At 60.2% G+C, this 56,520-nt stretch carries 52 protein-coding genes and 2 pseudogenes (2 of these 54 only partly in view); 35 read left to right on the top strand and 19 right to left on the bottom strand.

The genetic code is table 11. The features are described 5' to 3' along the window. Positions 1 to 598: the 5' portion of a glutathione S-transferase family protein gene (locus tag AC2GXZ_RS26260; RefSeq protein ID WP_483762178.1), read on the bottom strand. It extends 47 nt beyond the left edge of the window; the window shows 598 of its 645 coding nt (coding positions 1-598); its start codon is at positions 596 to 598; the stop codon falls past the left edge of the window. Between the two features lie 122 nt (positions 599 to 720). Here AC2GXZ_RS26260 and AC2GXZ_RS26255 point away from each other — a divergent pair, with 122 nt between their 5' ends. Continuing rightward, positions 721 to 1,611: a LysR family transcriptional regulator gene (locus tag AC2GXZ_RS26255; protein WP_483762177.1), complete on the top strand. Its 891-nt coding sequence runs from the start codon at positions 721 to 723 to the stop codon at positions 1,609 to 1,611. 56 nt (positions 1,612 to 1,667) lie between these two features. On the opposite strand, the gene AC2GXZ_RS26250 is transcribed toward AC2GXZ_RS26255, so the two are convergent. Further along, positions 1,668 to 2,549 carry an AraC family transcriptional regulator gene (locus AC2GXZ_RS26250; protein WP_483762240.1) on the bottom strand — a complete coding sequence of 294 codons (882 nt, stop codon included), beginning with the start codon at positions 2,547 to 2,549 and terminating at the stop codon, positions 1,668 to 1,670. A gap of 136 nt (positions 2,550 to 2,685) precedes the next feature. On the opposite strand from AC2GXZ_RS26250, the gene AC2GXZ_RS26245 reads away from it, so the two are divergent. From AC2GXZ_RS26245 to AC2GXZ_RS26225, 5 genes are all read left to right on the top strand, one after another. After that, positions 2,686 to 3,429, top strand: a complete 744-nt coding sequence (locus AC2GXZ_RS26245; protein WP_483762176.1) for an SDR family NAD(P)-dependent oxidoreductase — start codon at positions 2,686 to 2,688, stop codon at positions 3,427 to 3,429. Between the two features lie 15 nt (positions 3,430 to 3,444). Further along, the gene (locus AC2GXZ_RS26240; protein ID WP_483762175.1) at positions 3,445 to 3,840 is read left to right on the top strand and encodes a VOC family protein; all 396 of its coding nucleotides are present in this window, start codon (positions 3,445 to 3,447) and stop codon (positions 3,838 to 3,840) included. A 1-nt stretch (position 3,841) separates the two neighbouring features. Then, positions 3,842 to 4,825, top strand: a complete 984-nt coding sequence (locus AC2GXZ_RS26235; protein WP_483762174.1) for a saccharopine dehydrogenase family protein — start codon at positions 3,842 to 3,844, stop codon at positions 4,823 to 4,825. Between the two features lie 13 nt (positions 4,826 to 4,838). Next, positions 4,839 to 5,165: a nuclear transport factor 2 family protein gene (locus AC2GXZ_RS26230; protein WP_483762173.1), complete on the top strand. Its 327-nt coding sequence runs from the start codon at positions 4,839 to 4,841 to the stop codon at positions 5,163 to 5,165. A gap of 107 nt (positions 5,166 to 5,272) precedes the next feature. After that, a complete protein-coding gene (locus tag AC2GXZ_RS26225; RefSeq protein WP_483762172.1) occupies positions 5,273 to 5,743 on the top strand; it encodes a nuclear transport factor 2 family protein in 471 nt (156 codons plus the stop codon). A 67-nt stretch (positions 5,744 to 5,810) separates the two neighbouring features. On the opposite strand, the gene AC2GXZ_RS26220 is transcribed toward AC2GXZ_RS26225, so the two are convergent. Then, a complete protein-coding gene (locus tag AC2GXZ_RS26220) occupies positions 5,811 to 6,563 on the bottom strand; it encodes an SDR family NAD(P)-dependent oxidoreductase (RefSeq protein WP_483762171.1) in 753 nt (250 codons plus the stop codon). Positions 6,564 to 6,643: 80 nt separating this feature from the next. Between AC2GXZ_RS26220 and AC2GXZ_RS26215 the strand changes: the two genes are divergently transcribed. From AC2GXZ_RS26215 to AC2GXZ_RS26205, 3 genes are all read left to right on the top strand, one after another. Beyond that, positions 6,644 to 7,579 carry an AraC family transcriptional regulator gene (locus tag AC2GXZ_RS26215; protein ID WP_483762170.1) on the top strand — a complete coding sequence of 312 codons (936 nt, stop codon included), beginning with the start codon at positions 6,644 to 6,646 and terminating at the stop codon, positions 7,577 to 7,579. A gap of 404 nt (positions 7,580 to 7,983) precedes the next feature. Further along, positions 7,984 to 8,868: an alpha/beta fold hydrolase gene (locus AC2GXZ_RS26210; protein WP_483762239.1), complete on the top strand. Its 885-nt coding sequence runs from the start codon at positions 7,984 to 7,986 to the stop codon at positions 8,866 to 8,868. A 70-nt stretch (positions 8,869 to 8,938) separates the two neighbouring features. After that, positions 8,939 to 9,136, top strand: coding sequence for a hypothetical protein (locus tag AC2GXZ_RS26205; protein WP_483762169.1), 198 nt, complete (start codon positions 8,939 to 8,941; stop codon positions 9,134 to 9,136). A gap of 280 nt (positions 9,137 to 9,416) precedes the next feature. On the opposite strand, the gene AC2GXZ_RS26200 is transcribed toward AC2GXZ_RS26205, so the two are convergent. The 3 genes from AC2GXZ_RS26200 to AC2GXZ_RS26190 all read right to left on the bottom strand — a co-directional run bounded on the left by AC2GXZ_RS26200 (position 9,417) and on the right by AC2GXZ_RS26190 (position 12,339). Continuing rightward, positions 9,417 to 11,003, bottom strand: a complete 1,587-nt coding sequence (locus tag AC2GXZ_RS26200; protein WP_483762168.1) for a gamma-glutamyltransferase family protein — start codon at positions 11,001 to 11,003, stop codon at positions 9,417 to 9,419. Then, positions 10,990 to 11,310, bottom strand: coding sequence for an oligopeptide/dipeptide ABC transporter ATP-binding protein (locus tag AC2GXZ_RS26195; RefSeq protein ID WP_483762238.1), 321 nt, complete (start codon positions 11,308 to 11,310; stop codon positions 10,990 to 10,992). Before AC2GXZ_RS26195 ends, AC2GXZ_RS26200 begins: the two co-directional genes overlap by 14 nt. A gap of 351 nt (positions 11,311 to 11,661) precedes the next feature. Beyond that, positions 11,662 to 12,339 (bottom strand): GntR family transcriptional regulator, encoded by a 678-nt coding sequence (locus AC2GXZ_RS26190; protein ID WP_483762167.1) that lies wholly within the window; start codon positions 12,337 to 12,339, stop codon positions 11,662 to 11,664. Between the two features lie 161 nt (positions 12,340 to 12,500). Between AC2GXZ_RS26190 and AC2GXZ_RS26185 the strand changes: the two genes are divergently transcribed. The 11 genes from AC2GXZ_RS26185 (at position 12,501) to AC2GXZ_RS26135 (ending at position 25,787) form a co-directional block, all read left to right on the top strand. Next, the gene (locus tag AC2GXZ_RS26185; protein WP_483762166.1) at positions 12,501 to 13,565 is read left to right on the top strand and encodes a zinc-dependent alcohol dehydrogenase; all 1,065 of its coding nucleotides are present in this window, start codon (positions 12,501 to 12,503) and stop codon (positions 13,563 to 13,565) included. Further along, complete coding sequence (locus AC2GXZ_RS26180; protein WP_483762165.1) at positions 13,562 to 14,563, top strand: NAD(P)H-quinone oxidoreductase; 1,002 nt, start codon at positions 13,562 to 13,564, stop codon at positions 14,561 to 14,563. Before AC2GXZ_RS26185 ends, AC2GXZ_RS26180 begins: the two co-directional genes overlap by 4 nt. Before the next feature lie 32 nt (positions 14,564 to 14,595). Further along, positions 14,596 to 16,341, top strand: coding sequence for an acetolactate synthase catalytic subunit (locus AC2GXZ_RS26175; protein ID WP_483762164.1), 1,746 nt, complete (start codon positions 14,596 to 14,598; stop codon positions 16,339 to 16,341). Positions 16,342 to 16,387: 46 nt separating this feature from the next. Further along, the gene (locus AC2GXZ_RS26170) at positions 16,388 to 17,590 is read left to right on the top strand and encodes an ABC transporter substrate-binding protein (protein ID WP_483762163.1); all 1,203 of its coding nucleotides are present in this window, start codon (positions 16,388 to 16,390) and stop codon (positions 17,588 to 17,590) included. 101 nt (positions 17,591 to 17,691) lie between these two features. Beyond that, a complete protein-coding gene (locus AC2GXZ_RS26165) occupies positions 17,692 to 18,579 on the top strand; it encodes a branched-chain amino acid ABC transporter permease (RefSeq protein WP_483762162.1) in 888 nt (295 codons plus the stop codon). Between the two features lie 106 nt (positions 18,580 to 18,685). Beyond that, entirely contained in the window at positions 18,686 to 20,404 is a 1,719-nt protein-coding gene (locus AC2GXZ_RS26160; RefSeq protein ID WP_483762237.1) for a branched-chain amino acid ABC transporter ATP-binding protein/permease, read from the top strand. Continuing rightward, positions 20,391 to 21,095: an ABC transporter ATP-binding protein gene (locus AC2GXZ_RS26155; protein ID WP_483762161.1), complete on the top strand. Its 705-nt coding sequence runs from the start codon at positions 20,391 to 20,393 to the stop codon at positions 21,093 to 21,095. Before AC2GXZ_RS26160 ends, AC2GXZ_RS26155 begins: the two co-directional genes overlap by 14 nt. A gap of 2 nt (positions 21,096 to 21,097) precedes the next feature. Beyond that, entirely contained in the window at positions 21,098 to 21,907 is an 810-nt protein-coding gene (gene fabG / locus AC2GXZ_RS26150; protein ID WP_483762160.1) for a 3-oxoacyl-ACP reductase FabG, read from the top strand. A 30-nt stretch (positions 21,908 to 21,937) separates the two neighbouring features. Then, positions 21,938 to 22,774: a shikimate dehydrogenase family protein gene (locus AC2GXZ_RS26145; protein WP_483762236.1), complete on the top strand. Its 837-nt coding sequence runs from the start codon at positions 21,938 to 21,940 to the stop codon at positions 22,772 to 22,774. Next, a complete protein-coding gene (locus AC2GXZ_RS26140; protein WP_483762159.1) occupies positions 22,771 to 24,183 on the top strand; it encodes an FAD-binding oxidoreductase in 1,413 nt (470 codons plus the stop codon). Before AC2GXZ_RS26145 ends, AC2GXZ_RS26140 begins: the two co-directional genes overlap by 4 nt. Continuing rightward, positions 24,180 to 25,787 carry a GMC family oxidoreductase gene (locus AC2GXZ_RS26135; protein ID WP_483762158.1) on the top strand — a complete coding sequence of 536 codons (1,608 nt, stop codon included), beginning with the start codon at positions 24,180 to 24,182 and terminating at the stop codon, positions 25,785 to 25,787. The genes AC2GXZ_RS26140 and AC2GXZ_RS26135 overlap by 4 nt, the downstream gene beginning before the upstream one ends. Positions 25,788 to 25,932: 145 nt before the next feature. On the opposite strand, the gene AC2GXZ_RS26130 is transcribed toward AC2GXZ_RS26135, so the two are convergent. The 3 genes from AC2GXZ_RS26130 to AC2GXZ_RS26120 form a co-directional block, all read right to left on the bottom strand. Beyond that, positions 25,933 to 26,586, bottom strand: a complete 654-nt coding sequence (locus AC2GXZ_RS26130; RefSeq protein WP_483762157.1) for a flavin reductase family protein — start codon at positions 26,584 to 26,586, stop codon at positions 25,933 to 25,935. Positions 26,587 to 26,669: 83 nt separating this feature from the next. After that, positions 26,670 to 27,518, bottom strand: a complete 849-nt coding sequence (locus AC2GXZ_RS26125; RefSeq protein ID WP_483762156.1) for an ABC transporter substrate-binding protein — start codon at positions 27,516 to 27,518, stop codon at positions 26,670 to 26,672. A gap of 238 nt (positions 27,519 to 27,756) precedes the next feature. After that, positions 27,757 to 28,665: a LysR substrate-binding domain-containing protein gene (locus AC2GXZ_RS26120; protein WP_483762155.1), complete on the bottom strand. Its 909-nt coding sequence runs from the start codon at positions 28,663 to 28,665 to the stop codon at positions 27,757 to 27,759. 233 nt (positions 28,666 to 28,898) lie between these two features. Between AC2GXZ_RS26120 and AC2GXZ_RS26115 the strand changes: the two genes are divergently transcribed. Genes AC2GXZ_RS26115 through AC2GXZ_RS26105 form a run of 3 tightly spaced genes read left to right on the top strand, consistent with a single transcriptional unit; the run spans position 28,899 to position 32,336 of the window. Further along, on the top strand, positions 28,899 to 29,543 hold the full coding sequence (locus tag AC2GXZ_RS26115; protein ID WP_483762154.1) for an aspartate/glutamate racemase family protein: 645 nt from the start codon (positions 28,899 to 28,901) through the stop codon (positions 29,541 to 29,543). Positions 29,544 to 29,588: 45 nt separating this feature from the next. After that, positions 29,589 to 30,908 (top strand): dihydroorotase, encoded by a 1,320-nt coding sequence (locus AC2GXZ_RS26110; RefSeq protein WP_483762153.1) that lies wholly within the window; start codon positions 29,589 to 29,591, stop codon positions 30,906 to 30,908. 12 nt (positions 30,909 to 30,920) lie between these two features. Next, positions 30,921 to 32,336 (top strand): amidohydrolase family protein, encoded by a 1,416-nt coding sequence (locus tag AC2GXZ_RS26105; protein WP_483762152.1) that lies wholly within the window; start codon positions 30,921 to 30,923, stop codon positions 32,334 to 32,336. Between the two features lie 154 nt (positions 32,337 to 32,490). On the opposite strand, the gene AC2GXZ_RS26100 is transcribed toward AC2GXZ_RS26105, so the two are convergent. The 5 genes from AC2GXZ_RS26100 to AC2GXZ_RS26080 form a co-directional block, all read right to left on the bottom strand. Beyond that, complete coding sequence (locus tag AC2GXZ_RS26100; RefSeq protein ID WP_483762151.1) at positions 32,491 to 34,359, bottom strand: ABC transporter ATP-binding protein; 1,869 nt, start codon at positions 34,357 to 34,359, stop codon at positions 32,491 to 32,493. Positions 34,360 to 34,364: 5 nt separating this feature from the next. Further along, on the bottom strand, positions 34,365 to 35,228 hold the full coding sequence (locus tag AC2GXZ_RS26095; RefSeq protein WP_483762150.1) for an ABC transporter permease: 864 nt from the start codon (positions 35,226 to 35,228) through the stop codon (positions 34,365 to 34,367). A 13-nt stretch (positions 35,229 to 35,241) separates the two neighbouring features. Further along, on the bottom strand, positions 35,242 to 36,183 hold the full coding sequence (locus AC2GXZ_RS26090) for an ABC transporter permease (RefSeq protein WP_483762149.1): 942 nt from the start codon (positions 36,181 to 36,183) through the stop codon (positions 35,242 to 35,244). Positions 36,184 to 36,194: 11 nt separating this feature from the next. Then, complete coding sequence (locus tag AC2GXZ_RS26085; protein ID WP_483762148.1) at positions 36,195 to 37,532, bottom strand: hydantoinase/carbamoylase family amidase; 1,338 nt, start codon at positions 37,530 to 37,532, stop codon at positions 36,195 to 36,197. Positions 37,533 to 37,651: 119 nt separating this feature from the next. After that, the gene (locus AC2GXZ_RS26080; RefSeq protein ID WP_483762147.1) at positions 37,652 to 39,232 is read right to left on the bottom strand and encodes an ABC transporter substrate-binding protein; all 1,581 of its coding nucleotides are present in this window, start codon (positions 39,230 to 39,232) and stop codon (positions 37,652 to 37,654) included. A gap of 893 nt (positions 39,233 to 40,125) precedes the next feature. On the opposite strand from AC2GXZ_RS26080, the pseudogene AC2GXZ_RS26075 reads away from it, so the two are divergent. The 5 genes and pseudogenes from AC2GXZ_RS26075 to yghX form a co-directional block, all read left to right on the top strand. After that, positions 40,126 to 40,512: pseudogene (locus tag AC2GXZ_RS26075) on the top strand (TonB-dependent receptor plug domain-containing protein); the annotation flags it as partial. A gap of 12 nt (positions 40,513 to 40,524) precedes the next feature. Continuing rightward, a pseudogene (locus tag AC2GXZ_RS26070) lies at positions 40,525 to 40,767 on the top strand (iron chelate uptake ABC transporter family permease subunit); the annotation flags it as partial. A 61-nt stretch (positions 40,768 to 40,828) separates the two neighbouring features. Then, on the top strand, positions 40,829 to 41,725 hold the full coding sequence (locus AC2GXZ_RS26065; RefSeq protein WP_483762235.1) for an iron chelate uptake ABC transporter family permease subunit: 897 nt from the start codon (positions 40,829 to 40,831) through the stop codon (positions 41,723 to 41,725). Continuing rightward, positions 41,722 to 42,477, top strand: coding sequence for an iron ABC transporter ATP-binding protein (locus AC2GXZ_RS26060; protein ID WP_483762146.1), 756 nt, complete (start codon positions 41,722 to 41,724; stop codon positions 42,475 to 42,477). The genes AC2GXZ_RS26065 and AC2GXZ_RS26060 overlap by 4 nt, the downstream gene beginning before the upstream one ends. A gap of 183 nt (positions 42,478 to 42,660) precedes the next feature. Beyond that, a complete protein-coding gene (gene yghX / locus AC2GXZ_RS26055) occupies positions 42,661 to 43,548 on the top strand; it encodes a YghX family hydrolase (RefSeq protein WP_483762145.1) in 888 nt (295 codons plus the stop codon). 336 nt (positions 43,549 to 43,884) lie between these two features. Here yghX and AC2GXZ_RS26050 read toward each other — a convergent pair whose 3' ends face one another. From AC2GXZ_RS26050 to AC2GXZ_RS26030, 5 genes are all read right to left on the bottom strand, one after another. After that, the gene (locus AC2GXZ_RS26050; RefSeq protein WP_483762144.1) at positions 43,885 to 44,952 is read right to left on the bottom strand and encodes an ABC transporter ATP-binding protein; all 1,068 of its coding nucleotides are present in this window, start codon (positions 44,950 to 44,952) and stop codon (positions 43,885 to 43,887) included. Then, positions 44,952 to 46,418 carry an amidase gene (locus AC2GXZ_RS26045; RefSeq protein WP_483762143.1) on the bottom strand — a complete coding sequence of 489 codons (1,467 nt, stop codon included), beginning with the start codon at positions 46,416 to 46,418 and terminating at the stop codon, positions 44,952 to 44,954. The genes AC2GXZ_RS26050 and AC2GXZ_RS26045 overlap by 1 nt, the downstream gene beginning before the upstream one ends. Positions 46,419 to 46,486: 68 nt before the next feature. Beyond that, positions 46,487 to 47,851: an ABC transporter substrate-binding protein gene (locus AC2GXZ_RS26040; RefSeq protein WP_483762142.1), complete on the bottom strand. Its 1,365-nt coding sequence runs from the start codon at positions 47,849 to 47,851 to the stop codon at positions 46,487 to 46,489. Positions 47,852 to 47,908: 57 nt separating this feature from the next. Continuing rightward, positions 47,909 to 48,736 carry a carbohydrate ABC transporter permease gene (locus AC2GXZ_RS26035; RefSeq protein WP_483762141.1) on the bottom strand — a complete coding sequence of 276 codons (828 nt, stop codon included), beginning with the start codon at positions 48,734 to 48,736 and terminating at the stop codon, positions 47,909 to 47,911. Further along, a complete protein-coding gene (locus tag AC2GXZ_RS26030) occupies positions 48,733 to 49,644 on the bottom strand; it encodes a carbohydrate ABC transporter permease (protein WP_483762140.1) in 912 nt (303 codons plus the stop codon). The genes AC2GXZ_RS26035 and AC2GXZ_RS26030 overlap by 4 nt, the downstream gene beginning before the upstream one ends. 288 nt (positions 49,645 to 49,932) lie before the next feature. Here AC2GXZ_RS26030 and AC2GXZ_RS26025 point away from each other — a divergent pair, with 288 nt between their 5' ends. The 7 genes from AC2GXZ_RS26025 to AC2GXZ_RS25995 form a co-directional block, all read left to right on the top strand. Further along, positions 49,933 to 50,937 (top strand): AraC family transcriptional regulator, encoded by a 1,005-nt coding sequence (locus AC2GXZ_RS26025; protein ID WP_483762139.1) that lies wholly within the window; start codon positions 49,933 to 49,935, stop codon positions 50,935 to 50,937. A 41-nt stretch (positions 50,938 to 50,978) separates the two neighbouring features. Further along, entirely contained in the window at positions 50,979 to 51,161 is a 183-nt protein-coding gene (locus AC2GXZ_RS26020; RefSeq protein WP_483762138.1) for a hypothetical protein, read from the top strand. Between the two features lie 244 nt (positions 51,162 to 51,405). Further along, positions 51,406 to 52,326, top strand: coding sequence for a sugar phosphate isomerase/epimerase family protein (locus AC2GXZ_RS26015; protein ID WP_483762234.1), 921 nt, complete (start codon positions 51,406 to 51,408; stop codon positions 52,324 to 52,326). Positions 52,327 to 52,378: 52 nt separating this feature from the next. Continuing rightward, a complete protein-coding gene (locus AC2GXZ_RS26010; protein ID WP_483762137.1) occupies positions 52,379 to 53,440 on the top strand; it encodes a sugar ABC transporter substrate-binding protein in 1,062 nt (353 codons plus the stop codon). A gap of 58 nt (positions 53,441 to 53,498) precedes the next feature. Continuing rightward, on the top strand, positions 53,499 to 55,037 hold the full coding sequence (locus tag AC2GXZ_RS26005) for a sugar ABC transporter ATP-binding protein (protein WP_483762136.1): 1,539 nt from the start codon (positions 53,499 to 53,501) through the stop codon (positions 55,035 to 55,037). Beyond that, entirely contained in the window at positions 55,030 to 56,004 is a 975-nt protein-coding gene (locus AC2GXZ_RS26000) for an ABC transporter permease (RefSeq protein ID WP_483762135.1), read from the top strand. Before AC2GXZ_RS26005 ends, AC2GXZ_RS26000 begins: the two co-directional genes overlap by 8 nt. Continuing rightward, positions 56,001 to 56,520, top strand: partial view of a MurR/RpiR family transcriptional regulator gene (locus AC2GXZ_RS25995; protein ID WP_132281092.1) — the 5' portion only. 356 nt of this gene lie beyond the right edge of the window; the window shows 520 of its 876 coding nt (coding positions 1-520); its start codon is at positions 56,001 to 56,003; its stop codon lies off the right edge, out of view. The genes AC2GXZ_RS26000 and AC2GXZ_RS25995 overlap by 4 nt, the downstream gene beginning before the upstream one ends.

Here is a 56,520-nt window from a genome sequence, read left to right as displayed (position 1 = left end):
TAGCTCGTTGCACGGCAGGACGGGCAGCGATTGCCTCGTACCAGCGGGACAGGTTGGGCCGCTCGTCGAGCGACAGGCCGGGAAACTGGCGGCGCCACATCCAGCCGAAATGGGCGATGTCTGCGATGGTGAATTCGTTGCCGGCGACGAAGGCCTGACCGGCGAGCTTGTTGTCGAGCAGCACGAGGATGCGCTCGGCTTCGGTGACGAAACGAGCTTCCGCGATCGGCTGCGGCTCGGGCGAGGACCGACGGAAGAAGCCGGCATTGCCGAAGGACGGGCTCAAGGCCGAGGCGTGGAAAAACAGTTGTTCGAACACCCGCGCCCGGCCGATCGCATCCGATGGCATCAGCTTGCCGGTTTGCTCGGCGAGATGGACGAGAATGGCAGCGCTTTCCGTCAGGATGAGACGCTGGCCGGCCACATCATTGACCAGAACCGGAACCTTGCCGTTTGGGTTGAGTGCCAGGAAGGCCTCTGCCTTCTGCTCGCCCTTGCGCACATTGACCGGCTTGAGGTCGTAGGCGAGGCCCATCTCCTCCAGCGCGATCGGAACCTTGACGCTGTTGGGCGTGGCGAACGCATGAACTTCGATCATCTCTGTCTCCATCGACTGTCTGTGTTGTCGTTGGAGAGGTTATGACCATTCCCGGGATGTTGCGGCAGCCGGCTGTAAGCGATAACGCTTATTCCATTAAGGAATAAGAATGGATCGAGTTCATGGACAGATTTCAGGCGATGACCGCCTTTGTGCGGGTCGTGGAAACCGGATCGTTTTCGGCGGCGGCACGCCAGATCGGCGTCGGCCAGCCGGCAATCTCCAAGACGATCGCGCAGCTGGAAGACAGGCTTCAGGTCCGTCTTCTGCTGCGCTCCACCCACGGACTGACTCCGACCGACGCCGGCCTGCGCTTCTTCGAGCGCGCAAGGACGGCCGTCCAGGAGGCCGACGAGGCGGAACTTGAAGCCAAGGGCGCCGGCGCCGGCCTGTCCGGGCGGCTGCGGATCTGCGCCGCGACGACCTTTGCAAGGATCATGATCCTGCCGTACCTCTCGCAGTTCATGGACAGCCACCCGGAGCTTGAGGTGGACGTCATTCTCGACGACCGCGTCATCGATCTTGTCTCGGAAGGCATAGACGTCGCCCTGCGGATGGGCGAACTCGCCGATTCTTCAGCCGTGGCACGCAAGCTCGCGACAGGGCGCCGATCGGTGATCGCAACGCCAGCTTATCTGGAGAAACACGGCATGCCGCTCGTGCCGGCCGATCTCGCCACCCATCAGGCCGTTGTCTACACACAGCTCGGCAATAGCTGGACCTTCAACCGCCTGGGCACGGAGGCTTCGGTCGCCGTCACCGGCCGGGCGCGGTTCAGCGCGGCCGAGGGCATTCGCACCGCCGTCTTGGCGCATATGGGATTGGCAGTCGCCTCCGATTGGATGTTTGCGCCGGAACTGGCGGATGGCACGGTGCGGCGAGTTCTCAATGACTGGGATCTGCCGCCAATCGACCTCTGGGCGGTCTTTCCGACCGGCAGGCTTGCCAGTGCCAAGGCACGCGCATTCGCTGACTTTGTGGAGTTGGTGGTCAGCCGCTCAGTGCAGACATAGCAGGACATGGACGTCGGTTGGTATCTTCGTCCGTCTGGCATATCTGGTCTGAGACGTCAGGCGGCATGCCCTTTGAGACGACCAACATCCTTGGACGGCGGCAAGCCGAACTGCCGGGCGTATTCCCGGCTAAATTGGTTCGGGCTTTCATATCCGACACCGAAGGCGACCGACGTCGCAGTGCCTTCCCCAGCCATCAGCAGCGTCCGGGCATGCAATAGTCGCACCTGCTTCTGATACTGGACCGGGCTCAGCGCCGTCACCGCCTTGAAGTGACGATGGAACGCCGAGACGCTGAGGGCCGCCATCTCGGCCAGCGCTTCTACCCTCAGTGGTTTAGCGAAATTCTCACGTATCCACTGGATCGCGACACCGATCCGAGAGAGCGCCGCATCAGGCGCGGCGATGTCGCGGAGCATCCAGCCGAGCGGTCCCTGCAGGACCCGGAACAGGATTTCCCGCTCGTAGGCAGGGCTGAGCACGGCGATCTCGTCCGGCCGGTCCATGAGCCGGAGCATCCTTACCCAGGCGTCGAGAAACTCTTCGTTGACCGGGGCAACAGAGAAACCGGAGCCGAACAGCTTGCTGCAGACCTGCACCGGCAGATCGCTGATGAGGGCGGCGACAGTTGGCGGATGGAGCGTCAGGCTGACGGCTAGATAGGGTTCGCCTGTGGCCGACGGATGCACCGAGCCGACGGCCGGCAGATCAACAGACATGACGAAATACGTCGCCGGATCATAGGCGAAGGTGCGCTCGCCGACGGTCATCGTTTTCGACCCGGTCAGGATCAGGTTGATCATCGGTTCGTAGACGGCCGAAAGCCGGTGCTCAGGGATTTCCCCTTGGACCATCGCGACGCGGGGAATTCCCGTTTCTGTCCGGCGATTCTCGGCCGAAGAGGCGAGTTCGCGCAATTCCTGAAGTTGCTTTTCCATAGAGGCAACCGTGACAGGTCGGGATCGGTGCCGCAAGCAGGAAGCAGAAATAGGCAAGCTTTGGAGAGGAATGGGTGAGCGGGCGAGACGATGTGGGCCTAGCTTCAGGTCACAGCAAACAGCCGAGGAAGCAACCATGAAGATCGTCATCATTACCGGGGGAAGCCGGGGTCTTGGAGCCAGCACGGCCACCGAATGCGCGGAACAAGGCATGGGTGTCGTCGTGACTTACAACAACAATCCCGGCAAGGCAGAAGAGGTCGTGAAGACGATCGCCGGGAACGGCGGCAAGGCCGTTGCCCTGAAGCTCGATGTCGGCGACGTCAGCTCGTTTCCGGCGTTTCGGGAAGCCGTTTCCTCGAAACTGCAGTTCGACTTCGGCCGAAGCGATTTCGACTATCTCGTCAACAATGCCGGATACGGCTTGTTCAATCCGATCGCGACGGTCACAGAGGAACAGTTCGACGGGCTGTTCAATGTCCATCTCAAGGGTCCGTTCTTCCTGACCCAGATCCTGCTGCCGCTGATGGCCGACGGCGGCCAGATCGTCAACATCACCAGCGCCACCACGCGCGTGGCGACCGCAGGCGTTGCGCCCTATGCCGCCTTCAAGGGTGGGCTTGAAGTCCTGACCCGATACATGGCCAAGGAGTTCGGCGAGCGCGGCATCCGGGCGAACTCGATCGCGCCCGGCGCGATCCGCACCGAACTCGGCGGCGGTCTGAACGATGAGTTCGAGGCCTTGCTTGCAGGCCAGACCGCACTCGGCCGTGTCGGCGAGCCGGAAGACATTGGTAGCGTCGTCGCCAGTCTCCTGTCGTCCGAGCACCGCTGGATCAACGCCCAGAACATCGAGGTTTCAGGCGGCTACATCATCTGAGCAAAGGAGAGCAGTATGCTCGACCATGTCTTCATTTCCGTCAGCGACATCGATCGGTCGATCGCGTTCTATGAAGCGGCGCTGGCGCCACTCGCGATTGTTCACGCTCACGACTATGACGGAAAGGACGGGCCGCCCGGCCATCCAGACCTGAAGGGGTTCGGCGCGAACGGCCGGGTATTCTTCTGGCTGCGCGAGGGCATGGTCGAAGGCCGTGCCGCTCATATCGGCTTCGTCGCCGATGGCACCTCCCAGGTCGACGCCGCCTATGCCGCGGCTATCGCCGCAGGCGCTTCAAAAATCCATCCGCCGGGACCGCAGCTCCACTACGACCCCCGCTACTACGCCGCTCAGGTGCGCGACCCGGACGGTTACAGCCTCGAATTCGTCTACAAGGAATGGCAGCACTGATATGACAGAACTGATGATCTATGGCGCGACCGGCTATACCGGCCGCATGGCGGCGGAACATGGGAAGGCGGCCCGCACGCCTCTCGTTCTCGCCGGCCGCAACGAGGCGACCCTCGCGAAACTCTCTGTAGAGCTCGGCGTCGAATACCGCGTCTTCGGCCTCGACGATGCGGCGACGATCGATGTTGGTCTGGCCGGCGTCTCCGTTCTGCTGAACTGCGCAGGACCATTCATGCGCACCGCCGATGCGCTGATGAAGGCGTCGATCCGCAACGGCACCCATTATCTCGACACGGCGGCCGAACTCGACAGCTACCGTCTGGCCGGCACGCTCGACGACGAGGCGAAGGCCGCGGGCGTGATGCTCATGCCGGGTGGCGGTGGAAGCGTCACCATGCTTGGCAGTCTCGCCGGACATGCGGTCGCTCGTGTGAAAGACCCTCGCAAGATCAGGATCGCGCTGCATGTCGCAGGCGGACTTTCGCGCGGGTCGGCGATCAGCGCCATGGAGAACGTCACCGTCGAAACCCTGGCGCGGGTGGACGGCGAGCTTGTCTCGATTGTCGCCGACGGCATCCACAAGTTCGATTTCGGCAAGGGCGCGGTCGACTGCTTCCCGGTGACGCTGCCTGATCTCATCACCATCTGGCGGGCCACGGGCGTACCTGATGTCGAGACCTTCGTGCATGTCACCGGCGATGGTTTCCCGCAGGGCGATCTATCGGCCCTCCCTGACGGTCCCAGCGAAGAGGAGCGGCTGGCGAACCGCTACCAGGCAGCCGTCGAAGTCACCGACGCAGATGGAGCGATCACCCGTTCCATCCTCGATACGGTCAACGGCTACACCTTTACGGCGATGGCGGCTGCCGAGGCTGGGCGACGTGTCCTTGGCGGCGAATTCCGTCCCGGCTTCCAGACGCCTGCGGCTTTGTTCGGAAGCGGCTTCGCACAAACCATCGCCGACACCTCGATAACCGATGTCTGAGGAGCCCAGCACCATGCAGATGCTCGTCGAATCCCTCATCGCGACCGCCAATGCCTTCGACGTCGAAGGGACACTGTCTCTGTTCGCAGCCGACGCCGTGATCGACGATGTCTCGGTCGGCGACGCCTTTGTCGGCCGCGATGGTGTCCGGCAGTACCTCGAGCGGTTCTTCGTCGGCTACAGCACCAGCAGCAAGCTGTTGTCCATCGAGGAGCTGGACGGTCTCCATTCGGACGTCCGCCTCGATTTTACAGGCGATTTCGGACACGAGATCGGCATCTTGAAGATCGCGATCAACCCTAACTGCCTGATCGAGCGCATCGACGCCGATCTCGAATAACAGACCAACCTTCCAGTCCTATCCAGCCACACCCATCGGCGCTCAGCGCGCCGATGCCGGGAAAGGTCTGCATTCCGCACGCCTCCGGCACGACAAGGAGCACGTTCATGACCCTATCGCCATCGTTCGCACGTGACGCCGCGGACCGTCTCGCCGTCGTCGAGGCCCTCTATCGCTTCACGGCCGGCATCGATCTTCGTGACAGCAATCTCCTCGCCTCATCGCTGGCGGAGAATGCCGTCTCCGACTTCCGGCCGGCTGCTGCCAAGGCCGGCTTCGAATATCCCGTTATCGAGGGCCGGGATGTCATCGTCTCGGCGCTGACGACGTCGCTCGCCGCCCTGGACACGACGCATTCCGTCAGCAATCCGCGGGTGACGATCGACGGCGACACGGCACGGATGGACGTTCTCGTCGAAGCCCAGCACGTTCCCCGCAGCGATCCCTCGCGTCACTATCTGATGAAGAATCGCTATGACGTCGAGCTCAAGAGGAACGGCGACCTTTGGGTCATCACCCGGAATACCGTCGACAACGTCTGGCGCTCGGGCGACATCGGAGTTCTCTCCGGCATCTAGTTTATTGGCATACGGCAAATGAGAACGGCGACGGGCACGGTGTCCGCCGCCACCATATTCCCTAAGGTCAGTAACCCACGCCGCGTACCCCACCTGCGGCGCGGGTGGATTCGCCGGTGACCCAGTGGGCGTCGTCGGATGCCAGGAATACCGCTACGGGCGCAATATCTTCGGGCTCGCCGAAGCGGCCGAGCGGTGTCCCCGCCAGAAGTCTCTCGCCAAGCTCGCCCGCGAAGTTACCGTCCGTCGCCGGCGTGTTGGTATGGCCAGGCAGGATAGAGTTCACCCGGATGTTGCGAGGGCCAAGTTCGCGAGCAAGGGCGAACGTCATCGTGTCGACCACACCCTTGGTCGCCGCGTAGACGCTGGAGGCGAGATAGGGATCGGTGCTCAGGATGGAGCTGACATTGATAATGCTGCCGCCCCCGTCACCGAAGACCTTCAGGGCCTCACGAATGGCCAGGAAGTATCCGAGCACGTTGACATCGAACTGCTTGTGGAACGCTTCTTCGGTCATGTCAGCAACCATTTCGAAAATGGCGAACCCGGCATTATTGACGAGGACGTCGAGCTTGCCATGGTCGGCCCTCACCGTCTCGAACAGACGGGCGATGTCCTCCGATCTGCTCATGTCCGCCTGGATGGCGAGTGCTTTGCCGCCAGCCGCTTCGATTGCCGCGACGACGGCATCCGCGCCTAATTTGCTGCTGACATAGTTGACGATCACCGTCGCGCCTTCCGCGCCGAGCGCCTTGGCAATACCGGCGCCGATCCCCCTCGAAGCACCCGTCACGACGGCGATCTTTCCATTCAGTTTCATCTGCATTCCTCATTGTTCTGGTCTCGAGCCCGTTTGGCCTCGCCGACCTATGAAACGTGGTGGTTGAGGCGAGTATCTGCGTGCCCGTTTCTCTCTCATCCTTGCCTATTCTTCTCATCCGCTTGCTTGGCGAGTGGCGTGTCGCCATATCGGCTGCCATGGAACAGCCGATGGACGAATTGCGCCGCATTGCAATGCGCGCCGGGGACACATGGACGGAGACGGGCATCCCGCGCGTCTCGATGGTCAGAAGCGAAGCTTGCTCCGATCAGGTCTATGACGCGATGCTGCATGTCGTGCTGCAGGGATCGAAAAGCCTTTCCGTGGGAGAGCACGTTCTTCGCTTCGGGCCTGCAACCTATTTTGTGGTCCCTATCGACCTGCCTGCCATGGGGCAGATCAGCTCGGATGGACCGGGCAGTCCCTATCTCGCATTGAGCCTGACGCTTGATCCCTCCGTCATCGCGAGCGTGATAGGAGAGGAAGATCGCAAGGCACGTTCGGATATGTGGGCGTTTCTCGTCTCCGCCATCACACCCGACCATGCCGACGCTTGGCGCAGGTTGATGCGGTTGATGGATCGCCCGGACGAGATCGCAATGCTCGCGCCGATGATCGAACGCGAAATCCTCTTCAGGGTTTTGCAGGGGCCGCAAGGTGACGTGCTTCGGCAGCTTGCCCATCACGACAGCAGAATGTCCCAGATCCGTCGGGCGATCGACTGGATTCGCGGCCACTACGCGGAGGTTTTTCGCGTGGAGGCGATTGCTGACATGACGGGGATGAGCGTCCCGGTCTTCTATCGCCATTTCAAGGCTATGACCGGGATGACACCGATCCAGTATCAGAAGAAGCTGCGCCTGCTGCGGGCGCGCAGACTGATGCTGTTCGAGCGCCGTGACGCTGCCGCAATCGCCTTCTCGGTCGGCTATGAAAGCGCGTCCCAGTTCAGCCGGGAGTATGCGCGCATGTTCGGTTTGCCGCCGATACAAGACGTTGCGCGTTTCAAGAGCTGAGCTGGGCCATATGCATGGATCATCTTATCTTGAGCGTCATTGGTTGAGTAAGTTTATCTTTCTCTGGAAAGTATGGCCTTTGAAGCGCTTCGGCTGGTCATCCAATCGGTCGTAGGTTCAGCTCCTTTCAAGAGCAGAGAAATTTGCAAGTCTCCCTCCGTTCAGTCCCCCACAGCCAAACATTCGAAAAAATACCATCAATGCACTGCCATCAATGATGGCCAGGCAGAGCTGAAATCTTGTGCCCCATCTGCCGAAGCAAGCCCGTATGCCGCCCAAAATCACCACCGTATTGATAACGAAATCCGGTAGGCCTATCCAACAGGGCGCTCTTTTTGAATAAACGCGGGAGGTGTAGCTTCGCGGGCGGAAACGGTGCCCTCGGAAGACCGGCGTTGTATCGTGTGATCGGTGTCCAAATGTTTCGAAGCCTGCTGCATAAAGTGTTCGCGATCCTTCTGCACCTTGGATCGGCTTATGGTTCGGGCGCTGCAGAAAAATGGCAGACATGCCCTTCGCCACCACCCATGCCGCCCGCGGATGAAAGTGGGTATGCTTCGGTGAACGGCATTCACATGTACTTCGCGATCTATGGCAAAGGTCAAGGCAGCCCTATCCTTCTCATCCACGGCGGAATGGGGAGTGCCGACGTCTGGGGCTTCGAGGTTCCAAAACTGGCGCAAACACATGAGGTGATCGTCGCCGATAGCCGCGGCCATGGGCGTTCCAGCCGCACGGATGCCGCCTATTCCTATCACCTCATGGCCGAGGACTACGTCGGGTTGCTCGATCAACTGCGGGTGCCAGAGGTGGCGCTCGTAGGGTGGAGCGATGGAGGTATCATTGGTTTCGATATTGCAATGAACCACCCGGAGCGACTGACAAAGCTGTTCGCGCAGGCCGCAAACGCAACGCCGGCCGGGCTCAATCCCACCCCGGATATGTCGGGACTGAATGCGCCATGCCAACGCGATGAAGCGGAATACGAGCGGTTGTCACCGACGCCCGGTGACTTCGCGACGTTCAGCGCGGCGATAGAACGGATGTGGGAAACAGAGCCGAACTACAGCACCAATGATCTCCGCAAAATCAAGGTTCCAACCCAAATCGTCGTTGGTGATCATGACGAGTTCATTCTGCCGGCTCATTCACGTTACTTAGCTGACACTATTCCAGGGGCAAAACTCGTCATCTTGAAGGATGTCAGCCATATGGCGATCTATCAGGATCCCGACCAGTATGTTGGTGCCATCGAATCCTTCATCGATAGCAAAAGCCGGCAGAAATAGCCCGGTAGCTTGGCGGACTTGTCGGTAACGATCAGGCATCCGGCTATCTGCTCAAGTTTCAGCGAAGTACGTGAGTGCCGCCTCGGTCGTTATGGGGGATCCCACACCGATCCTGAGCATTGATGAAACGGCGCCGTCACGCCAATGTGACTTCGCTCCCTATCGTTCCTCCAAGGTGGAGGCGGAGCAAATACTTCTCGCAGCGAATAATGGTCGATCAGCCTGTAGAGACGATTGCAATTCGACCGCCGCTCATCTGGGTTATTAATTCGCGATGAATCCCACAAGCCTTGGTCACTGGTTCAAGTTTGTTCAAAGGCCGATGGGACAAAGCTCTGCAAGGTTACCGATGACGTGATCGGCGAAAATCAGCAATGGGTCAGCCACTCGCAGCTGAGATTTCCATGCTTCAGGCACTGACCCGCTAGTGAAGAAGAGTGGGCGTCAAGCCTGGACGTTGGTGAGAGTTGACGCTGCCCTCCGTCCAGATGCTCGTGCAGCCGTCAAATTATCGAGTGCGCACCCCTTAATTATGTTTTGCTCAATCGTCATACACCCAGTGCCATACCGTCCTTGCGGCTGTCTGAGCCGCCTTCGAGCATGCCGTTGCCTATGCGGATGGCCTGGCTGCCGCCGATCGGGCTGGTCGCCACCTGAAGAACATGGCCGCGGGCTTCAAGATCGCTGCGGATGTCAGGGGCGATCGTTGGCTCGATTTCCAGCACGCCGCCGAAGCCGAAGCTGCGCGGCATGTCCATCGCTTCTTGTAGGCCGAGACCGTGATCGATGACGCCGGAGAGAAAAGCGGCGTGGCCAGCGGCCTGGTAATGTCCACCCATGACGCCGAAAGGCATCAGCGCCCTTCCGTCCTTCGTCACCATGCCGGGAATGATCGTGTGCATGGGGCGCTTGTTCGGGCCGATGGCATTCGGATGGCCTTCGATCAACCGGAACGACGCGCCGCGGCTGTGAAAAAGCACGCCAGTTGCCGGGTCAAGGCGGGTCGAACCGAAGGCGTGGAAGATCGAGTTGATGAAGGAAATGGCGTTCCCCTGGTTATCCACCACACAGAGATAGATTGTGTCCTTGTGTTCAGGCTCGTCCCAGAGAACCGGTGGAAGCGCCTTTGTCATATCGATGCGCGCGCGCAGCGTGGCGATCACTTCGTCAGAGAGAAGCTGTTCGGCGACGCCCGGGCAATGGTCTGGATCCGCAATCAGCGCATCGCGGTGGTGATAGGCGATCTTGGTGGCTTCCGCGTGGAGATGGATGCGGTCGGCCTCGCTCATCGAGGCGATGTCAAAACCCTCGATGATCTTCAGGATCAGCAGGGCGGCAAGCCCCTGACCGTTGGGCGGGCATTCGTGCACGTCGTAACCGCGATAGCTGGCGCTGACGGGCTCCACCCAGTTCGCCCCGTCCCTGCCGGCGGCAAAATCCTCCACCGTATGCAGACCGCCGAGCGTATTCAGATGGCTAACCATCTTCCGCGCAGTCTCGCCTTCATAGAATCCGGCAGCGCCACTTGCGGCGATTTCCTCCAGCCGTTCGGCCAGTAACGGTTGCCTGATGATATCGCCGGCCGACGGTGCCTTGCCGTCGGGAAGGAAGACGGCTGCGGCATGCCTATCGCCGGCAATGCTCTGGGCTTGATCGGCCCAGTCCATGGCCACGCGTGGGGTGACGACAAAGCCTTTACGGGCATAACCGATGGCACGAATGAAAAGCCGTTCCAAGGGCAGCGTGCCGTGGTCGGCATGGAGCCGGCACCAGGCTGAAATCGCGCCCGGAACGGTGATGGCATGCGGGCTCGTTTGCGGGATTTCGCCGGTGAGGCCAAGCCCGGCAAGGGCAGATACGCTGGCCGCAGCCGGAGCCCGACCGGAGCCGTTGAGCGCCTTGACCTTCTCTCCGGCAGGCGCATAGAGCGCGAAGCAGTCGCCGCCGATGCCGGTCATCAGCGGGTCAACGATGCATTGTACAGCAACTGCAGCAATCGCGGCATCCACGGCATTGCAGCCATCCTGCAGGATTTCCAGGCCCGCTGCCGTGGACAGCGGGTGGGACGTTGCAATCATGGCTTCTGTGGACAATGTCGACGGGCGCCGAGCGGAGAAGAAATCAAATTGTGACATGCCGTTCCTTGGTATCTTCAAGCGATGTGTTTGACAGTGCGAATGGATGGTAACAGGCGACGGCCCGGCCGCATCCGTGCCGGGTGAGGGCCTGATCATTGGCCAGACAATCGGATTGTGCAACCGCGCAGCGACGGGAAAAACGGCAGCTGGGTGGAAGATCGGGCGAGCTCGGAAATTCACCGGACAATGGATCCGAGATAGGCTTGAAAAATTCCGCTGCGGAATGGCGCAAAGCCTTCGAGTAGGGGTGTCCGTGAATTGTCGGGAATTGCCTTGTGCCCGGGCCTTTTTGACGATTCGGCACAGCTGATGATCTTTGCAAAATTGACAAGCGCTGGTGCCGCGAGAGCTGTTTCGGAGTTGCTAGCAAGTAAACCGTGAACGCCTCATGTTATCCATCTCCTCAGAGGAGGGGGCTCCACCAAAATTTGGAGGAAGTCCAGGGTCTCAGGTCAAACTGATTATCCCGCTCCGTCCCAACACGATCTATCCGACGGTGGCGGCCAAGGTGCTCGCTATCCACCGATCTTCGCAGATGGCGCTAAGATCGCGGCGGAATTGATCCGCTGTACGGAAGAAAGCGCCGCCGACGGTTCCAATTTGACGCGCACCGCTGTGCCGGAAAGCTTCGAGATCTTCATTAACTGCTTGCGCCTCAAGCGCTTCCCGTCGCGTGCATCAACAAACCTTTGCCTCCGTGTTCGATATCATCCCGCATGGCCGCTTGAGCCATTTCCGAGTCCTTGTTGCGCAAGGCTTGGATGATGCGTCGGTGAGGGTGCGGTTCCCAGTCCGGCAATCCGGCATCATAGAGATGTGACAGGATTGGGCCGCAGCGAATCCATAGTGTTTCAACAATGTCGTAGACGATGGGCAAGCGTCCCATGCGGCACAGTGTCAAATGGAATTCTGTATTAAGATCAATCGCCTCCTCGAATGCTTTGGATGCATGGCAATTGGAAATGCGAGCGTGGATCTTCTCTAGGGTGTCAATCTCTTCTGCACTGGCAGCCGCCGCTGCCGCGCCCGCTGCTCGGCCCTCGAGATCCATCCGGATCGCACGGATTTCCAGAAGCTGATCGAGCGTCAGGGTGGGCACCAAGACCGTGCCTCGGGCATCCAGCGTCAAGGCCTTTTCGCTGACGAGCCTCAGCAGAGCTTCGCGCATCGGCGTGGCGCTGATGCCGAACCGTGCCGACATCGGGCGCAGACGCAGCATCTCGCCCGGCTTCAACTGGCCGCGCATCAGCGCCTGCCGCAGGCCGAGATAGGCACGGTCGCTCAGGTTTTCCTTCACGATCGGTTGAGCCCAATCGGCTTCGGAAGCAGACATAAGATTATTTTCAACTGCGGTTCTTGACACTTATCACCCATCATGCAGATAGTGTTATAACAAATAACATATAGCAAACTCCGGCTTGTGCGAAGAGGAATCGTACACCAACGAAGGGCGAGGAGGCCAGTCGTAGCCGGGGATGAACTTGGAGGAAGTTCATGATTGCGCTCCGCAAGACAGCGGCCGCTTTCGGGCTCGAGCTCGTTTTGCTCGATGCCCTGAGGTCACCAGAGTTTGATGAGGTGCTGATCGAGGTTGCCGCAGCCGGCATCTGTGGCAGCGACCTGCATGCCTATGAGTGGACGCCCGGTTACGAGTTCATGGCCGCCAACCTGCCCGTCACGGTCGGTCACGAGTTTTCGGGCGTCATCCGGTCGGTCGGCGAAGGTGTCTCGGATTTCAAACCTGGCGACCGTGTCGTCTGCTGGCCGACCAAGACCTGCGGCAAATGTCCGTCCTGTCTGGCCGGCGAGCCGCAGAATTGCAGCCGCCGCAGCATTATCGGCCTGCATTGCGATGGCGGTTTTGCCGATATGGTTATGGTGCCGGCCGCCAATTGCCGCCATGTTCCAGACGATCTCGATCTTTCCATCGCCGCGTTGAGCGAGCCGCTGGCGGTGGCCGTCAATGCCGTCGATATAGCCGATGTCCAACCCGGATCGCGCGTCGTCGTGCTCGGGCCGGGCCCGATCGGGCTCGGCATCGCCTGGGTCGCAAAACATCGTGGCGCGCAGGTGCTGATTGCCGGATTGCGCGATCCGTTGCGCCTGTCTCTGGCATTACAGATGGGCATCGACCATGCCACTGATCTTGGCGAAAAGAGCCTGGAACAGGCGGTGACCGACACTTTCGGCCAGCCGGCCGATCGCGTCATCGAGGCCACCGGCGTCGCCCGCTCCGTATCCGATGGCCTTGCAGTCCTGCGGCCGGGTGGCGTCTTCGTCGTCGCCGGCATCCATTCGAAACCGCTGGAACTCGATCTGACACGCTTCGTGCGCGAGAAGAAGCAGTTGCGCGGTGCCCATGACACAACGGACCGGGCTTTGCGCGAAGCGATCCGTCTTCTGGCTGAAAATTCCGACGCCCTGTCGAAGCTCATCACCCATCGACGTCCACTATCGAGTGGCGTCGAGGCGTTCGAGCTGGCGCGTAGCCGACAGGCGGTAAAGGTCCTGCTTTTTCCGCAGGGACATGATGTGAAACTCGAAGGGGAAGACGCATGAGCGGAATGACGCGAGCCGTTATCGCCAAGGGCGCGGGCGGGCCAGATGTCCTTGCCATCGTCGAGCGCGAGCTAAATGCTCCCAACGCCGGGGAAATGATCGTGCGTGTCCATGCGGCCGGCATCAATCGCCCGGACGTGATGCAGCGGCAGGGCAATTATCCGCCGCCACCCGGCGCCTCCGATGTTCTCGGTCTCGAACTTTCAGGCGTGGTGGAAACGATCGGACCAGGTGTTTCGCGGTTCAAGGCGGGCGACCGGGTGATGGCGCTTGTCCATAGCGGCGCCTATGCCGAGCGGGCGGTCATCCAGGAAGGTGCTGCACTGCCGATCCCCGAAGGCATGTCCTTTGTCGAGGCCGGCGCCTTTCCCGAGACCTATTTCACCGTCTGGAGCAATGTCTTCGAACGTGCGGGCCTCAAGGGCGGTGAAACGCTGCTCATTCATGGCGGCACGTCGGGGATCGGCACGACAGCGCTGAAACTCGCCAAGGCCTTCGGCGCCAAGGTGATCGTCACCGCCGGCTCGGCCGAAAAATGCCAGGCCTGCCTCGACCTCGGCGCCGATGCCGCGATCGATTACCGCCGACAGGATTTCGTCGCCGTTTCGAAGGAGCTGACGGATGGCAAGGGGCCGGACGTCATTCTCGATATGGTCGGCGGCAGCTATATCCAGCGCAATCTCGAAGCGATCGCGGCCGATGGTCGTATCGCCCAGATCGCCTTCCAGCAGGGTTCGAAAACCGAGCTCGATCTGTTGCCGCTGCTGATGAAGCGCGTCACCCTGACCGGCTCGACGCTTCGGGCACGCCCGATTGAGATGAAGGCGCGGCTTGCCGCAGCCCTTCAGGCAAATGTCCTGCCGCTGCTGTCCAGGGCCGAGGCGCGGCCGCTGATCGATTCCACATTCGCATTCGACAAGGTTGCCGACGCCCATGCGCGCATGGATGGCGGCAGCCACACAGGCAAGATCGTTCTCGTCATGGAGGAACAGGGCTGAACCACGGTCCTGTTTAGGGAGAGGAAATGGGTATGAACGTCATGAGCAAGCCAGAGCCGCAGACATCCGCCAACAACATGACCGGAGCGCATGTTCTGGCGGCGGCTCTCAGCCGCCACGGAGTGAAGGAGGTTTTCGGGCAGAGCATTCCGTCCGCGCTGTTCCTTGCCGCACCCGATTACGGCATTCGGCAGATCGGTTACCGCACGGAAAATGCAGGTGCCGCGATGGCGGATGCATTCGCCCGCGTCTCCGGCAAGGTTTCCGTCGTCACGGCGCAGAATGGCCCGGCAGCGACCCTCCTGGTTCCCGGCCTTGCGGAAGCGCTGAAGGCTTCGATCCCGATCGTCGCCATCGTGCAGGACGTTGCCCGCCGGTTTACCGACAAGAACGCCTTTCAGGAACTGGATCATTTCGCCCTGTTCGGTGGGGTCGCGAAATGGGTCCGCCGCATCGCCGATCCCGCCCGCATTGACGACTATGTCGATATGGCCTTCGCTGCTGCCGCGACCGGCAGGCCTGGACCTGTCGTCCTGCTCGTGCCGCTCGACGTTCTGGATGAACGGCCGGATATCGACCCTGCCGCGCCGCGCCGCGATGCGACGCTTGGCACATTCCCGCTCGATCGCACGGTCGCGGATCCGGCCCGCATTGCGGAGGCCGCGAAGCTGATTGCCGAGGCTGCACGGCCGATCGTGATCGCCGGCGGCGGCGTGCATGCCTCGCAGGCGACGGCGGAAGTCGCCGCCCTGCAGGCGCTGGGTCTACCCGTGGCGACGACGGTGATGGGCAAGGGATCGGTCGATGAGACCAATCCGCTCTCCGTCGGCGTGGTCGGTTATTTCATGGCGCCGCGCGGACGCTCGTCGCATCTTCGCGATCTCGTCACAGAGGCTGACGTCGTACTGCTGGTCGGCAACCGCACCAACCAGAACGGTACCGACAGCTGGTCGCTCTATCCGAGAAACGCAAAATTCATCCATCTCGATATCGATGGTGGCGAAATCGGCCGCAATTACGAAGCGCTGCGGCTCGCCGGCGACGCCAAATTGACTGTCGCAGCTTTGACGGAGGCCTTGAAGGGCCACGACCTTTCCGCGATTGCCGGCCGCCGCAAGGGGCTGGAGGAGAAGATCGCCGCCGGTCGCGCCGCCCATCAGGACGACATGAAGGCTCTGGTGAACATGGACGCCGCGCCGGTCCGTCCGGAAAGGCTGATGGCCGATCTCGATACGGTTTTGACGCCGGAAAGTATCGTTGTTGCCGATGCGAGCTATTCGTCGATCTGGGTTGCCAACTTCCTGACCGCCCGCAAGGCCGGACAGCGCTTCATCACGCCGCGCGGCATTGCCGGTCTCGGTTGGGGACTTCCCTATGCGCTCGGCGCCAAGACGGCGCGTCCCGATGCACCGGTGATCTGCCTTACCGGCGATGGCGGGTTCGGCCATGTCTGGTCGGAAATGGAAACCGCGCGGCGCATGAAGCTGCCGGTCGTGTTGATCGTGCTCAACAACCAGATCCTCGGTTATCAGAAACATGCCGAACTCAGCCTGTTCGGCAACTTTACGGATGTCTGCGATTTCGAAGCCGTCGACCATGCAGCGATCGCCAAGGCGGTCGGTTGCCGCGGTGTGCGCGTCGAGAAACCGGGGGACTTCCTGCCGGCCCTGAAGGAGGCGCTGGCCGCCGATACATTGACCGTGATCGACGTCGTCACCGACGAGCGGGCGCATCCGCCGATCACCAGTTTCCAGGGCAAGGAGGCGCTGGACTACTGACCGCAGTCGCATTGCAGCAGATCACGGCTTTTCACGGGAGGAAAAGATGAAATTGCCGAACTTGTTGAAAATGACCGCCGCAGCGATCGTGCTGTCGGCATCCGCAGCCCATGCCGACGTCAAGTTCGGTGCGCTTTATCCGTTCAGCGGTCAGCTCGCGCTTCTCGGGGAGGAGAGTGCGCGGGGTCTGGAGATCGCCGTCGACGAAATCAACGCCGCCGGCGGCATCCAGGGCGAGAAGGTCGTTCTGATCAAGGGTGACGCCGTCGACAACAACCAGGCGATCGGCGAAGCCCGCCGGCTGATCTCGCTGGAAAAGGTTTCCGCGATATTCGGTACCTATTCGTCCGCGCGCTCTATCGCGGCAAGCCAGGTCGCCGAGCTGTCCGGCATTCCATATTTCGAACTCGGTGCCGTTGCCGACGAAGTAACGAGCCGCGGCCTCAAATACATGTTCCGCACCAACCCCTATGCAAAGGACATGGGCAAGCTGGTGATCGACATGGTGGTCGACAAGGTCGCACCCGGTCTCGGCAAACAGCCGGGCGATCTCAAGATCGGCATCATCTACGAGGATTCGAGCTATGGAACCTCGGTTTCCAAGCACGAGGCGGAATATGCCAAGCAGAAGGGCCTCAACATCGTTTTGTCTTCGGGCTATCCGGCGGCAACGGTGGACATGTCGTCGCTGGTGCTGCAGCTGAAGCAGGCCGGTGCCGATGTGGTGCTGCAGACCTCCTATCAGAATGATTCCGTCCTCTTCCTGCAGCAGGCAAACGAGGCCGGCTACAAGCCTGCCGCGGTCATCGGTGGCGGCGGCGGTTATTCGATGCAGCCGACGGCCGATGCAGTGGGCCATGACGTGATCGAAAACGTGCTGGATGTCGATTTCACCCAGTTCCTGGTCAATACCAAGGCGACACCGGGCCTCGAAGCCTTCGTCGAAGCTTACAAGAAGAAATACGGCATTGCGCCGCGTTCGGGCCACTCGCTCAACAACTATGTCGGTGCCAAGGCGCTGCTGCAATCGATCGGCAAGGCCAAGGGTTTCGAGCCCGACACGATTGTCGAAGCGGCCAAGGCCATCGACATTCCCGACGGCCAGACGGCTGCCGGTTATGGCATCAAGTTCGGCGAAAATGGTCAGAACGAGCGGGCCGCAATGATGGGGATGCAGTGGCAGGGCGGCAAGCTCGTCGCCGTTTATCCCGATGCCGCCGCCGTCACCAAGCTCAACGTCGCCAAATAAGCTGGGCGCAAAGGGGAGCGGCTCGCGTCGCACCCCAAACGACAGGCTGTCGGATCTCGGTCCGGCAGCCGTTCGGCCCGCGTTTTGCCGGAGGAGGCATCATGGAAACGTTTCTGCAAGTGCTCGTCAGCGGACTGATGCTCGGGGCGCTGTTTGCCATCGTCAGCGTCGGGCTGACCCTGATCTTCGGCATCGTCAAGGTGGTCAATTTCGCCCATGGCGAATTCCTGATGCTCGGCATGTATCTTGTCTATCTGTTCACGACCAAGCTCGGCATCCATCCGCTGCTCACCTCGGTGATCGTGGCGCCTTTGCTGTTTGTGGCAGGTGTGGCAACGCAGAGGTTCATCATCCAGCCGCTGATGTCGGCGCGGGACGATCATATCCAGATTTTCGCAACCGTCGGTCTTTCGACGGCGCTGATCAACCTGGCACTGCTTGTGTTCGGGGCCGACATTGCCAACACGCCGTCATCCGGGCTGCGCACGCCGATCACGATCGGCCCGGTGCGCGTGCTTTCGGGCCAACTCGTCATTCTCGCGGTCTCGATTCTGCTGGTCATCGGTTTGCAGGCTTTCCTGAAACGCACCCAGACGGGTCGCGCCATCCGTGCTGTGGCGCAGAACAGGGCAGCGGCGCAGCTGATGGGCATCAATGTCAACCGCATCTACATGCTGACATTCGGCATCGGTGCGGCCTGTGTCGGGCTTGCTGCCTCGATGGTGGCGCCGCTCTACCCGACCTCGCCGAATATCGGCACCTATTTCGTGCTGACAGCCTTTGTCGTCGTGGTCCTCGGCGGGCTCGGCTCGCTGACTGGCGCATTCGCAGGCGCGATGATCATCGGCCTGATCGACTCGTTTGCCGGCTTCTATATCGGATCGGACGTCAGGGAAGTCGTCGTCTTCGGCGTATTCCTGCTCATCCTGATCCTGAAACCCTCGGGGCTGTTCAGCAACCGCCTCTCCCTTTCACACGTTTCGCCCTGAGGGCGCCATGAGGAAGACCGTGACAGACACCACGCTCGACACCGCCATGACACAAGCGCGCCCGAACACGCTGCCCTGGAAACGGATCGGCTTCTTCGCGACGAGCATGCTTGCGCTTCTGATCATTCCGATCCTGATCGGCGACCAGTTCATCTCGCATATCTTCGTCACCATCTTCATCTTCGCCGGTCTCTCGACCGCCTGGAACATAGTTGGTGGTTATGCCGGCCAGTTGTCGCTCGGCCATGCGATCTTCTACGGTATAGGCGCCTATGCCGGGATCATCCTGATGAACCTCGGCATATCGCCCTGGCTCGGCATGTTCGTCGGCGCTGCCGTCTCGATGGTCGTGGCTGTTGCCATCAGCTATCCCTGTTTCAGGCTGCGCGGGCCGTTCTTTTCACTGGCGACGATCGCCTTTCTCGAAGTGTTTCGCGTGCTCGCGCTGCATTTTCGCGATCTGACCGGTGGTGCGACCGGGCTGATGATCCCGCTGAAATTCGGCTGGGAATGGATGGTCTTCCGTGATCGCACCCCCGGCCTGCTGATCGCCTTCGGCATGCTGCTGGTGGCACTCGGCGTCGCCTGGTGGATCCGCTCGCACCGGCTCGGCTTTTATCTTGTGGCCACCCGCGAGCGGGAAAGCGCCGCTCAGGCGGCCGGCGTCAATACGGTCAAGGTGCGGCTGATCGCGGTCGCTGCCTCGGCAGCACTAACGGCGATGATCGGCACATTCCACGCCATGTATCTCACCTTCATCGACCCGAGTTCGGTGTTCTCGCTGACGACGTCGATCCAGATTGCGATGTTTGCACTGATCGGCGGCATCGGCACGATCTTCGGCCCGCTGGTCGGCGCGCTTTTCCTTGTGCCTTTGTCGGAGCTTGCCCGCGGCTGGCTCGGCGCCCAGGCGCTTGGCCTGCATGGCTTTGTTTATGGCGCCGTGCTGGTGCTGGTCGTGCTGTTCATGCCGAACGGGATCGTTGGTCTTGCGGGACGGTTCTTCGCTGGCAAGAATGATGAGAAGAAGGTTCAGGCTGCACCGATCGCGGCCGTCGCCCGCACCAGCCGGCCGCCGATCGGAAACGATCTTCTGGTCGTCGAGCATCTCGACAAACATTTCGGCGGGCTGCATGTCACGCGCGATGTCAGCCTGACCTTGAAGGAAGGCGAGATCCTCGGCCTGATCGGCCCCAACGGAGCCGGCAAGACAACCGTCTTCAACATGATCTCCGGTTTCCTCAAACCCTCCAGCGGCACGGTGAAGGTTCGCTCGGAAGATGGATCGATGATGATGCCGGTGACGCCCGGCGATTTCGCCGCCATCGGCGTCGGCCGCACCTTCCAGATCGTCCAGCCGTTCGCGGCGATGACGGTCGAAGAAAACATCATGGTCGGCGCTTTTCATCGCCATTCGGATGTCAGGGAGGCGCGTGATGTGGCGCGTGAGACGGCACACCGCATGGGGCTTGGGCCTTATCTCAACGCCGAGGCGAGAGGATTGACGATCGGTGGCCTGAAACGTCTCGAAGTCGCCCGTGTCATGGCGATGAAACCCCGCATCCTGCTGCTCGACGAGGTGATGGCCGGCATCAACCAGACGGATGTCCGCCGTGCCATCGACCTGATGCTATCGATCCGCGACACTGGCGTGTCGATCATCGCGATCGAGCATGTGATGCAGGCGGTGATGTCGCTTTCCGACCGGGTGATCGTCTTGAGTTCCGGCCAGATCATCGCCGAGGGCAAACCGCAGGATGTGGTTCGCGACAAACAGGTGATCGAAGCTTATCTCGGAAAGGATTTCGTCCATGCTGAGGCTTGAGGGCATTCACGCCGGCTACGGGCCGACGACGATCCTCCATGACGTATCGCTAGAGGTGAAACGCGGCGAGGTGGTGACGATCGTCGGTGCAAACGGCGCCGGCAAGACGACGACACTGCGCACCATCGCCGGGCTGATCCAGCCGACCGAAGGCCGGATCTTCTTCGAGGATCGCGATATTACCAGCATGCCGGCCCATGAGGTCGTCGATCTCGGCATCACGCTCATCCCCGAGGGGCGGCAGCTTTTTGCCGACATGACGGTCGAGGAAAACCTGCTGATGGGCGCCTACCGCAAGGAGGCGCGCAGCCGGCAGGCCGAAACGCTGGAGCATGTGCTCTCCCTGTTTCCGCGGGTGCGCGAGAGGCTTGCCCAAAGTGCCGGATCGCTGTCCGGCGGCGAACAGCAGATGGTCGCGATCGCCCGCGGCATGATGGCCCGGCCGCATATCCTGATGTTCGATGAACCATCGCTGGGCCTTGCTCCGATTATCGTTCAGCAGGTGTTCGAAGTAATCGAGGCGATCACCTCGACCGGCACGACCGTGCTGATCGTCGAACAGAACGTATTTAACACGCTGAAAGCCTCCGACCGCGGTTACGTGCTCGAAAACGGCAAGATCGTGCTTTCCGACACGTCGGAAGCGCTGCTGACCAACGACCATGTCCGCCAAGCTTATCTGGGAATTTGATCATGCCGCAGAGAGAAGAAAATCCGCAATCCATCGCCACTCGCCCGAGCCATGCGGGCCGGAATGTCCTCGTCACCGGTGCCGGTCGGGGGATCGGTCGAGCGATAGCCCTTGGCTTCGCTGCACGAGGCGCGACCGTCGGCGTGGCCGACATGAACGAGGCGGATATTGCCGAGACGGTCAGGCTGATCGAGGCAGAAGGTTACGGAAGCGGTGTACCGCTGATGCTCGATGTGGCAGATTATGACGCCGTATCGTCGACACTGGACAAGGCCGCGGCCAAGATGGGCGGCGCTTTCGATACTATCGTCAACAATGCCGGTATCTCGCCCAAGCATGACGGCGTCGCCCACAAGGTCTGGGAAATGGATCCGGCGGAGTGGAACCGCGTCGTCGCGGTTAACCTGACGGGAGCCTTCAACACGATCCGGGCGCTGACGCCATCGATGCGGCAGGCCGAGCGCGGGTGGATCGTCAATCTGTCCTCGGTTGCCGGCAAGACCTATTCACCGATCGTCGCTTGCCATTACGCGGCGACGAAATCGGCGCTGATCGGCTTCACCAAACATCTGGCGGCCGAGCTCGGGCCGTTCGGCATCCGCGTCAATGCGCTGGCACCTGGCCGTATCGAGACGCCGATGGTGCGCGGCGTGGCGAAGGAGATCAATGACGAGCAGGTGAAGATGACGCCACTTGCGCGCCTTGGCCAGCCGGAAGAGGTGGCGGATCTCGCCATCTATCTGACCTCGCCGGAATCGAGCTTTGTCACCGGCCAGACGATCGACGTCGCCGGCGGGCTTTACATGACCTGAGCCGCGCCAGGCAAAATGGACATGACAACAATGCAGATCGAGCGGGCCGACATGCGTGAAAAAGCCGACCATGAGATCACTGGCCGTACCCGGATATACGGAATCCTTGCGGATCCGATCTATCATGTGAAGACACCGCAGGTGATGGCCGAGGTATTCCGCCGTCATGCACTGGATGCGGTGCTGATACCCTTCCACGTCAAGCCGGAAGGCCTTGCGACGCTGGTCCATGGCTTGTCGGCGATGGAAAATTTCGGCGGCTTCATCGCCACCGTGCCGCACAAGCCGGCCATGCTTGATATCTGCGACGAGATTACCGACGAGGCGCGGTATATCGGGGCGGTCAATTGCGTTCGCCGCGAAGCGGATGGAAGAATGATCGGCACGATGTTGGACGGCATCGGTTTTGTCGTCGCGCTCAGGACTGTCACCGATTACGATCCGGCGGGCAAAGCCGCCTATATCGCCGGTGCCGGCGGCGCGGCCTGCGCCATCGCCTTTGCGCTCGCTGACGCCGGTGTAAGCCGCCTGACGATCGCCAATAGAAGCCTCGACAAGGCGGAAGCGTTGGTTGCCCGGCTGAGAAAAATCCATCCGTCGCTGGAGCTTTCGACCGATGCCCGATCGGTTGCCGAACACGATCTTGTCGTCAACGGCACGTCACTCGGCATGAAGCCGGAGGATGCCCAGCCACTGGATTTCTCGCTTCTCTCCCCGGATCAGGTCGTTGCCGATGCGATCATGGACCCGGTGATGACGCCGCTTCTCAGCGCCGCCGAGGTCAAGGGCTGCCGCATCCAGCGTGGCCTGCCGATGCTTCAGTGCCAGATCGAACTGATGGCCCGGCATATGGGAGCAATCGGATGACGGACTTTCGTCCGCTTCTCGACGAATTGCGCGGGATATGTGGTGAGAACCATGTCCTGACCGCCACTTCGGATGTCGAAGCTTACGCCATGGACTGGAAGCGCAGCGTCAAAGGTACGCCGCGCTGCGTCGTGCGGCCGGCGAACACGGCAGAGGTCGCCGCGATTATCAAAGCGGCCGGGAGCTATGGTATGGCGATCGTGCCGCAGGGCGGCAATACCGGTCTGGCAGCCGGCGCCACGCCGGGAAACGACGGCGATGAGATCGTGCTGTCGCTTGGCCGCATGAAGGCGATCCGTGATCTCGATCCAGTCGGCATGACCGTCGAGGTGGAGGCTGGCGCCATCCTGCAGACGGTCAGGCAGGAGGCGGAAAAACACGGCCGGCTGCTGCCCGTCAGTCTCGCTGCGGAAGGTTCGGCGATGATCGGGGGGATCGTTTCGACCAATGCCGGCGGCATCAACGTGCTGCGTTACGGTATGACCCGTGCGCTGGTGCTGGGGCTCGAAGTCGTGCTGGCCGATGGGACGGTCGTCGATGGGCTGCGTCATCTGCGCAAGGACAATGCCGGCTACGACTGGAAACAGCTTTTTATCGGTGCCGAAGGGACGCTCGGTATCGTCACGGCAGCAGTGTTGCGGCTTGTGCCCTTGCCGCGCGAAAGCGTCACCGCGCTTTTGTCGGTCGCCGATGTCGAGACGGCGCTCGGCTTTTTCGCACTGGCTCAGGACGTGGTTGGCGATGCCCTGTCCGCCTTCGAGCTGATCTCGGCCACCTCGATCGGTCTTGTCGAAAAACATGCCGGGCTGAAGAGCCCGATCGCCGCCGGCGAATGGTACCTGCTGGTGGAAGCATCCTCCAGCCTATCCGGGCTTGAAACGGCCATGGAAACATTGCTGACGGAGGCCTTCGAAAAAGGTCTGGCACTGGATGGCGTCGTTGCCGCAAGCCGCCAGCAGGCGCAGGCGCTCTGGGCGCTGCGCGAACATGTCACCGAGGCGGAAGCCCGTGAAGGTGGCGGGTTAAAGCACGATATCTCCGTGCCGCTCAAAGCGATGGTGGACTTTCTCGTCGAGGCCGGAGAGGCCGTTACCGCTGTTTGCCCCGCTGCCGGCTTCAACGTCTTCGGCCATCTGGGGGACGGCAACCTCCACTACAATGTGTTGTTGAACGGTGCGGCGGATCACGAGGCGGTCAATCGTGCTGTCCATGACACGGTCGTTCGTCATCGTGGCTCCATCTCGGCCGAACATGGGATCGGGCGTTACCGGCTTTCCGAATGGTTGCGCACCAAGGCCGAGCCCGAGCAGCGCCTGTCGCGCGCGATCAAGCAGGCGATCGATCCGGGCGGCCTGTTCAATCCCGGTAAGCTGTTGCCGAAGACGTCGATCGAGGGAGGCACGGAATGACCCCGGAACCGGAGGCCTGGGACTACATCATTGTCGGCGGCGGCAATGCCGGCTGCGTGCTGGCCGACCGGTTGACCGAAAACGGTCGCCATAAGGTCCTGCTGCTGGAGGCCGGAGGTGCCGCGCGCAGCATCTGGATCGGCATACCGGCGGGTTTCTCCAAGCTGCTCGTCGATCCGGTTTATAACTGGCGTTTCAAGTCGGAGCCGGAGGAGGCGACCAACAACCGGGTGATTTCGGTCCCGCGGGGCAGGGGGCTCGGTGGTTCGACGCTGATCAACGGAATGATCTATGTGCGCGGGCAACAGCAGGATTATGATGGCTGGGCGCAGGCGGGTTGCCGTGGCTGGAGTTTCGACGACGTGCTGCCCTTCTTCCGTAAGCTTGAGGATTTCGACGGGCCGCAAAGCCCGTTGCGGGCCCGCGGCGGGCCGCTGCCGCTGACCACGGTGGCACTCAGGCCGACGATCGGGGAAGCCTTCATCACGGCCGCCGGAGAAGCCGGTTACCCCCGTAACCCGGACTACAATGCCGAGAGCCAGGACGGGTTCGGCTATTATCAGGTCAACCAGAAAGACGGCCGGCGGGTGAGTGCGGCAGACGCCTATCTGAAACCGGCGATGAAGCGCTCCAATCTCAGGGTGTTGACCGATGCCCATGTGCTGAGCGTCGATCTTGACGGCAGCCGTGCCACCGGCGTCACCGCACGGGTCGGTGGAACAGAGCGTCGCTTCGTCGCTAAGGGTGAGGTGATCCTGGCTGCGGGCGCCGCTCAGACGCCGCAATTGCTGGAGCTTTCGGGCATCGGCAATCCCGATATTCTCCAGAACCTCGGCATCCCGGTTAAGCACGCGCTTGCGGGCATCGGCGAAAACTATATCGACCATTTCTGCACGCGCATGAACTGGCGGGTGAAGCAGCCGGTTACGCTCAACGAACAGACGCGGGGTCTGCATTTGGCGCGCGCCGTCGCGCAATATGCCGCGACCCGGAAAGGCATTTTGACACTCGGGACGGGGCTTGTGCATGGCTTTGTGCGCACCCGCGAGGGACTGGCGGGGCCGGATGTCCAGTATTTCTTCATGCATGCGAGCTACGCCAATGCCGCCGAGCGTATCCTCGACAAACATCCGGGCATGACGATCGGTGTCACCCAGCTTCGGCCGCAGTCGCGCGGTTCGATCCATGCTGCCTCGCCCAATCCTGATATCGGTCCGGTCATCCGCCCGAATTTCCTCGCGGTGGAGGAAGATCGCAGGGCGATGGTGGAGGGCATGAAGCTTGCCCGGCATATCGTCGAGCAGCCGGCGATGGATGCGTACCGCGAAAGCGAGACGAGCCCGGGTAACAACTGCCGCAGCGACGAGGACTGGCTTTCCTTTGCCCGTGCCAACGGTCAGACAATCTACCACATTTGCGGCACCTGCAGCATGGGCAGCGATCCGGGCGCGGTGACCGATCCGACGCTGAAAGTGAACGGCATCAAAGGCCTACGGGTCGTGGATGCCTCGATCATGCCGACCATGGTTTCTGGCAACACCCAGGCAGCGGTGTTCATGATAGCCGAGAAGGGAGCAGACCTAATCCTTTCAGAGGCAAGATAATCAGGCCAGAAGAAAATTTAAGCATACTCATTGGGCGCAATCATCGCGCCAATAGTTTTTTGCACGAAAATCACCAGTGCAGCACGGCTCTCGGTTCGACTTGGCTCACGAGCTTGCATCGGCCTAAACGGACGTCCTACGCTGGTCAGACAAGGGTCTTATCCCTCGAGGCTGATCCTATATCTCCTACGGTGAGCGGTTTGATATCGAAACGGTCTCTCGTGGTTGAATAGCTACTGCCCCCCATCCGTCCGACGGCGTCGAGGATTGTGGGGTCGATGTGGAAACGCTCGTTGACGATATCGCTTCTAAATTGTGCGGCGACGATCTCTCCGAGAACTACTTCGCGAGATTGGCCCAGATCGATAAAGGAATGGAGCCGGCATTCCAGTGCAGCGGGAGATTCGGCGATTGCCGGAGATGCGACCTTGCTGCCCGCACGGAGGGTCAATCCCGCCATTTCGACTTCGTTGACATGTTCATCGAACGGGATAGCTGTGATGTTCATCGCATCGGCGAGCGCATGGGAAACTATGTTTACCGTGAAGACGCCGGTATCTCGGATGTTGCGGGCAGTGTCTTTTGAGCGGCCATCGGCTCGATATTCGACGCCCAGCCCGATGATCGGCGGATCGGAACTGAGGCAACCGAAGAAGCTGTAGGGCGCAGCGTTCGGTCGGCCTTCGACATCAACCGTCGTAACCCAGGCGATCGGCCTCGGCACGATCGTGCCGATCATGATCTTGTATTTGTCGCGAGCTTCGATTTCTGAAAAGTCGATGGTAATCGTGTCTGTCATTGGTCTGCTTGAATTCCTGAATTTGGATCCCTCCGGCCATGATCACGGCCGAAGGGGAGGAGGGCTTGCCTTTTCGGGCAGTATTACTTTCCTGCGTCGATTTTCACCTCGGCCATTGCCTGCCGTTCCAGGCCATATTTCTCGAGCAGGGACATATAGGTACCGTCCTCGATGAGAGCGGTAATCGCGCCTGCCACTGCGTCGCGGATGGCTGGCTCGTTCTTGCTCACGGCAAGACCGAAGAGCGTCTCGATCAGCGGGTCGCCGACAAGGGCATAGGTGTCCGGCTCGTCGCGCATCAGATGGCTGACATATTCCGGGCCGAGCACGGCGGCATCGAGCCGGCCCTGCTTGAGATCCAGCCGGGCTGCGGTGGCACCTTGCGTGCCGTTGACCGTCATTGCCGGCTTGCCGGCGCCGACACAATTCTTTTCATTCCACGCCTTTGTTGCGGGGAAGTAATTCGTCGCGCTGGGGGCTCCGACAGTCAGTCCGCAAAGATCCGTGCTCGTCTTCAACTTCTGTGCGTTGGCCGTGATGGTGAAGGGCTGCGCTCCGGTGCGCAGATAATCGACGAATGTCATTTTCTCGCGACGGCTGGGAAGATCGCTGATGGCGGTTCCGACAAGATCGACGCGGTGGACTTCCAGGGCCGTTGCCAGCTGTTCGAAACTTAACTCCTCCCATTTGACCTCGATACCCATTTTTTTGGCCATTGCGGTGACCAGTTCGACATTGAAGCCGACCCGTTCATTGGTTGCCGGGTTGCGATAGGCCATCGGCGGATAGGTCGATTCGATCGCAACGACAATGCTGCCCTTTTCCTTAAGTGTTGGTGGAACAACCAGGTCCGAGGCATGCGAGGCGTATACGTTAAGAAGCGTCGTGGCGAGAAAAGCAGCCGGGGCAACGAGTGATTTTACGGTTTTCATATCTGTTCCCATTTTTCGTTGTCGCAGAAGATTCAGCAAGTAGTCATGACCCGCTGGTCTGCTCGGAAAGAATGCAAACGGGTGATTATCCGGCCCAATGAATTAATCTCATTAGGCCTAGTCGAATTTGGAATAGGTGGCTTGGCGGGACGAAATCCCTAGTATTGCGACGTTGTCTATTTGCATGCTGAATAATGCTGCCTGAATTATTATAAGCAGGAGCGGCTGATCAACGACATTACGACGGCAAGTTCAGTTTGCCGTGTTGCTCCATGGCGAGCCGTACACTTCGCAGGAAGGCTCTTGCGACCCGTGACAATGGCCTTTTTCCCGATTGCACGGCTGATGCACTGACTTCGCAAGAGGTACTGAGCGGGCGCACGACGATTGCATCCTGCTGGACACAGAGCGGTGATAAGGGATCGACAATCGCGACACCCACCCCGTTGCTGGCCAGGATACAGGCCGCGTGGCAATAACGGACCTCGATCGAGAACTGATATGGCACGTTCGCCTTGTCGAAAATCGTGCGAACAAGATTTCCCATGCGCGTGTTGCGGTCGAGTGCAATGAACGTATGCTCTGCCAAATCTTCGGGCATGATGACGTTTTTATCCGCAAGTGGATGCCCGAGCGGCATGACGCAAACCATGCTGCCGGAATAGAGGCGTTCAGTATGCAGCATCGGCTGGTGCTCACCCAGTGCCATGACGAAGCCGAGCTCTGCAATTCCGGCATCGACGCTGTCCAGCACATGCTCCAATCGTCGGACATCGAAGGAAACTTTCACATTCGGCATGTCGCGTCGGAATGCCGATAGCGCCTTGGGGATGATGCTGTAACCCATAGGCGGAGTGGAAATGACCCGCACATGCCCGGCCTTGTGTTCACGAAAGTCCTGCACCCGCAATTCGAGCGCCGCGTGAAGCGAGAAGATCGGCTCGGAGTCCTCGTAAAGCGAACGGGCCTCCACGGTCGGAAACAGGCGGTTGTTGATCCGTTCGAACAGGGCGAAACCGAGTTGTGTCTCCAGATGCTTGATCGCATTGCTGACCGCTGGCTGCGACAAACCCAGTTCGCGCCCCGCTCCTATTGTTGTTTCATTGCGGATGACCGCCCGAAGCAGTTCCAGTTGACGCAGGTTCATATAATTTCGCTCGATACTTTCATGCCTTTCCATTCAAGAAGCAAATAGTATGCCGCCTCAGTCGGTGTCGCCCTATAATCATGTCGAATAGCGGAACGGCATTTATAATAGTCGCCTCGACTGCCGTCTCGATCACCTCTGGGGTAAGTTCCGAAGATGGGCTGTCCCGGATTTGATTCCGCAAAACCGGGTCGACCCAGCTCCTTCAGCTTCCTTCTCGCGAATAAAAAATCATGCAGATAGTGATCATCAATCCTAACTCGTCGCTCGAAGTGACGGAGGCCATCGATCGGAGCATTTCGCCCATGCGCCTTGCGGGCGGTCCCGAACTGCATGTCGAGAGGCTTGAGGATGGGCCGAGCGGTATTGCCTCGCAGCGCGATGCAGACAGCGTCATTCTTCCGCTGGTGCGCAGGATCGGCGAGCGCGACGCCGATGCCTTCGTGATTGCCTGTTTCAGCGATCCGGGCATCCACTCGGTCCGTGAGGCGGCAGGTGGGCGGCCGGTTCATGGTATTGCCGAATGCGGAATTGCCCATGCTCTGACCAGAGGCGACCGTTTCGGCATCATCGCGCTCTCGGAAGCCTCGGCACGTCGGCAGATGCGTTATGTCCGACAGATGGGCCTCTACGATCGGTTCGCCGGCAGTTGGCCGGTGCAGGCCAGTGCTGCCGATACGGCGGGAGCGGACATCTTGCCAAGGTTGATCGAGGCCGGTCGACACCTGATCGACCAGCGTGGAGCCGATGTTGTCATCCTCGGCTGTGCCGGCATGGCGCGGCATCGGCTGGCGATCGAAGAGAGTTTGGGCCGGCCGGTGGTCGAGCCCGTGCAGCAGGCGGTCATGACGGCGATCGGTCGCCTGATCTGCCCCTGACGTCCTGCCGATAATCCTGAAATGCAACAAAGACTGGATCCATCCATGCACTTCGACGTTCTGATCCGCAACGGTACCTGTGTTTTTCCCTGGGGCGAAGCGATGGCAGATGTCGGCGTCACAGGCGGCCGGATCGTTCATATCGGCCCGGCACAACAGGCGACTGCCGACGAAATCATCGATGCCAGGGGCCTTCATGTCCTGCCCGGCATGATCGATAGCCATGTCCATCTGCGTGATCCAGGCGATCCGGCGGTGGAGACGCTGGAGACGGGGACGCGTGCCGCCGTGCTCGGTGGAGTAACGACCGTGTTCGATATGCCGAACACCAATCCTGCGATCGACAATACGGAAAGGCTAGACTGGAAGCGCGGTTATGCCGAAGAAAGGTCCTGGTGCGATATCGGGCTTTACGTCGCCGGCACCCGGGACAATATCGACACGCTCGCTGCACTGGAAGCCGAGGATGGCGTCTGCGCCATCAAGGTTTTCGCCGGCAGCTCCACCGCCGCCCTGATGGTCGAGGATGACGAGAGCCTGGAGCGCCTGATGGCCGCGGGCCGTCGCCGTATCGCCTTCCATAGCGAGGACGAATATCGGCTTCAGGCGCGCAAGCCGATGTTTGAGAGCGGCATGCCGCATAGCAACCATATGGAATGGCGGGACGTCGAATGCGCCTTTCTCGGGACACGGCGTCTGATGGCGCTTGCCCGCAAGACGGGCCGCCGTGTCCATGTCCTGCATGTCTCGACGGCCGAAGAGCTGGACTATATGCGCGATTATCGCGATATCGCGACGGTCGAGCTTCTGGTCAACCACCTGACCCAGGTGGCACCCGACTGCTACGACACGCTCGGCGGTTTCGGCGTGATGAACCCGCCGATTCGCGACGAGCGGCACCGGGAGGCAAGCTGGCAGGCCATTCGTGACGGCCGGGTCGATACGATCGGCTCCGACCATGCGCCGCATTCGCGGGCTGCCAAGGAAAAGCCATGGCCCGAATGCCCGGCAGGCCTGACGGGTGTTCAGACGGTGGTCCCGATCATGCTCGATCACGTCAATGCCGGGCGCCTGTCGCTGACGCATCTTGCCCACCTGATGGGCACTGGTCCGTCTCGCGTTTATGGGCTTTTGAACAAGGGGCGCATTGCCGCCGGTTATGACGGCGACTTTACTATCGTCGACATGAAGCGGCAGCGCACGATCGAGGACAGCTGGATCGCCTCGCCCTGCGGCTGGACACCTTTTGCCGGAAAATCCGTCACCGGCTGGCCCGTTGCAACGATTGTCAGAGGCAAGGTCGTGATGCGCGAGGATGAAGTCCTCGGTTCGCCTCAAGGCCGGACGGCCCGATTTCAGGATTGATGGAGTAAAAACATGTCGCAAGCGCCGCAGAAAGCAACCGGAACGACTGCCGTCTACGGCAGCTATGTCCTCGTTCGCGAGGAAGGCAAACCGGTCGTCAAACGCGACCAATGGGTGGTGATCGAGGGAGACCAGATCGCTGCCGTTTCCGCATCCCGGCCGGCTCATGCCGATCATGTGTTCGATCGTCCCGGCCGTTTCATTTTGCCAGGGCTGCTGAACCTGCATAATCACTGCTTCTCCGAAGCCGTTGCCCGTACCCATGCAGAGGATGGCGGCAGTGGAAAGAACAGCCAGAGCGTCGTCTACAGCGTGCTTCTGCCCCTGACCAAGAGCGGCATCGATATCCTGACGCCTGAAGAGCGCATGGCGATCGGCCGTCTCGGCATCCTGCAGCTTCTCAAGGGCGGCGCGACAACGGTGATGGAACCGTTCCGCAACGGCATACCCGAAATGTTCGATGCGGCTCTGGAAATGGGACTGCGCTTCTATGGTGCGCCCTACCTGTTTTCCAGCGCCAACCCGAAGGCGGATGCAAAGGGCGTCGTGCAATATGATGTCGCCGATGCGTCAGGAAGCGATTCCGAGCGGGATCTCGCGACATGGAACGATATCCACGGCAAATGGCATGGACTGGATAACAGCCGTATCCAGGTCACGATGAGCCCGCATGCCACTGATACCTGCGATCCCGACTTGTTGAGGGCAGCGCATGCACGTGCCCGCGAACTCGGTGTCCAGGTGACAACTCATCTTGCCCAGAGCGTGCGGGAAGTCGAAGTGATCGGCCAGCGATACAACGGGCGCACTCCTGCGGAATATCTCGACTGGCTGGGGCTGCTTGGACCGGATCTGCTTGCGGCTCACTGCATCGCATGCTCCGACAGTGATCTCGACCTGATGGCGAAACGTGACATGACGGTTCTCAACTGCCCGCGTGTCTTCGCGCGCACGGGCAAGACGGCCGCCTTCTCCCGTTTTGCCGAAAAGGGTATTCGGACGGTGGTCGGAACCGACGGTTACAATATGGACCTGCTCGGAGAGATCAACGCGGCAGCGATGATTTCCAAGGTCGTTTCCGGCGATGCGACCGTCGCATCCTCGCAGACGATGATCGATGCCGTAACGGCGCAGGCCGCGGCCGCCATCAAGCGCCCTGATCTCGGAGAAATCCGCCCCGGAGCCAAGGCCGATCTGACGGTCGTTGACATGACCCATCCTCATCTGCAGCCGCTGTTCGATCCGATGAAGGCGCTTGTCGCGCTCGCCAACAGAGCCAATATCGACACCGTCATCGTCGATGGCCGCGTTCTGGTCGAGAGTGGCGCCTACACGCTGGCCGATGAAGCGTCGATCACGGCGGCCGGAAGTGCCGCCATCGCCCGCATATGGGACCTGCCCGAAGCCCGGGCAGCCTTCGCATCCTGATTAGGAAATAGACGCTCCGCAGCGTAAGCCTGGCAGGGTGACAATGTTCACCTGGTGAATACCGGATGCGGGTCGTCCATCAGGAACGGCACAAAAAGGGGAGGCGGCGCCTCCCTTTTCTATTCCTTGCCTTTGACAGGTCGTGGAGACCTCCTCAGGCCTCCGTTTCCCATTCCGCTCCCCAGACCTGAACCCTGTGATCCGCCGAGACATCGCGGAATTCGCGCTTTGGCGGAACATAGTCAACCGTGCGCACCGGGCTTTTCAGTTCAAGCGGTGCGCTGGTGCTTGCGCCCCGGCGCATGGAGGGATCGGGGATCGGGACCGCCGAGAGAAGGCGCTTGGTGTAGGGATGCTGGGGGTTTTCGAAAATTGCGGCCCGTGAGCCGATCTCGACGATTTCGCCGAGATACATGACCGCCACGCGATGGGCGATGCGCTCCACCACCGACATGTCGTGGCTGATGAACAGGAAGGAAAGGCCAAGAGCTTCCTGCAATTCCATCATCAGATTGACGACCTGCGACTTCACGGAGACGTCGAGCGCTGAGACGGATTCATCGGCAACGATCAGCTTCGGGTCCAGCATCAGGGCGCGTGCGATGCAAATGCGCTGTCGCTGACCGCCGGAGAACTGGTGTGGAAACCGGTCGATTGCATCCGGTCCGAGGCCGACACGGCGCAGAATTTCCGCGACCTTCTCCATCGCCTGGGCGCGCGTACCAAGCCCGTGTTCGAGGAACGGCTCGGCGATCGAGGACCCCACCCGCGCGCGTGGATTGAGGCTGGAGAAGGGATCCTGAAAGATCATCTGGATGCTGCGACGCATGCGACGCAGATCAGGCCCGCGGACTGACTTGGCATCGAACCCGTCGACACTGATAGAGCCCGAGACCGGCTCGGTCAGCCTCATGATCGAGCGCCCCGTCGTCGACTTGCCGCAACCGGATTCCCCGACCAGCGCAAGCGTTTCTCCCTCGGCGATCGAAAAGGAAACGTCCTCGACGGCGTGAACCCGACCGGAAACCCGGTTGAGCAGGCCCGAACGGATGTCGAACCGCGTGACGAGGTTCTGCACGTCGAGGACCATCTTGTAACGGGCAGGTGCTACCGCCGTCTTTTCCGGCTCCTGAACCGCGCCAGTCTCCATGTCCACCTTGGGGAAGGGTACGGGCAGATCGATGCCGCGCATGGAGCCGAGCCGTGGCACGGAAGCCAGCAATGCTCGCGTATATGGATGGGTGGGCGCCCGGAAGATTGCCTCGGTGCTTTCGGTTTCCACCTGGTCGCCACGGAACATCACCACTGTGCGGTCGGCGATCTCTGCGACAACACCCATGTCGTGGGTGATGAACAGCACCGACATGCCGCCGTCGCTTTGCAGTTCGCGGATGAGATCGAGGATCTGTGCCTGGATGGTGACGTCGAGAGCGGTCGTCGGCTCGTCGGCGATGAGCAGTTTCGGGCGGCAGGCCAGCGCCATGGCGATCATCACGCGTTGGCGCATCCCGCCGGAAAGATTGTGCGGATATTCGGCAAGGCGCCGTTCGGCAGCCGGAATACGGACACGGTCGAGCAACCGGCGTGCCTCAGCGAGCGCCTCGGCATTGGAGAGATCGCGATGCCATTTCAAGGCTTCCGCCAGCTGGAAGCCGATGGTCAGCACCGGATTGAGGCTGGTCATCGGTTCCTGGAAGACCATTGCCGCCTCGTCGCCTCTCAGGGCCTGCATGGCCTGCGGCGGCAGATCGAGGAGATTGCGGCCATTGAGCAATATCTGCCCGTCGATCCGGCTCGTCATCTTCGGCAAGAGCCGCATGATGGCAAGAGCCGTGACGCTCTTGCCCGATCCGGACTCGCCGACAACGGCGACGGTCTCGTTGGCGCCGACGTCGAAGGAAATATTGCGGACGACGGGTTTCCACTGATCGGCAGAACCGAAGGAAACGGTGAGGTCGCGCACTGAAAGGACCGGATCGAAAGCCGTTTCAGGCGCGATTTTAAGAGTGTCTGACATGATCATGGCGCTTACCTGGACGTCGTTCTTTGGGCGTTGCGCGGATCCAGCATGTCACGTAGTCCGTCTCCGAGAAGATTGATGGCGAGAACCGTGATCGACAGGAACACTGCCGGGTAAAAGATGATGAAGGGCTTTACCAGCCACAGGGTCCGTCCCTCTGCCATGATATTGCCCCAGGATGGGATGACGGGAGGCACGCCCGCTCCAATGAAGGACAGGATCGATTCCGAAATCATTGCACTGGCGCAGACATAGGTCGCCTGGACGATCAAGGGTGCAAGCGTGTTGGGGAGAATATGCTTGAAAATGATCGTTGGCAGGCGTGTACCGCCGGCGACGGCGGCTTCGACATAAGGCTGTTCGCGCAGGCTGAGCACCGTGCCGCGCACCAGACGCGCGGTTCGCGGGATTTCCGCAATGGTGATGGCGATGATGACGTTGGTCACCGAGCCCTTGCTGATCGACATCAGCGCCACGGCAAGCAGGATTGCCGGAATGGACATGAGGCCGTCCATAAACCGCATGACTACAGCGTCGATCGCCTTGACGAAGCCTGACATCAGGCCGATGGCGAGGCCGCCAATGGTCGACAGGATCGCCACCGCAAAGCCGACGATCAATGAGACCTGTGCGCCGTAGAGAACGCGCGTATAGAGGTCACGACCGAGCATGTCGGTGCCGAACCAGTGGCTGGCCGATGAGGGCTGAGCGCGGCGGGCGGCGTCGATGTAGGACGGATCGGTGTTTGACAGCAGCGGCGTCAGAAGCGCGATCAGAAGGACGATGCCGAGCAGGATGGCTCCGGCGATCACGGTAGGATAACGCGTCGTGTCCCTGAGGAAGCTGCTTGCGGATGTGTTGATGGTTGACATCGTTTCGCTCCCTTCAATAGCGGATGCGCGGATCGACGAAGGTATAGGCGATGTCGATCAGGAGGTTGACGAGAACGTAGGAAATGGAAAACAGCAGAACGATCGCCTGAATTACCGGGTAATCGCGCCGCATGATCGATTCCATCGTCAGACGCCCGAGGCCCGGAATGGCAAACACGCTTTCCGTCACGACGGCACCGCCGATGAGAAGGGCAACCCCGATGCCGATGACGGTGATGATCGGAACCGAGGCATTTTTCAGCGCGTGGACAAACAGGATGGAGCGACGGCCGACGCCCTTGGCTTCCGCGGTGCGGATATAATCCTGCTGCAGCACTTCCAGCACGGCCGTTCGGGTGATGCGGGTAATCAGAGCGATATAGGCCGAACTCAGCGTTAGGCACGGCAGGACCAGATGCTGCAACCAGGGCGAAATGCCCTGGGCGATGGGTCTATAGCCCTGCACCGGCAGCCAGCCGAGCTTAAGCGAAAAGCTCCAGACCAGCGCGTAACCGACGACGAAGACGGGAACGGAAAAACCGAGAACCGCAAAGACGGTGATGAAGTGATCAACTTTGGTGCCGGCGCGCCATGCGGCGATGACGCCAAGCGGCACGGCGACGCAGACGGCCAGAATCAAGGTCGGCAACATCAGGGACAATGTCGGCTCGATCCGCTGCCCAATCATCTGCGATACCGGCATGTTGGTCAGCAGCGACGTGCCGAGATCGAACTGCATGATAGATGCGATCCAGCTGCCGAACCTGAAGAGGAACGGGTCGTTCAGTCCGAGATTGGCGCGAATGCGCTCAATGTCTTCCGCCGTCGCCTGTTCACCGGCGATCACCGCTGCAGGATCGCCTGGCGTCAGATAGAGAAGCGAAAAGACGATGAAGGCGACGATCAGCATTACCGGGATGGTCGCCAGGATACGTCTCAGGATGTAGGCATACATGGATTTTCCCCTTATGCGCTGTTGTCGACGCGGGTATTTTCGCGCGCCGCCGTGTCTTCCAGGGGGCTATCGACATGGTCGGCGACCCACAAGGCAAGCAGGGCGCATGCCTTCATGAAATCGTCTATTTCCATGGCTTCATCCGGATTGTGGCTGCCGTTTTCATTGCGAACAAAAAGCATGGTCGAGGGGACACCGGCTTCCGCAAAGGCCGCGGCATCATGAGAGGCCGGGCTGCCGATCTGGGTCACGTCGAGGCCTGAGGCTATGGCTGCTGCCTGCATTTCCGAGATGATCTTCTGCGACATCACCCCGACGGCTGCACCGGCACGCTTGCCGAGTTCGAAACGCACGCCGCGTTCGCCTTCGATGCGCGCGACCTGCTTGAGGAAAAATGCCTCAAGACGGGCAAGCACGGGGGGATCATAGGCACGCACATCAAGGCTGAAAGCGAAGCTACCTGGTACGCTGGTCATGCCATGGACGGCGGCGTCGGTGTGGAACCGCCCGAATGTCACGGCCAGCGGCACGCCAGCGGCCTGTTCCTCGCGCCATTTCGTGTCCATCGCCATGGCAAGGTCGGCTGCCGCCATCGCTGCATCCCGGCGGAAACGGCGGGGCGTGCCGACATGGTCCTGGCGACCGATGACATGTGCTTCCGGATAACGGAAATTGCCGGGAATACCGCTGCAGATCGCAAGCGGTACCTGCATCTCGACAAGGCTCGGTGCCTGCTCGATATGGACTTCCAGAAACGCCCGGATGGACGAAGGATCGAGGGACTTTTCCCGGCGGCCAATCGTCTCGGGATCACCACCGCATTCGGCGATATGCTCGGCCAATGTCCGGTTGGTATCGATCCGACGAGCTTCGAGACCGCCATCCGGCAAGCTGCCCAATGCAGATCGGCTGCCGATATAGGAAACGCCGAACCAGACGCTTTCTTCCGCCCTCACGCCCATGGCGATCACATCGCAGGCGGGCTTCATGCCCAGGTCCTTCAGGGCCGCGATCACCGTCAGTCCGGCGACAACGCCTGCAGCGCCATCGAAATTGCCACCATGCGGAACACTGTCCAGATGCGAGCCCATGATGATTGAGCCTGCCTGCGGGTCGCTACCCCGCCAGGTGGCAAACGTATTCATCGCTGCATCCTGCGTAACGGTCAGCGACAGTGTGTTCGCGTGGTCGGCGATGAGTGAATGTGCGAAATTCTCGCCGGCACCATAGGTGTCGCGAAGAATGCCGGGATTGCCCGGGCTGCCGGCTGCGAGTGTCTCGAAAAGATGCTCGACATCGCCACGGCGTGCTTCGACGGCGGAGAGAATCTGCTGAATGCTAGGGGGCATGGAATTGGGGCTTCTGCTGGTGTGATGGCCGGTTTATCCGAAAGCGAAGAGCCGGCTTTTGTTCGTTGGGACCGGCCGCTCGAAACGAGCCGGCCGATCCCAGGGATCGTATCAGGGGATCAGGCGCGGCGGACGTTCCAGAAGACGGACGTGCCCTTCATGATGCCCTCGATATCGGCGCGATGCAGGGAAGGCTGCTTGTACTGGCCGATCGGATAATAGGGCACTTCCTCGAAAGAGAGCTTCTGAATGTCGTCGGCGATGCGGATCTGATCGCCGGCATCCGCAGTCTCGATCCACTGGGTGCGAAGTGCTTCCATCTTGTCGCTCTTGTACCAGCCGGGAAAGACGCCGTCGCCGCGAAGCGTGCTATGACCAAGCGGGTTCAGCCAGTCGATGCCCTGCCAGTTGCCGACAAACGCGTTCCAGCCCCCTTCTTCAGCCGTGCCCTTGTTGACGCGACGCTTCAGCACCGATCCGAAGTCGATTGCCACATATTCGACATTCATGCCGGCCTTGCGCATGACATCGGCGGCGATATCGCCAAGCGGCTTCTGAGCCAGTGAATCGGCAGGAACGAGCAGCACGACTTTTTCGCCATTGTAGCCCGCAGCCTTGAGCTCTGCCTTGACCTTTTCGTAGTCACGCGGACCGGTAAACACGTCGAGACCACTCTTGCTGGCCATCGGGGTGTCGGGCGTGAAATAACCCAGCGGCGAATAACGGAAGCGTGGATCGGAGCCGGCAACTGCCGTCATGAATGCTTCCTGATCGATGGCGCCGAGCAGGGCCCTGCGGATGGCGGGATTGTTGAATGGCGGTTGCAGGTGGTTGACGCGCATCTGGCAGGTGAAGCCGAGTTCGTCGAGGATCTGGGTGCGCAGATTGGAATCTGCCTCGACCAGGGGCATGAAATCATGCGGCATCGCTTCCTGCCAGTCCTGCTCGCCGGCCTGGACTGCGGTTGTCCCCGTTGCCGCGTCGGGCATCGTGGTCCATTCGACTCGATCGAAATTGACGATCTTGGGTCCGGCCGTCCAGTCCGGCGTGCCGCTCTCGCGCGGCCTGTACTTGTCGAACCGCTCATAGACATTGCGCGAGCCCGGCACGCGCTCGTTGGCGACGTAACGGAAGGGGCCGCTGCCGATCATTTCCGGGATCTGCTTGAACGGATCGGTATTGGCAAGCCTTTCCGGCATCATGAAGCAGGCCGGTGACGCCACTTTGCCAAGTGCGAGCGGAAGATAGGGGAATGGGCGCCTTAGGCGGAAGCGGATAGTCTTGTCGTCCGGTGCCGAAAGCTCGTCCGTCACCTGCATCAGGGAGCTGCCATAAGTGTCGCGTGCCGCCCAGCGGCGAATGCTTGCAACGCAGTCGCGCGCCAGAACCTTTTCGCCATCATGCCAGAACAGCCCGTCGCGTAGCGTCAGCGTCCAAAGCTTGCCGTCATCCTCGACGGTGTGGCCCTCGACCATCTGCGGCGACACTTCGAGGTTTTTGCTCATTCCGTAAAGCGTGTCGAAGACCATATAACCATGCGTACGGCTCACCTGAGCGGTCGTTGCGACCGGATCAAGAAAGGCGAGGTCGATGACGGGAATGAAGCGCAGCGTCGATTGCGATGCGGCACGCGTGATGGAAGGGCTTCCGATAATCGTCGCCGCGGCAGCGGCCTGAAGGAAAGTTCGGCGTCTAAGCATATGTTCCAGCCTCTTTGAACGACGCAAGCCAGCTAGCGCGCAGAGCATGGCTCTGCACGAATGATCAGGTCGCGTCCTTGTTGTTATGACTGGGGGAGAATGCCGCACCGGGAGCCGTAAAGGCAACGGCCATCAATATGATTTATCGGAGATGTATATTTGCGGAACGAATAGCCTCGCCTTGGCAAAAAAGCTGTTGGCTCAATGGCGTAACATCGTTTTTTGCGTCGAACTGAAGATTAGGCATATGGTGCATCCAGCGTGTCCCTCAGTTTGATCGCCGTGTGCTTTGCCACGAACGACACCGACTTCCTGCAAGCGACGGTTCACGAAAAGACCGGCGCGCCGTGAACAGGCATGCATAACCGATCGTTGGCTCGGAAGCTTGAAGCAACCCCGCATGTGCCGTGATTGCACTCGTCAAGGTCGATGGAGATGTTGCTGGACTGCGCGGTTCAGAAGCAGCCAGGATATGGTCGGTCGTTTGCGGATAGGCTGCCGGCATACCGCCGAGATAGGATAATCACTGCAGCCTCCGAGATATCCGAAGGACTGCCGATTCCGGCTGCAACGAGGTCGATGCGTCAGAGCAGGTTTTCAAAAAAATGCCAGTTATACCAATTACATAGACTGATTTTGTTTGCGCCCGGCAACGTTGTGTACGTTTGATATTACAGGTAGTGAACTTGTTCGGCGCTACGTTTTAAACGATTGGTCGCCGGTTTGGATGCCTTAAAGACCTCCAAAGCGGCCTAGCGTCAGTTGGGCGGACCGACAGTCCATTCAAGTTCCCATGGAACAACGCGACAAACACATCGACCTTTGCGGGATCGTGAATTTAGACGCTTTCTAAAACATCGACATTGACCCTCGGCACGCTCTTAAAGAGATGGATGACTCAATTAGTCAGGTATTTGCGGGGGCAAAACATGCAGGTTAATCTCGTTGGCGTTCGACAGCAGCGCGCACGCCATTATCTTTCGGCGACGGCTCTGGGGCTGATCTTCTGCATCGGCAGTATGCCGGTTTCAGCGCAGGACGCCAACGAAGCTACGACGGACGAAACGGAGCTGAAGCCGATCGTCCTGACTGCCGGTGAGCAGTTGAAGCAGGCACCCGGTGTTTCGACCATCAGCTCGGAAGACATTGCCAGAACGCCGCCTGCCAACGACATTTCCGAGATTATCCGGAAGATGCCGGGCGCAAACCTGACCGGGACTACGGCGTCCGGCCAGCGTGGCAACCAGCGTCAGATCGAACTGCGCGGCATGGGACCGGAAAACACGTTGATCGTCGGTGTCGTGCCGTTTGTCGGCCTGATCGTTCCCAATCTCGTCAGCATGGCAATGGGCGACAATCTGCGCAAAAGCCTGCCATGGATCGGCATCAGCGGTGCGGGCCTGATCCTCGTCTGCGATATCGTTGGTCGCAGCATCAATGCACCGTTTGAAATTCCCGTCGGTACGGTGCTCGGGATCGTCGGCAGCGTCTTTTTCCTCTACCTACTGCTGAGGAGGCAAGGCCGTGTCGCCTGAGAAAACCCGGAAAGCCTCGACGCTCGTCCTCCTCTGGCTGGCTGCATTGGCTGTCGCAACCATGGTGGCGTTCATGACCGTCGGCGCCAGGGGAAGCTGGTCCTTCGTGCTGAGCTTTCGCGGCACGCGGCTCGCAGCGATGCTGATCGTCGCCTATGCGATCGCCGTATCGACCGTGTTGTTCCAGACGGTGACCGGCAATCGCATCCTTACCCCGGCGCTGATGGGGTTCGACGCGCTTTACGTGCTCCTGCAGACCTCCATCGTTTTTCTTTTCGGCGCCGCGACGCTGAGCGGTCTCGATGCTCGGCTGATGTTTGTCGTCGAAGTGGCTGTCATGGTTGGATTCTCGTTTGCCCTCTACCGCCTTCTCTTTGGTACTGGTCGGCACAATATCCATCTCGTCGTGTTGGTCGGCATCGTGCTGGGTGGACTGTTCCGCAGCCTGTCCGGCTTCATCCAGAGGATTATCAGTCCAGACGATTTCGTCGTGCTGCAGGACCGGCTGTTTGCCAGTTTCAACGTGACGGACCAGACGCTGGTGGGTGTCTCGGTTTTGCTGATCGGACTGGTGACAATTGCTATCTGGCGGATGTTCCATACGTTCGATGTCATGATGCTCGGCCGCGACACGGCGATCTCTCTCGGCCTCGACCACAAGGCGACGACGATGAAGATCCTTGTTCTCGTCTCGGTTCTGGTATCGATATCCACGGCGCTTGTGGGCCCTGTCACCTTTTTCGGTCTGCTGGTGGCAAACCTTGCCTACATCCTGATGCCGGCGACCAATCATCGCTTCATGCTGCCGGCCGCGGTTCTGGTGGCGGTCATCTGCCTCGTCGGCGGCCAGACCGTCCTCGAACGGGTCTTTGCTTTCGATACGGCGCTTTCGATCATCATCGAGTTCGCCGGTGGGCTGTTCTTCATTATCTTTCTTCTCAAGGGGCGAGTGCGATGATCGGCATTTCCGGCGTCAGCAAATCCTATGGCCAGACGGTCGTCGTTGATAATGTGTCGCTCACCCTGCCGAAAGGCGGGCTGACGGCTATTATCGGGCCGAATGGTGCAGGCAAATCGACGCTGATGTCGATGATTGCACGGCTTCTGCCGATCGATGCGGGTACAGTGATGGTCGATGGGCTCGATGTCGCCCGCACACCGGGGGACGCTCTGGCAAAGCGCCTCTCGATCCTACGACAGGACAATCATCTTGCAGCACGGCTGACTGTTATCGATCTCGTCGCCTTCGGCCGTTACCCTTACAGCAAGGGACGTCTGACTACCGAAGACCGGAGCCATATCGATCGGGCGCTTGGCTACCTCGGGCTTGAAGACCTGAAATACCGGTTTCTCGACGAGCTTTCCGGCGGCCAGCGGCAGCGCGCCTTCGTGGCCATGGTACTCGCACAAGACACCGACTACATGCTGTTCGACGAACCTCTCAACAACCTCGACATCCGCCATGCGGTGGCGATGATGCGGCTGCTACGTGATGCCGCCAGGGATTTCGGCAGGACCGTCGTCGTTGTGCTGCACGACATCAACTTCGCCTCCTGCTACTCCGACCATATCGTTGCCATGCGGCAGGGCAGGCTTTTCAGTCAGGGAAGTCCCGATGAGATCATCCGCGACGAGGTCCTGACCGAGATCTACGAAACGGCGTTCCGGGTGCATGAGTTCAACGGGAACCGCATCGCAACGTACTACTGAATTCCGTATCCGAAGCAGTATGCTGTGCGCGTCTACTGCCTTTTGCGCAAGGGCGATCGCGCAGGCGTGAACGCCGACGATCAGCATGTGCCGTTTAACAAAAGCGTAGACGCTGATGACACGCTCGTGATCGCTGACATCGTGTCGCCGTGATATGCCAGATGCCAGGTGAGGGAGAAGATCATGGACCGTCTGACCGCGAAGGATTTCCCGCAAGAGCTTCTCGAGCTTTATGATTATTACGCGCATGGCAGGATCACAAAGCGAGAATTTTTGGACCGCGCTGGGAAATATGCGGTTGGCGGACTGACTGCTGCGTTGATCCTGTCATCGATGAGCCCGAATTATGCGCTTGCACAGCAGGTCGAGTTCACGGATCCTGATATCATCGCCGAATATATTCGTTATCCATCGCCGAACGGCAATGGTGACGTTCGGGCCTATATGGTCAAGCCGGCCAAGATATCGGGCAAGCTTGCGGGCGTCGTTGTCGTTCACGAAAATCGTGGCCTTAATCCATACATCGAGGACGTTGCGCGCCGTGTTGCCAAGGCTGGTTTTGTTGCCCTTGCTCCGGATGGTCTGACCTCTGTTGGAGGTTATCCAGGCAATGATGAGAAAGGGCGAGCGCTTCAGCAATCCGTTGATCCCACAAAGCTGATGAACGATTTTTTCGCTGCTGTGGAATTCCTGATGAAGAGCGACCTGACCACGGGTAAAGTGGGCATGACGGGTTTTTGCTACGGCGGTGGTGTCTCGAATGCTGCAGCGGTCGCCTATCCGGAGCTGTCTGCTGCAGTGCCTTTTTATGGTCGACAACCCAAGGCCGAGGATGTCGCGCGCATAAAAGCTCCGCTTCTGCTTCACTATGCCGAACTGGATAAGGGTGTGAACGAGGGATGGCCGGCCTACGAGGCGGCCTTGAAAAAGGAAGGCAAAACTTACGAGGCTCACATCTATCCTGATGTAAACCACGGCTTCCACAACGATTCCACTCCTCGCTATGATGAGGCCGCCGCCAAATTGGCATGGGACCGCACGATCGCATGGTTCAACAAATACCTCGTTTGATTTGCGCATGCCGCGTTCGGGCGACATTCAGCCGCGCAACTGACTGACCGCAAGCCCAGTCACACCCAAGAGCGTGAGGCCATGGATGCAAGCGACCGGCAGGGCGGAAGAGTCAAAGGTGCCGCCAATGCAATTGACCTGAGCCCCATCGTCCCTCCGGATTTCAGGAAAGTCTTGGGTTTTCAATCGGGCCTTATGCGGCCTGTTTTTCCAGAACGATTTTCTACGCAAATTCACTGGGTGTGATGTTACCCAGTGACGAGGTGGACTTCCTTTATGGGTTTGGGAAATGAGGTCTGTGATTTATTCGGTATGAACGGTCACCTTCATCCTTGCTCAGAGCGCATCGGGGTCAAGGCGTCGTCCGTTTTGGGCGTCGAAAATATGGATTGCGTTCAATTCGGGCATTACTGTCAGTGTCTCGCCCGGCTTCACCGGGGCGCGGTAGCGCAGCATGACCTGCACTTCCTCGCCGCCAAGATCGACCACCAGCAGGGTTTCGGAACCGAGCGGTTCCACCAACACCACCTTTGCGGGAACTCCGCCTCCTTCCGGAGACAAGGTCAAGGCCTCTGGCCGGATGCCGTAGAGAACGTCGTCGGCTGGGGAAAAGCCAGGTGGGACCGGCAGTTTTGTACCGGCACGGGTTGTGAAACCTTCTACCGATAGTCTGCCGGGCAACAGGTTCATACTCGGCGAACCGATGAAGCCCGCGACAAAGCTCGTCTGCGGCTGGTCGAACAGGTCGAGCGGCGCGCCCTGCTGTTCGACAACACCGCCGCGCATTACGACGATCCGGTCGGCCATGGTCATGGCCTCGATCTGGTCGTGGGTCACGTAGATGACGGTGGCGTTCAACGTTCTCTGCAGCTTGCGGATCTCCGTGCGCATCTGCACCCGCAGTTGGGCATCGAGATTGGAAAGCGGCTCGTCGAAGAGAAACACTTTTGGATTGCGGACGATGGCGCGACCCATCGCGACACGCTGACGCTGGCCGCCCGATAGTTGCCGGGGCTTCCGATCGAGAAGCTCTCCGAGCCCCAGAATATCGGCTGCCCGCATGACTTCGCGCTCGATCGTGGCTGCCGGTTCGCGCCGAAGCTTCATCGAGAAGCCCATGTTTTCCCGCACGGTCATATGCGGATAGAGCGCGTAGTTCTGGAATACCATGGCGATGTCGCGATCGCGGGGTGCGAGATCGGTGACATCCTCGTCATCGATGCGGATTTCGCCGCCGTTGACCCGTTCCAGACCGGCGATCGAGCGCAGCAGTGTCGACTTGCCGCAACCGGAAGGGCCGACCAGCGCGACGAATTCGCCGTCGGCCACATCGACGCAGACGTCATGCAGAACATCGGTCTGGCCAAACGATTTGCGCAGGTTGTTGATCGCGACCGAGGCCATCAGCGAGCTCCCTTGTGAATGAAACCCGTTGCGTTGCGAAGATCAGGTGTGACGAAATCGGGGGGAACGAGACGCGGCAGCCGGCGCATGAGGGCGGCAGCGACGGTCAGCAGCTTCTCTTCGCCGCCCCAGGGAGCGACGATCTGCAAGCCGATGGGGAGGCCTGTCTCGTCCAGTCCGCAGGGGATGGAACATGCCGGCAGACCGCAGAGGTTGAACGGGAAGGTGAACGGCGTCCAGTCCGCACGCCAGCCACGATCCTGCGGGCCGGGATAATCATGCCAGAGAGGGAAGGCCGCATGCGGCATGGTCGGCAGGATCAGCACGTCATGCTGAGCAAAGAGCGCCCGTAACCGTGCCATGAAGTCGCCGCGCACCCGATGATAGGCCTTGGCATAGGCCTGCCCGGTGATCGTCTGGCCAACACGGATCAGTTCCTGCAGTCCCCATTCCATCAGGTCCCGGCGCTCGGCCGGATAGTCATCCGCCATCATCGCGGTTCCGGCGGAAAGGATGGTGATATAGGCAGCTTCCGAATCCGGCAGGTCGAGGGTGGCATGCTCGATGCTGACACCGTCCGCAGACAGGAGCTGTGCCCCATTTCGCACGGCGGTTGCCGTGACAGGATCGACCGCGGCGTCGGAAATGGTTGCAAGCAGGCCGACGCGCATGCCTTTTATCGGTCGGCCAAGTGCAGAACTCAACCGGCCGCCAAGTGGTGCGGCCCCGGTGTTTACTGCGGCATCGACCAGCGACGGTCCGGTCCGGTCCGCCAAGGCATCCAGCATCAGCGCAGCATCGGCAAGCGAGCGCGCCAGCGGGCCGGCGGCGACGAGCGGGCCGGTGATCGAAGGGAGCGGAAGGGTGATTGTGCCGGCGCCCGGTTTGATGCCGACAACGCCGCAGAAGGATGCCGGAATGCGCACCGAACCGCCGCCGTCATTGCCCAGATGCAGCGGGCCGAGGCCGGCCGCCGCTGCGGCGCCGGCACCGCAGCTCGAGCCGCCGGTGGTCATGGCGACGTTCCAGGGATTGTGGGTCGCGCCCGTCAACGGGCAGTCGCTGACGCCCTTGTGGCCAAATTCGGTTGTCGTCGTCTTGCCGAGGAGGACTGCGCCCTGCGACAGAAGCCGTTCGACGGTGATTGCGCTGGTCTTGGCAATCGCCTTTTCCGGTTCGATCACCTTGGTGCCGCACAGTGTCGGCCAGCCCTCGACATCGATCAAATCCTTGATGGAGACGGGGACGCCATCGAGAATGCCCTTGGGAAGTCCCGCGGCCCAACGTGCGGCCGATGCCTCTGCCTCGCTCAGGGTGCGCGCCTCGTCCAGGTAGCAAAAGGCGTTGAGTGCCGATGCCGTCTCATCGATACGCGCCAGACAGGCCTTGGCCACGTCGACAGGCGAGAAGCTGCCGCTTCGGAAGCCATCCAGCATCTGGATGGCGTTCAACTGATTTAGGTCCATGATCAATCCTGCAAATCGAGCTTCCACTCAGCCGGCACCAGGCGATGCCGGCTGGGCGATGATGCGTGCTAACGGATGGCGCGGTTGGCGCGTTCGGCAGCTGACGTGAGCGCTTCCGATGCCGAAACGCCGCCGGTGACGATTTCGTTGGTCGCCGTGGCAAATGCATCGAAGATCATCGGTGCCTGAGGGTGGAAGAGGATTTCCTTAGAGCGTCCAACATCTGCCGTCGAGAGGCTGTCGAGGGCTGCCTTCGCCGCCTGCGGGCCGAAGGACTTGCCGAAGGCGTCGCTCGACCATGCAGAGGCGCGTGTGGTGGCTAGCCCCTTTGCCGATGCAAGCATTGCTGTCGGTTTCGAGGTTGCCCAGACCATGAACAGGAATGCCGCCTTCTTCTGCTGCGACTTGGCATTGATGCAGGCCTGCCAGCAGGACATGTATGGGGTCACGGGATGGCTGCCGTCGGAGACCAGCGACGAATAACTGACCTTGCCGGCCACACGGCTTTTCGCCGGATTGCCGATCGTGGTTGCGAAGTTGGAACTGTCGGATGCGATGGCGACCGCGCCCTGGGTGAAATCGTTCAGCACTTCATACCAGTCATAGGTGCCGACGCCCATCGGGCCGGCTTCGCGCAGAAGCTGGCCGTAAATATCCAGAGCCTTGATACCCTCGGCGCTGTGGAAGGCAACCTTGCCGCTGTCGTCGACCATGCGACCGCCATGGGAGAAGAGGAAACCCATTGATGCCGCCGTAGCGCTGCTTGCTGCCTTGGCGCGCATGGCAATACCGGCCATGCCGTTGGATTTCAGGGCCTTCGCTGTTCCCAGCAGCTCTTCGAACGTCTTCGGGATGCTCGCCTTGGCGTTGCTCATCGCTTCGTCGTTGAAGAACATGATCTGCGATTCCGAAGTGATCGGGAATGCGTAGCGTTCACCATTCTTCCAGACCGGGAAACCGCGCGCGGCACCGAGCAGATCGTCCTCGGCGTACCAAGCAGGATCGAGCAAATCCTTGTTCGAATAGTAGCTGTTAAGTGGCTCAAGCCATCCCGCACCAATGCCCTGACCATAAGAGAGGTACATGAAGACGTCCGGGACGGAGCTGCCGGCGCCGAGCTTGACGGGAAGCGAGGTCAGGAATTCGGATTCCGACTGAAAATCGGTGGTCACGGTGATGCCCGTCAGTTCGGTAAACAGCGGGATCAGCGGAAGAATGGCGTCCGACCAGGGATGTGTGGCGCCGGCCAGGGTGATGGCGGTCCCCTTTGCCTGCTGCCAATCGACGGAGGCGCTCGAATACTGGGACAAGTCGGCCTGCGCGAACGCCCGGCGCGTTATTATGCTCGGGCTTGCGATTATGGCTGCACCGCCCAACATGATCTGGCTGAAGCGGCGGCGGTTCATGCTGAAAGAAGGTTTTTCTGGAAACATCACGTTCACCTCTGTTGATATGTTGATCTCGGGCGCTTCGGCCTTCTTCAATTGTTGTTATTTGACGGCACCCAATGTCAGGCCCTGGACGAGCTGCCGCTGGAAGGCGAGCAGGATGACGATGACCGGGACGAGCATCAGCGTCGCCGTGGCAGACAGGCGACCCCACTCGATCTGCTGGTAGCCGATGAATTTGTAGAGACCGACCGAGATCATCGGGATCTGTCCGCCGAGGATCAGCGAGAACAGAAATTCGTTCCAAGTGAAGAGGAAGACCAGTACGCCGACGGCGGCAATCCCTGTGCGGCTGAGCGGCAGGATGATGGTGAGGAAGGTGCGGAAATAGCTTGCGCCATCGATATAGGCCGCATCCTCCAGCTCCTTGGGGATTTCGGCGAAGAAACCGCGCATCAGCCAGATCACCAGCGACAGGTTCAACGCGACATGGGAGATGACGAGGCCCGCATGGGTGTTAAGCAGGCCGAGGCTCTGGAACATCACGAAGAACGGAATGAGCATGGCAACCGGTGGGGTGAAGCGTGTCGACAGGATCCAGAAGCCGATATCGGTGCTGCCGCGGAAGCTGAACCGGGCCAGCACATAGGCCGCCGGTGTGCCGATGATGATGGCGAAGAAAGTCGTGGCGACAGAGACGCCGAGGGTTGTCCAGAAATAGCCGAGGATCACCGGGTCGCCGATCACGGAGGCGTAGTTATCGAGCGTCGGGACGAAGACGAAGATTGGTGGACGCGCGACAACATCGACGGGCTGCTTCAGCGAGGTGTTGAGCAGCCAGTAAAGCGGGAAGAGCGTCCAGGCGCAAAAGAGAAACAGGATGATGCGGCGCGCCCATGTACCGATCCCGGCAGGCTGTGTCCCGGTCATTGGCCTTCTCCCGTGATGGTCAGCAGCTTGGTTCGGCGCAATAGAAGCTGGGACATGGCGATGATGATCAGCATCATCAGGATCGCGATGGCCGCACCGCGGCCTAGCACGGTGAATTCCAGCGCCTCCTTGAAAGCGAAGACATTGAGCGTGGTGGTGGAGCGCCCCGGCCCTCCGCCGGTCAGCACGTAGAAGGCATCGAAGGCCTTCAGTGCATCGATTGCCCGCAACAGCACCGCGACGACCATGAACGGGAAAAGCATGGGAAGGGTAACGAAGCGAAGCGTCTGCCATTCGGTTGCGCCATCGATCTGGGCCGCCTCGGTCGGCTCAGCCGGCAAGGCCGCAAGGCCGCCCGACAGGATGAGAATGATGAACGGCGTCCAGTGCCAGGCATCGACCACGACCATGGTCAACATCGCAAGGTTCGGAGAGCCGAGCCAGTCCTGTGGCGGAAGGCCCAGCGACTGCATCAGATAGTTGACTACGCCAAGACTGGGGTTGAGCATCATCCGGAAGGTAAAGATCGCCGCGACCGGCGTGATCGCCAACGGCAGGATCAAAACGGTGCGCAAAGGCCCCGACCACAACGAGCTGGTGCGGAAGAGCAGCAGTGCCACCGTCAGGCCCAGACCCATTTCCAGGCAGACTGCGAGGGTGACGAATACGGCGGAACGCCAGAGTGCCTGGCGGAAGTCGCTGGCTGTCAGCAGCTCGATATAATTTCCAAGGCCTATGAACTTCGTCGGCGGGTTCGATAGCATCATATCCGTCAGACTCAGAACGACACTGACGCCGAAGGGAACGACCGTGAATGCCAGCAGCAGCGCCATGGCCGGCATCAGCATCAACACGATGAATCGACTTGGTGAATGTGTCGATCGCCTGCTGCGGGTGTTCGAAGCCAAGCAGCACTCCCCATAGTTGCCGTCGAACGGGGAAAGCCCGTCGTCCTTAGGCAAGGTTAGGCGTCAAGGGCCATCGCGGCTTGACATTTGTTACCTGCTTGTTGACATTTTCTGCCAATCCGCATGCCTGTCGAGGTGTGCTACAAAAATGGCTGACCTGCGCGCTTCTCCCGGTGCAATCGTTTTTTCGCCGGGCCGTACGCAAACAGCCAACGGGAACTAAGTTCGCGAGTGGCACGGCGGAGATCGTCAGTCCAGTTCGCGGTGGAATTGGAGTGAGTAAGCCCAATGGTCGCTCATGTCGTCAGTTCTGCTCGTTTCGGGCTGGAGAACTGTCTCAGCGCACTCGGCGTCGACGCTGATGGTCTGGTGAGATCCGCGGCGCAGCAACAAACCATTCCGCTTGCTGCCTTTGCAGAAACTCTGGAAATGGCGGCATGTGTGACGGAGCGCCCTGACTTCGGTCTCTATTTTGCACAGAGTTTCGATATGCGAAGCTTCGGCGCGCTCGGGCACCTCATGTATCGCGCGCCGACGATCGGCCACAGTTTGCGCGCCTACGTCGCCTATTACGGACGCATCCAAAGCAAAACCAATGTTGAACTGCAGGTTTCAGGCGATCTGGCGTCGGTATCTTATCAGGTTCAGGATTCATCGATCAAATATTACCGTCAGGATGCGGAGTTCTCCACGGGCATACTGATGCGTTTTCTGTCTGCCGCATGCGGGTCGCAATGGCGAAGAGCTGGATTCAGGTTTGCCCATGGGCCGCATTCCAGTCACCTGCAACAGGGGCAAAGCCGATATCCGACACCTTTCGCCATTCAGCCAATCTTCAATGCGCGAACCAATTGCGTAGAGTTTCCCGCTGAATTCCTGCGGGCTGGCAATCCGCTGGCGGACGATGATCTTGCCGATATCCTCCAGGCCCATATGGAGCTTCAGCCGGTCGTCGGGGTGAATGCCACGGGATTTGCGGAAATGCTGCGTGTGCTTCTTAAAGACGAGCTACTCTGTGGTCGCGGCATCGCCATAAAGGATGTAACGCGTCTTCTTGGCTGCTCCATGCGCAGTCTGCAGCGAAACTGCGCAATGCAAGGCCTTTCCTTCCGTGACATTCGAAACCAAGCGGTGATGACTGTGGCCGTGGACTGGCTCCGAAACACAGATCTGCCGGTGACCGACATCGCGTTTCGGCTCGGTTTCAGTGAGACGAGTTCCTTCTCGCGCGCTTTCCGCAATTTTTCGGGATCGAGCCCATCGAAGATGCGTGACGACTATTCTCGACAATAGATCACTTAGAACGCGTTTTGCATCGCATGAATCGCTGATACGTGGCCGATGTTGGAGTACCTGCGGTTTTGCATAGCAACACAGCGACCGGGCTTGTGGCATCCGGGTTCGCAGCCGGTGGTCCGCTCGGCTTGATGCCGGCTTTGTCCTTTATGCCTGGAGCTAACGTCGGCACAACATTGATCGTGCTGGTCACCTGTGCCGGCGGCCGAGTGACTAGATAACGCCTCATGACATTTCCAGCCTCGCGGCTCGGTTCAAAACGAGAAAGTCGTCACCACTGACATGCAACAAACAATCAAAGCTTTGTGTTGCAGCGCAAAAACTATTTTACTTTACAAAATAACATAAATTTGTGAAGCATGGCCATCTGATCATTTTTCGATAGGGCCGAAGACATTGTCGAACCTCCGTTTTGCCACCCGCCTCAACTCGTTTGCCTCGAATCCTGCCGCTGAGTGGCCGGACATGAAGGGCAAGCCGTCGGTTCTGCAGATGGCGGCGCGTGCCGCCAAGGTCGATGGCCTCACCGATCTGGACCTCAACTACCCCGATCACGTCGGTGAAAAGCCGATCGAGCTGAAGCGCAAGCTGGAAGATATGGGCTTGGCGATCAATGGTTTTGCCATGCGTTATTACGCCAACCCGGCTTTCAAGCTCGGCGCGTTCACTCATCCGGATGAGAGCGTTCGCCGTGAGGCGATCGACCTCACAAAGGCCGGTATTGATGCCGCCCGCGAAGCAGGTTCCAACCTGATGACCATCTGGCTTGGCCAGGACGGTTTCGATTATGCCTTCCAGGCTGACTATGATCGTATGTGGCAACACGAAATCGACGGAATTCGTGAAGTTTGTGAACATGATGCCGATTGCCTGATCTCGATCGAGTACAAGCCCAACGAGCCGCGCTCCTACAGCCTGATGCCGGACTGCGCCACAACGCTTCTGGCGATCAAGGAAGCCGGATGTGCCAACCTCGGCGTCACGCTCGATTTCGCGCATGTGCTTTATGCCGACGAACAGCCGGCTTTCGCCGCTGCCATGATCGCCCGCCACAGCCGCCTGCTCGGCGTTCACCTCAATGACGGCTATGCCAAGCGCGATGATGGCCTGATGGTCGGTGCGGTGCACTCGATCCAGACCATCGAACTGCTGCGCCAGATCCGCCGTGACGGTTACGATGGCGCGATCTATTTTGACACCTTCCCCGACATGACCGGCCTCGATCCGGTTCATGAATGCGAAGTCAACATCCAGACCGTCAAGCGTATGCTGAAGGTCGTCGATCGCCTTGAGGGCGACAACCGCCTCGGCAGCGCGATCGACCGTCAGGATGCCGTCACTGCGCAGTCGATCATTCAGGAGGCAATGCTCGGCGACGTCGCTTGAGGAGGCTCCAAGAGACATCTTTTATTCCAACAACCACACCTGGGAGGATACCATGAACAGACACCTGACATCCGCGATCGCCGGCATGGCGCTCGCGCTGATGGCAAGCGCGGCCTTCGCGCAGGAGCTTGCACCGCTCAACTCGGATACCGAAAAGGACCGGGTCGACTGGTCGCAGCTTGAAGCGAAATACGGCGCGTTTCCGAAAATTCCGGAAGGCACGCGCGCCGGCGGCGTTTCCAAGACGCTCACCAACGAATACTGGCGTTCGCTCGGCGAAGGTTATGAAAAGTTCGGCGAAAAGGCCGGCGCGACTGTTGCCTATCAGGCAGCGCAGAGCGAGGGCGATCAGCTGGGTCAGCTGACGATTGCCGAAGGCATGGTCACCACCGGCTTCAACGTCATTCTCGTGTCGCCGCAGACCGATGCCAACCTGCAGCCGGTCATGGAACAGGCCAAGGAAGCCAACATCCCCGTCGTCAACGTCAACGATGCCGTCGTGCCGCAGGCCGAACACTATGTCGGCAACGTCCAGCGTGACAACGGCGTACGTGTTGCCAAGTGGTTCGTCGACAACCGCCCGGAAGGCGGCAAGGTCGCCATCATCGAAGGGCAGGCCGGCGTGTTTGCCGCTGTCCAGCGCACAGCGGGCTTCAAATCCACTATTGGCGAGAACTCCAAGTTCCAGGTCGTTGCCAGTGTTCCGGGCAACTGGGATCGCCAGCAGTCCTACGATGCCGCCACCAACATTCTGCAACAGAACCCGGATCTCGTCGGCTTCTATTGCAACAATGACGGCATGGCATTGGGTGTCATCGAAGCGGTCAAGGCTGCCGGCCTGCTCGGCAAGGTCGCCGTGTTCGGCACGGATGGTATTTCAGATGCCTACAAGTCGATCGAGGCCGGCGAACTGACCGGCACGGTCGACAGCTTCCCGATCCTGACCGGTGAAGTGGCGATGGAAACCGCGCTGCGTCTCGTCGCAGGCCAGAAGGTGGCCCGTGTCGTCGCCACTCCGCAGGCGCTGATCACCAAGGACAACCTTGCCAAGTACAAGGGCGACGGTGTCGATATCCGCGCCGTGCTGATGAAGGATGCTGCGTCCGCGCAGTAATCGCAACAGGAGCCGGTCCTCCCGAGACCGGCTCCCCTCCTTTGATGAAAGCACCGAGATGACGACAACGGCTCGCCTCAAGTTCGAGGGCATCACCAAGACCTTTCCAAGCGTCAAGGCGCTTTCGGATGCGACCTTTTCCATAAAGCCCGGTGAAGTTCACGCTCTTCTCGGCGAAAACGGCGCCGGCAAGTCGACGCTGCTGCGCATTCTGTCCGGTGTGTCGCGCCAGACCAGCGGCGATTTTTACGTCGATGGCAAGCTTGCCACGTTCAGGAGCCCCGAGGATGCCCGCCGCGCCGGCATCGCCATGATCCATCAGGAACTGCAGCAGATCCCCAATCTGACTGTGGCGCAGAACATGTTTCTCGGCCATCCGCTGAAGACTGCCGGCGGATTGCTGGTCAATCGTCGCGAGCAGGAAAAGCGCGCGGCTGCAGCGCTTGCCATGATCGACCCGTCGATCGACCCTTCGACGCCGATCAAGAACCTGAAGGTGGCGCAGCGGCAGATCGTCGAGATCGCCCGCGCACTGCTCGAAAATGCCAGGATCGTCGCGATGGACGAGCCGACGTCGAGCCTGACGCCGGCCGAGTTCGAGAGCCTTGCCGTCATCATCGAGAAGATGGCGGCTTCGGGCGTTGCGATCATCTATGTCTCGCACAAGATGGACGAGGTTTTTCGCATCTGCCACCAGGGCACCGTCATGCGCGACGGCAACGTGGTCGGCACAGTCGACCTGCGCACCGCCGCCCAGTCGGACGTGATCGCGATGATGGTCGGCCGCGAGCTAATGCAGGAAGAACACAATTCGTTTGTGAAGGAGGACGTTCGTGTCGAAGTGCGCAGCCTTTCCTCCGCGGTCACGCATGTCCGCGACGTCTCCTTCACAATAAGACGCGGCGAAGTCGTCGGCATTGCCGGCCTGGTCGGCTCGGGACGTACCGAACTGCTGCGCCTTCTGGCCGGTGTCGACAAGATCGGGTCCGGCGAGATCAGCATCGACGGCCGTGCGCTGAAGTTGACAAACCCGCGCTCCGCCATCTCGGCCGGGATCGGCCTGCTGCCGGAAGAGCGCAAGCGCGAGGGCATCATCCCCATGCGGCCGGTGTCGTTGAACATGGCGCTGCCGTCCTTGCGGAAATTCGCAAAAGTTGGCGTCGTTCGCCATTCGACCGTTAACAATACCGCCGAGACATTGCTGAAACGGGTCAACCTGCGGCCATTCCAGATCGATCGTCCGATCAAGCTGTTCAGCGGTGGCAACCAGCAGAAGGCGATCATCGCCCGCTGGCTGGCTGCCGGATCTGAAATCCTGCTGTTCGACGAACCGACACGCGGTATCGATGTCGGCGCCAAGTCCGAAATCTATCATCTGATCGAAAACCTCGCCGCCGAAGGCAAGTCCGTCATCGTTGTCTCCTCGGAACTTCCCGAGGTCATCCGGCTGTCGGACCGGGTCATCGTCATGCGCAACGGCCGCATCGCCGCCCAGCTGGAACGACACGAGCTGACGGAACAGGCGATCGTCTCGCACGCCGTCGGCGATAGCGAGCCAAATACACATTCCTCGACGCAGGAGCACACCCATGTCTGATATCGCCGCCGAAACGCCCAAGCGTTCCTCGAAACTCTTCAGCTCGTTCTCGCTGCGTGATGCCGGCACGCTGATCGGCCTGATCATCATCATGGCCGTGTTTGCGGCGCTGGTGCCGGGCTTCCTGTCCGAGCGCAACCTCATCAACATCCTGCAGCAGTCGAGCATCAATGCCTGCATCGCGCTGGGCATGACGCTGGTCATCATTTCCGGCGGCATCGACCTGTCGGTCGGTCCGACTGCGGCGATTTCCGCCGTGCTGACGGCCGCTCTCCTGGTGACGGGCGTTCCCGTGCCCGTGGCGCTGCTTGCCGGTCTCGGCATCGGCGCCTTTTGCGGTCTCGTCAACGGCGTTCTGGTCGCCTATGTCGGCCTTCAGCCGTTCATCGTCACGCTCGGGACGCTCAGCACCTACCGCGCCATCGCGCTGATCTATACGGGCGGCAATCCGGTTCTCGGCGTGCCGCAGGGTTTCCGGTCACTGTTCAACGGCAATGTGGGTGGCATTCCGAACTCGGTTATCATCGTTGCAGTCGTCGCTTTCGGAGCATGGGTCCTGCTCAAGAAGACGCCGATCGGTGAATATCTACTCGCTGTCGGCGGCAATGAAGAAGCGTCCTATGTCGCCGGTGTGCCGATCGCGCTTACCAAGATTACCGCCTACGTGATCTCCGGCGTTCTGGCGGCGCTTGCATCCTTCATTCTGATCGGTCGCCTCGGTGCCGCAGAGCCTATCCTCGGCAATCTCTGGGAACTTGATGCCATTGCGGCCGCCGCAATCGGTGGTGCGTCGCTGATGGGCGGCAAGGGCTCGATCGTCGGCACCATCCTCGGCGCCATCATTCTCGGTGCCATGCGCAACGGTTTGACGTTGATGAACGTCCAGGCTTTCTATCAACTTCTCGCAACGGGCCTTATAATTCTTGTCGCAATGATGATCGATCGCGCGACAAGGGGACGGGGATGAATTCCGACAATATGGATCCGAAGGCGGTCGGCCCGCGCATTCGCATGCGCCTGCCACTGCTGACGCCGCTGGAAGCACGGGTGGTTGAGACCGTCTTTGCGCTGCGCAGCTTCAATGACGATACGTCGCTGAAGGAAATCGCAACCGATGCCGGCGTCTCGGAAGCCATGGTCGTAAAGATCACCAAGAAACTGGGGTTTGCGGGTTATCGCGAATTCCGCAATGCGGTTTCCCAATATAACCGTTTGCCGACGGCGGAAATGCACCAGGAACTGTCCATCGAGGACACGTCTCAGGAAATCATCCAGAAAGTATTCCGCACCTCGATCCAGGCGCTGGAAGAAACCCTCTCGATCATGGATGTCAAAGCGTTCGACCGCGCTGCCGACCTGATCCATGGTGCCCGTCAGCGCGATTTTTATGGTGTCGGCGGTTCAGCGCAGATCGCCCGCGATGCGGCTCACAAGTTTCTGAGGATCGGCGTGCGCGCCAGCGTCTATGACGATTCCCACATGA

The organism is Aliirhizobium sp. YIM B11859 (genome assembly GCF_057163345.1).
This window is presented reverse-complemented; position numbering and strand designations above follow the sequence as displayed.

Bases quoted from the DNA above. Each gene is read 5' to 3' on its own strand.
- fabG (WP_483762160.1), top strand. From the start codon at position 21,098: ATGCCGCAGAGAGAAGAAAATCCGCAATCCATCGCCACTCGCCCGAGC.
- AC2GXZ_RS26130 (WP_483762157.1), bottom strand. From the start codon at position 26,586: ATGACAGACACGATTACCATCGACTTTTCAGAAATCGAAGCTCGCGAC.
- AC2GXZ_RS26160 (WP_483762237.1), top strand. From the start codon at position 18,686: ATGCTTGCGCTTCTGATCATTCCGATCCTGATCGGCGACCAGTTCATC.
- AC2GXZ_RS26190 (WP_483762167.1), bottom strand. From the start codon at position 12,339: ATGTCTGCTTCCGAAGCCGATTGGGCTCAACCGATCGTGAAGGAAAAC.
- AC2GXZ_RS26080 (WP_483762147.1), bottom strand. From the start codon at position 39,232: ATGCTTAGACGCCGAACTTTCCTTCAGGCCGCTGCCGCGGCGACGATT.
- AC2GXZ_RS26155 (WP_483762161.1), top strand. From the start codon at position 20,391: ATGCTGAGGCTTGAGGGCATTCACGCCGGCTACGGGCCGACGACGATC.
- AC2GXZ_RS26120 (WP_483762155.1), bottom strand. From the start codon at position 28,665: ATGAACCTGCGTCAACTGGAACTGCTTCGGGCGGTCATCCGCAATGAA.
- AC2GXZ_RS26140 (WP_483762159.1), top strand. From the start codon at position 22,771: ATGACGGACTTTCGTCCGCTTCTCGACGAATTGCGCGGGATATGTGGT.
- AC2GXZ_RS26115 (WP_483762154.1), top strand. From the start codon at position 28,899: ATGCAGATAGTGATCATCAATCCTAACTCGTCGCTCGAAGTGACGGAG.
- AC2GXZ_RS26245 (WP_483762176.1), top strand. From the start codon at position 2,686: ATGAAGATCGTCATCATTACCGGGGGAAGCCGGGGTCTTGGAGCCAGC.
- AC2GXZ_RS26060 (WP_483762146.1), top strand. From the start codon at position 41,722: ATGATCGGCATTTCCGGCGTCAGCAAATCCTATGGCCAGACGGTCGTC.
- AC2GXZ_RS26040 (WP_483762142.1), bottom strand. From the start codon at position 47,851: ATGTTTCCAGAAAAACCTTCTTTCAGCATGAACCGCCGCCGCTTCAGC.
- AC2GXZ_RS26145 (WP_483762236.1), top strand. From the start codon at position 21,938: ATGCAGATCGAGCGGGCCGACATGCGTGAAAAAGCCGACCATGAGATC.
- AC2GXZ_RS26065 (WP_483762235.1), top strand. From the start codon at position 40,829: ATGGTGGCGTTCATGACCGTCGGCGCCAGGGGAAGCTGGTCCTTCGTG.
- AC2GXZ_RS26110 (WP_483762153.1), top strand. From the start codon at position 29,589: ATGCACTTCGACGTTCTGATCCGCAACGGTACCTGTGTTTTTCCCTGG.
- AC2GXZ_RS26165 (WP_483762162.1), top strand. From the start codon at position 17,692: ATGGAAACGTTTCTGCAAGTGCTCGTCAGCGGACTGATGCTCGGGGCG.
- AC2GXZ_RS26200 (WP_483762168.1), bottom strand. From the start codon at position 11,003: ATGTCACAATTTGATTTCTTCTCCGCTCGGCGCCCGTCGACATTGTCC.
- AC2GXZ_RS26185 (WP_483762166.1), top strand. From the start codon at position 12,501: ATGATTGCGCTCCGCAAGACAGCGGCCGCTTTCGGGCTCGAGCTCGTT.
- AC2GXZ_RS26230 (WP_483762173.1), top strand. From the start codon at position 4,839: ATGCAGATGCTCGTCGAATCCCTCATCGCGACCGCCAATGCCTTCGAC.
- AC2GXZ_RS26220 (WP_483762171.1), bottom strand. From the start codon at position 6,563: ATGAAACTGAATGGAAAGATCGCCGTCGTGACGGGTGCTTCGAGGGGG.
- AC2GXZ_RS26095 (WP_483762150.1), bottom strand. From the start codon at position 35,228: ATGTCAACCATCAACACATCCGCAAGCAGCTTCCTCAGGGACACGACG.
- AC2GXZ_RS26000 (WP_483762135.1), top strand. From the start codon at position 55,030: ATGTCTGATATCGCCGCCGAAACGCCCAAGCGTTCCTCGAAACTCTTC.
- AC2GXZ_RS26240 (WP_483762175.1), top strand. From the start codon at position 3,445: ATGCTCGACCATGTCTTCATTTCCGTCAGCGACATCGATCGGTCGATC.
- AC2GXZ_RS26015 (WP_483762234.1), top strand. From the start codon at position 51,406: ATGAAGGGCAAGCCGTCGGTTCTGCAGATGGCGGCGCGTGCCGCCAAG.
- AC2GXZ_RS26175 (WP_483762164.1), top strand. From the start codon at position 14,596: ATGAACGTCATGAGCAAGCCAGAGCCGCAGACATCCGCCAACAACATG.
- AC2GXZ_RS26045 (WP_483762143.1), bottom strand. From the start codon at position 46,418: ATGGACCTAAATCAGTTGAACGCCATCCAGATGCTGGATGGCTTCCGA.
- AC2GXZ_RS26100 (WP_483762151.1), bottom strand. From the start codon at position 34,359: ATGATCATGTCAGACACTCTTAAAATCGCGCCTGAAACGGCTTTCGAT.
- AC2GXZ_RS26025 (WP_483762139.1), top strand. From the start codon at position 49,933: ATGGTCGCTCATGTCGTCAGTTCTGCTCGTTTCGGGCTGGAGAACTGT.
- AC2GXZ_RS26035 (WP_483762141.1), bottom strand. From the start codon at position 48,736: ATGACCGGGACACAGCCTGCCGGGATCGGTACATGGGCGCGCCGCATC.
- AC2GXZ_RS26135 (WP_483762158.1), top strand. From the start codon at position 24,180: ATGACCCCGGAACCGGAGGCCTGGGACTACATCATTGTCGGCGGCGGC.
- AC2GXZ_RS26180 (WP_483762165.1), top strand. From the start codon at position 13,562: ATGAGCGGAATGACGCGAGCCGTTATCGCCAAGGGCGCGGGCGGGCCA.
- AC2GXZ_RS26225 (WP_483762172.1), top strand. From the start codon at position 5,273: ATGACCCTATCGCCATCGTTCGCACGTGACGCCGCGGACCGTCTCGCC.
- AC2GXZ_RS26010 (WP_483762137.1), top strand. From the start codon at position 52,379: ATGAACAGACACCTGACATCCGCGATCGCCGGCATGGCGCTCGCGCTG.
- AC2GXZ_RS26170 (WP_483762163.1), top strand. From the start codon at position 16,388: ATGAAATTGCCGAACTTGTTGAAAATGACCGCCGCAGCGATCGTGCTG.
- AC2GXZ_RS26085 (WP_483762148.1), bottom strand. From the start codon at position 37,532: ATGCCCCCTAGCATTCAGCAGATTCTCTCCGCCGTCGAAGCACGCCGT.
- AC2GXZ_RS26090 (WP_483762149.1), bottom strand. From the start codon at position 36,183: ATGTATGCCTACATCCTGAGACGTATCCTGGCGACCATCCCGGTAATG.
- AC2GXZ_RS26005 (WP_483762136.1), top strand. From the start codon at position 53,499: ATGACGACAACGGCTCGCCTCAAGTTCGAGGGCATCACCAAGACCTTT.
- yghX (WP_483762145.1), top strand. From the start codon at position 42,661: ATGGACCGTCTGACCGCGAAGGATTTCCCGCAAGAGCTTCTCGAGCTT.
- AC2GXZ_RS26125 (WP_483762156.1), bottom strand. From the start codon at position 27,518: ATGAAAACCGTAAAATCACTCGTTGCCCCGGCTGCTTTTCTCGCCACG.
- AC2GXZ_RS26050 (WP_483762144.1), bottom strand. From the start codon at position 44,952: ATGGCCTCGGTCGCGATCAACAACCTGCGCAAATCGTTTGGCCAGACC.
- AC2GXZ_RS26235 (WP_483762174.1), top strand. From the start codon at position 3,842: ATGACAGAACTGATGATCTATGGCGCGACCGGCTATACCGGCCGCATG.
- AC2GXZ_RS26255 (WP_483762177.1), top strand. From the start codon at position 721: ATGGACAGATTTCAGGCGATGACCGCCTTTGTGCGGGTCGTGGAAACC.
- AC2GXZ_RS26250 (WP_483762240.1), bottom strand. From the start codon at position 2,549: ATGGAAAAGCAACTTCAGGAATTGCGCGAACTCGCCTCTTCGGCCGAG.
- AC2GXZ_RS26105 (WP_483762152.1), top strand. From the start codon at position 30,921: ATGTCGCAAGCGCCGCAGAAAGCAACCGGAACGACTGCCGTCTACGGC.